The 56,445-nt window shown below is 67.6% G+C and carries 48 protein-coding genes (1 of these 48 cut by a window edge); 30 read left to right on the forward strand and 18 right to left on the reverse strand.

Annotation, left to right across the window (positions count from 1 at the left end; genetic code table 11):
- Positions 1-67 precede the first annotated feature (67 nt).
- The 5 genes from folC (at position 68) to AZSP09_RS00825 (ending at position 5,491) form a co-directional block, all read left to right on the forward strand.
- Complete coding sequence (gene folC, locus AZSP09_RS00805) at positions 68-1,384, forward strand: bifunctional tetrahydrofolate synthase/dihydrofolate synthase (protein WP_152088880.1); 1,317 nt, start codon at positions 68-70, stop codon at positions 1,382-1,384.
- A 13-nt stretch (positions 1,385-1,397) separates the two neighbouring features.
- Complete coding sequence (locus tag AZSP09_RS00810) at positions 1,398-2,135, forward strand: SPOR domain-containing protein (protein WP_152088881.1); 738 nt, start codon at positions 1,398-1,400, stop codon at positions 2,133-2,135.
- 12 nt (positions 2,136-2,147) lie between these two features.
- Positions 2,148-2,642 (forward strand): CvpA family protein, encoded by a 495-nt coding sequence (locus AZSP09_RS00815; protein ID WP_152088882.1) that lies wholly within the window; start codon positions 2,148-2,150, stop codon positions 2,640-2,642.
- Positions 2,643-2,687: 45 nt separating this feature from the next.
- On the forward strand, positions 2,688-4,226 hold the full coding sequence (purF, locus tag AZSP09_RS00820; protein WP_014238198.1) for an amidophosphoribosyltransferase: 1,539 nt from the start codon (positions 2,688-2,690) through the stop codon (positions 4,224-4,226).
- A gap of 77 nt (positions 4,227-4,303) precedes the next feature.
- Entirely contained in the window at positions 4,304-5,491 is a 1,188-nt protein-coding gene (locus AZSP09_RS00825; RefSeq protein WP_152088883.1) for an O-succinylhomoserine sulfhydrylase, read from the forward strand.
- A 339-nt stretch (positions 5,492-5,830) separates the two neighbouring features.
- On the opposite strand, the gene AZSP09_RS00830 is transcribed toward AZSP09_RS00825, so the two are convergent.
- The 4 genes from AZSP09_RS00830 to AZSP09_RS00845 all read right to left on the reverse strand — a co-directional run bounded on the left by AZSP09_RS00830 (position 5,831) and on the right by AZSP09_RS00845 (position 12,162).
- Entirely contained in the window at positions 5,831-6,274 is a 444-nt protein-coding gene (locus AZSP09_RS00830) for a YXWGXW repeat-containing protein (protein WP_197739037.1), read from the reverse strand.
- A 178-nt stretch (positions 6,275-6,452) separates the two neighbouring features.
- Positions 6,453-7,862, reverse strand: a complete 1,410-nt coding sequence (locus tag AZSP09_RS00835; protein ID WP_152088884.1) for an efflux transporter outer membrane subunit — start codon at positions 7,860-7,862, stop codon at positions 6,453-6,455.
- A gap of 2 nt (positions 7,863-7,864) precedes the next feature.
- Positions 7,865-11,005: an efflux RND transporter permease subunit gene (locus AZSP09_RS00840; RefSeq protein ID WP_269473823.1), complete on the reverse strand. Its 3,141-nt coding sequence runs from the start codon at positions 11,003-11,005 to the stop codon at positions 7,865-7,867.
- A complete protein-coding gene (locus AZSP09_RS00845; protein WP_152088885.1) occupies positions 11,002-12,162 on the reverse strand; it encodes an efflux RND transporter periplasmic adaptor subunit in 1,161 nt (386 codons plus the stop codon). Before AZSP09_RS00845 ends, AZSP09_RS00840 begins: the two co-directional genes overlap by 4 nt.
- Before the next feature lie 182 nt (positions 12,163-12,344).
- Here AZSP09_RS00845 and AZSP09_RS00850 point away from each other — a divergent pair, with 182 nt between their 5' ends.
- Complete coding sequence (locus AZSP09_RS00850; RefSeq protein WP_172974665.1) at positions 12,345-13,055, forward strand: response regulator; 711 nt, start codon at positions 12,345-12,347, stop codon at positions 13,053-13,055.
- A complete protein-coding gene (locus AZSP09_RS00855; protein WP_152088886.1) occupies positions 13,055-14,119 on the forward strand; it encodes an ATP-binding protein in 1,065 nt (354 codons plus the stop codon). The genes AZSP09_RS00850 and AZSP09_RS00855 overlap by 1 nt, the downstream gene beginning before the upstream one ends.
- 16 nt (positions 14,120-14,135) lie before the next feature.
- Here AZSP09_RS00855 and AZSP09_RS00860 read toward each other — a convergent pair whose 3' ends face one another.
- The 4 genes from AZSP09_RS00860 to AZSP09_RS00875 are packed head-to-tail and all read right to left on the reverse strand — an operon-like array spanning position 14,136 to position 18,890.
- Positions 14,136-15,347 carry an ABC transporter permease gene (locus AZSP09_RS00860; RefSeq protein WP_152088887.1) on the reverse strand — a complete coding sequence of 404 codons (1,212 nt, stop codon included), beginning with the start codon at positions 15,345-15,347 and terminating at the stop codon, positions 14,136-14,138.
- A complete protein-coding gene (locus AZSP09_RS00865; RefSeq protein WP_172974666.1) occupies positions 15,338-16,066 on the reverse strand; it encodes an ABC transporter ATP-binding protein in 729 nt (242 codons plus the stop codon). The genes AZSP09_RS00860 and AZSP09_RS00865 overlap by 10 nt, the downstream gene beginning before the upstream one ends.
- Positions 16,063-17,349 (reverse strand): efflux RND transporter periplasmic adaptor subunit, encoded by a 1,287-nt coding sequence (locus AZSP09_RS00870; protein ID WP_152088888.1) that lies wholly within the window; start codon positions 17,347-17,349, stop codon positions 16,063-16,065. The genes AZSP09_RS00865 and AZSP09_RS00870 overlap by 4 nt, the downstream gene beginning before the upstream one ends.
- Entirely contained in the window at positions 17,346-18,890 is a 1,545-nt protein-coding gene (locus AZSP09_RS00875; RefSeq protein ID WP_152088889.1) for an efflux transporter outer membrane subunit, read from the reverse strand. The genes AZSP09_RS00870 and AZSP09_RS00875 overlap by 4 nt, the downstream gene beginning before the upstream one ends.
- Positions 18,891-19,354: 464 nt before the next feature.
- Here AZSP09_RS00875 and AZSP09_RS00880 point away from each other — a divergent pair, with 464 nt between their 5' ends.
- Complete coding sequence (locus tag AZSP09_RS00880; protein WP_152088890.1) at positions 19,355-20,776, forward strand: DEAD/DEAH box helicase; 1,422 nt, start codon at positions 19,355-19,357, stop codon at positions 20,774-20,776.
- Between the two features lie 93 nt (positions 20,777-20,869).
- On the opposite strand, the gene AZSP09_RS00885 is transcribed toward AZSP09_RS00880, so the two are convergent.
- Entirely contained in the window at positions 20,870-21,796 is a 927-nt protein-coding gene (locus AZSP09_RS00885) for a LysR family transcriptional regulator (protein ID WP_152088891.1), read from the reverse strand.
- 108 nt (positions 21,797-21,904) lie between these two features.
- On the opposite strand from AZSP09_RS00885, the gene AZSP09_RS00890 reads away from it, so the two are divergent.
- The 3 genes from AZSP09_RS00890 (at position 21,905) to AZSP09_RS00900 (ending at position 23,986) form a co-directional block, all read left to right on the forward strand.
- Positions 21,905-22,807, forward strand: coding sequence for an MBL fold metallo-hydrolase (locus AZSP09_RS00890; protein WP_172974667.1), 903 nt, complete (start codon positions 21,905-21,907; stop codon positions 22,805-22,807).
- A gap of 78 nt (positions 22,808-22,885) precedes the next feature.
- The gene (locus tag AZSP09_RS00895) at positions 22,886-23,578 is read left to right on the forward strand and encodes a DsbA family protein (RefSeq protein WP_152088892.1); all 693 of its coding nucleotides are present in this window, start codon (positions 22,886-22,888) and stop codon (positions 23,576-23,578) included.
- Positions 23,579-23,593: 15 nt separating this feature from the next.
- A complete protein-coding gene (locus AZSP09_RS00900) occupies positions 23,594-23,986 on the forward strand; it encodes a nuclear transport factor 2 family protein (protein ID WP_152088893.1) in 393 nt (130 codons plus the stop codon).
- A 37-nt stretch (positions 23,987-24,023) separates the two neighbouring features.
- Here AZSP09_RS00900 and AZSP09_RS00905 read toward each other — a convergent pair whose 3' ends face one another.
- Complete coding sequence (locus tag AZSP09_RS00905; RefSeq protein ID WP_130458828.1) at positions 24,024-24,755, reverse strand: flagellar brake protein; 732 nt, start codon at positions 24,753-24,755, stop codon at positions 24,024-24,026.
- Positions 24,756-24,866: 111 nt separating this feature from the next.
- Entirely contained in the window at positions 24,867-25,367 is a 501-nt protein-coding gene (locus AZSP09_RS00910; RefSeq protein WP_014238181.1) for a DUF411 domain-containing protein, read from the reverse strand.
- 237 nt (positions 25,368-25,604) lie between these two features.
- Here AZSP09_RS00910 and AZSP09_RS00915 point away from each other — a divergent pair, with 237 nt between their 5' ends.
- The 3 genes from AZSP09_RS00915 to AZSP09_RS00925 are packed head-to-tail and all read left to right on the forward strand — an operon-like array spanning position 25,605 to position 29,167.
- Positions 25,605-26,573: an acetyl-CoA carboxylase carboxyltransferase subunit alpha gene (locus AZSP09_RS00915; RefSeq protein ID WP_152088895.1), complete on the forward strand. Its 969-nt coding sequence runs from the start codon at positions 25,605-25,607 to the stop codon at positions 26,571-26,573.
- Entirely contained in the window at positions 26,542-27,987 is a 1,446-nt protein-coding gene (gene tilS / locus AZSP09_RS00920) for a tRNA lysidine(34) synthetase TilS (protein ID WP_152088896.1), read from the forward strand. The genes AZSP09_RS00915 and tilS overlap by 32 nt, the downstream gene beginning before the upstream one ends.
- Positions 27,974-29,167 carry a GGDEF domain-containing protein gene (locus AZSP09_RS00925; RefSeq protein WP_152088897.1) on the forward strand — a complete coding sequence of 398 codons (1,194 nt, stop codon included), beginning with the start codon at positions 27,974-27,976 and terminating at the stop codon, positions 29,165-29,167. Before tilS ends, AZSP09_RS00925 begins: the two co-directional genes overlap by 14 nt.
- 23 nt (positions 29,168-29,190) lie before the next feature.
- On the opposite strand, the gene AZSP09_RS00930 is transcribed toward AZSP09_RS00925, so the two are convergent.
- From AZSP09_RS00930 to AZSP09_RS00950, 5 genes are all read right to left on the reverse strand, one after another.
- Positions 29,191-30,336, reverse strand: a complete 1,146-nt coding sequence (locus tag AZSP09_RS00930; protein WP_152088898.1) for a DUF1624 domain-containing protein — start codon at positions 30,334-30,336, stop codon at positions 29,191-29,193.
- The gene (locus AZSP09_RS00935; RefSeq protein WP_152088899.1) at positions 30,336-32,459 is read right to left on the reverse strand and encodes a TonB-dependent siderophore receptor; all 2,124 of its coding nucleotides are present in this window, start codon (positions 32,457-32,459) and stop codon (positions 30,336-30,338) included. Before AZSP09_RS00935 ends, AZSP09_RS00930 begins: the two co-directional genes overlap by 1 nt.
- 309 nt (positions 32,460-32,768) lie before the next feature.
- A complete protein-coding gene (locus AZSP09_RS00940) occupies positions 32,769-34,691 on the reverse strand; it encodes a putative bifunctional diguanylate cyclase/phosphodiesterase (protein WP_130458820.1) in 1,923 nt (640 codons plus the stop codon).
- Between the two features lie 11 nt (positions 34,692-34,702).
- Positions 34,703-35,305, reverse strand: a complete 603-nt coding sequence (locus AZSP09_RS00945; protein WP_014238172.1) for a response regulator transcription factor — start codon at positions 35,303-35,305, stop codon at positions 34,703-34,705.
- Positions 35,306-35,308: 3 nt separating this feature from the next.
- A complete protein-coding gene (locus AZSP09_RS00950; RefSeq protein WP_152088900.1) occupies positions 35,309-37,297 on the reverse strand; it encodes an ATP-binding protein in 1,989 nt (662 codons plus the stop codon).
- 180 nt (positions 37,298-37,477) lie between these two features.
- Between AZSP09_RS00950 and AZSP09_RS00955 the strand changes: the two genes are divergently transcribed.
- Positions 37,478-38,824 carry a dicarboxylate/amino acid:cation symporter gene (locus tag AZSP09_RS00955; RefSeq protein WP_152088901.1) on the forward strand — a complete coding sequence of 449 codons (1,347 nt, stop codon included), beginning with the start codon at positions 37,478-37,480 and terminating at the stop codon, positions 38,822-38,824.
- A 78-nt stretch (positions 38,825-38,902) separates the two neighbouring features.
- Here AZSP09_RS00955 and AZSP09_RS00960 read toward each other — a convergent pair whose 3' ends face one another.
- The gene (locus tag AZSP09_RS00960; RefSeq protein WP_152088902.1) at positions 38,903-41,254 is read right to left on the reverse strand and encodes a fatty acid cis/trans isomerase; all 2,352 of its coding nucleotides are present in this window, start codon (positions 41,252-41,254) and stop codon (positions 38,903-38,905) included.
- A gap of 187 nt (positions 41,255-41,441) precedes the next feature.
- Positions 41,442-42,215 carry a sulfite exporter TauE/SafE family protein gene (locus AZSP09_RS00965; RefSeq protein WP_172974668.1) on the reverse strand — a complete coding sequence of 258 codons (774 nt, stop codon included), beginning with the start codon at positions 42,213-42,215 and terminating at the stop codon, positions 41,442-41,444.
- A 177-nt stretch (positions 42,216-42,392) separates the two neighbouring features.
- Here AZSP09_RS00965 and AZSP09_RS00970 point away from each other — a divergent pair, with 177 nt between their 5' ends.
- The 15 genes from AZSP09_RS00970 to hisS all read left to right on the forward strand — a co-directional run.
- Positions 42,393-43,391 carry a TRAP transporter substrate-binding protein gene (locus AZSP09_RS00970; protein ID WP_014238167.1) on the forward strand — a complete coding sequence of 333 codons (999 nt, stop codon included), beginning with the start codon at positions 42,393-42,395 and terminating at the stop codon, positions 43,389-43,391.
- Between the two features lie 72 nt (positions 43,392-43,463).
- Positions 43,464-44,204, forward strand: coding sequence for a TRAP transporter small permease (locus AZSP09_RS00975; RefSeq protein ID WP_152088904.1), 741 nt, complete (start codon positions 43,464-43,466; stop codon positions 44,202-44,204).
- Between the two features lies 1 nt (position 44,205).
- Positions 44,206-45,489: a TRAP transporter large permease gene (locus tag AZSP09_RS00980; protein ID WP_014238165.1), complete on the forward strand. Its 1,284-nt coding sequence runs from the start codon at positions 44,206-44,208 to the stop codon at positions 45,487-45,489.
- A gap of 140 nt (positions 45,490-45,629) precedes the next feature.
- Entirely contained in the window at positions 45,630-47,129 is a 1,500-nt protein-coding gene (locus AZSP09_RS00985) for an ATP-binding protein (protein ID WP_152088905.1), read from the forward strand.
- The gene (locus AZSP09_RS00990; RefSeq protein WP_014238163.1) at positions 47,126-47,815 is read left to right on the forward strand and encodes a response regulator; all 690 of its coding nucleotides are present in this window, start codon (positions 47,126-47,128) and stop codon (positions 47,813-47,815) included. The genes AZSP09_RS00985 and AZSP09_RS00990 overlap by 4 nt, the downstream gene beginning before the upstream one ends.
- 25 nt (positions 47,816-47,840) lie before the next feature.
- Positions 47,841-48,707, forward strand: a complete 867-nt coding sequence (locus AZSP09_RS00995; protein WP_152088906.1) for an electron transfer flavoprotein subunit beta/FixA family protein — start codon at positions 47,841-47,843, stop codon at positions 48,705-48,707.
- Entirely contained in the window at positions 48,700-49,782 is a 1,083-nt protein-coding gene (locus AZSP09_RS01000; RefSeq protein ID WP_152088907.1) for an electron transfer flavoprotein subunit alpha/FixB family protein, read from the forward strand. The genes AZSP09_RS00995 and AZSP09_RS01000 overlap by 8 nt, the downstream gene beginning before the upstream one ends.
- A 9-nt stretch (positions 49,783-49,791) precedes the next feature.
- Positions 49,792-51,102, forward strand: a complete 1,311-nt coding sequence (locus AZSP09_RS01005; RefSeq protein WP_152088908.1) for an FAD-dependent oxidoreductase — start codon at positions 49,792-49,794, stop codon at positions 51,100-51,102.
- Between the two features lie 135 nt (positions 51,103-51,237).
- Entirely contained in the window at positions 51,238-51,522 is a 285-nt protein-coding gene (locus AZSP09_RS01010; RefSeq protein ID WP_014238159.1) for a ferredoxin family protein, read from the forward strand.
- Between the two features lie 180 nt (positions 51,523-51,702).
- Positions 51,703-52,131: a nucleoside-diphosphate kinase gene (gene ndk, locus AZSP09_RS01015; RefSeq protein WP_014238158.1), complete on the forward strand. Its 429-nt coding sequence runs from the start codon at positions 51,703-51,705 to the stop codon at positions 52,129-52,131.
- A gap of 71 nt (positions 52,132-52,202) precedes the next feature.
- Positions 52,203-53,306, forward strand: coding sequence for a 23S rRNA (adenine(2503)-C(2))-methyltransferase RlmN (rlmN, locus tag AZSP09_RS01020; RefSeq protein WP_014238157.1), 1,104 nt, complete (start codon positions 52,203-52,205; stop codon positions 53,304-53,306).
- Positions 53,303-54,121, forward strand: coding sequence for a type IV pilus biogenesis/stability protein PilW (gene pilW, locus AZSP09_RS01025; protein ID WP_130458812.1), 819 nt, complete (start codon positions 53,303-53,305; stop codon positions 54,119-54,121). The genes rlmN and pilW overlap by 4 nt, the downstream gene beginning before the upstream one ends.
- On the forward strand, positions 54,118-55,065 hold the full coding sequence (locus AZSP09_RS01030; RefSeq protein ID WP_152088909.1) for a helix-turn-helix domain-containing protein: 948 nt from the start codon (positions 54,118-54,120) through the stop codon (positions 55,063-55,065). The genes pilW and AZSP09_RS01030 overlap by 4 nt, the downstream gene beginning before the upstream one ends.
- A 3-nt stretch (positions 55,066-55,068) precedes the next feature.
- Entirely contained in the window at positions 55,069-56,307 is a 1,239-nt protein-coding gene (ispG, locus tag AZSP09_RS01035) for a flavodoxin-dependent (E)-4-hydroxy-3-methylbut-2-enyl-diphosphate synthase (RefSeq protein WP_152088910.1), read from the forward strand.
- A 69-nt stretch (positions 56,308-56,376) separates the two neighbouring features.
- A protein-coding gene (gene hisS, locus AZSP09_RS01040; RefSeq protein WP_014238153.1) for a histidine--tRNA ligase crosses the window boundary here: on the forward strand, positions 56,377-56,445 show its beginning. The gene runs 1,230 nt beyond the window's last position; only the first 69 of its 1,299 coding nucleotides appear in the window; the start codon lies at positions 56,377-56,379; its stop codon lies off the right edge, out of view.

The raw sequence follows: 56,445 nt of genomic DNA on the forward strand, positions 1-56,445 counted from the left end.
TGCCTTCCAGGGTAGGTGCTTTCGACTTTCCTCTGTGATCTCTGTGCCCTCTGTAGCTAGCCTTTCTATGTCATCCCCCACCACCCTGTCCGACTGGCTCACCCATCTCGAATCCCTCCATCCCAAGGGCCAGGCCGGCATCGAGCTGGGCCTGGAGCGGGTGGCCCGGGTCAAGGCGGCCCTGGGGCAGACCGAGTTCTGCCCGGTCGTCACCGTCGGCGGCACCAACGGCAAGGGCTCGGTCTGTGCCTATCTGGAGAACATCCTGGACCGGGCCGGCTGCAAGGTGGGCTCCTACAGTTCCCCCCATCTGCTGCGCTACAACGAGCGGGTGCGCCTCAACGGCCAGCCGGTGGCGGACGAGGCCCTGTGCGCCGCCTTCGCCCGGGTGGAAGCGGCCCGGGGCGATGAGGCCCTGACCTATTTCGAATTCGGCACCCTGGCCGCCTGGGAAGTCTTCGCCGCCGCCGGGGTCGAGGCCATTGTCCTGGAAGTGGGCCTGGGCGGCCGCCTCGATGCGGTGAACATCTACGAGCCGGACGTGGCCGTGGTCACCGGCATCGCCCTGGACCACACCGACTGGCTGGGCCCCACCCGGGAAGACATCGGCCGGGAAAAGGCGGGCATCTTCCGCCCCGGCAAGCCCGCCATCTGCGCCGACGCCAAGCCGCCCCAGTCCCTGCTGGACCACGCTGCCGCCATCGGTGCCGAGCTGAAACTCATCGGCCGCGACTTCGGTTTCGAGAAAAGCGCCGAGGACCGCCTGCAATGGCGCTACTGGCTGCGCCAGGGCGAGGCCCTGCAGCGCCGCGCCCTGGCCTTCCCCGGCCTGCGCGGCACGGCCCAGCTGGCCAACGCCAGCGCCGCCTTGACCGCCCTGGACTACCTCAAGGACCGCCTGCCCGTCTCCATGGGCGCCATCCGCGCCGGCCTCATCGAGACCGAGCTGCCCGGCCGCTTCCAGGTCCTGCCCGGCCAGCCTGCGGTGGTCCTGGACGTGGCCCACAATCCCCAGTCGGCCCAGGTGCTGGCCGACAACCTGGGCAATATGGGCTTCTACAACCGCACCCACGCGGTGGTGGGCATGCTCGGCGACAAGGACATCGCCACCACCCTGGCCGCCCTCAAGGGCAAGGTGGATACCTGGCTGCTGGCGGACCTGGCGGTGCCCCGGGGCGCCTCTGCGGTGCAGCTGGCGGAGGCCGTGGCCGGCCTCGGCGGCGAGGTGCACTGCCACGATTCCCCCTACGCCGCATGGCAGGCAGCCCTGAAGCAGGCTGCCGAGAATGATAGAATCCTGGTTTTTGGATCCTTCCATACGGTGGCCGGTGTGCTGCCCCATGTGGGCCAGCGACATCGCCAACCGGGTCAAACCCCCAGCTAAAGGTGCTTCGGGCATGCAAGTGACGGACAGTGACGCACAACTGCAACTGAAAAAACGTGCCCGGCGCCGCCTGGTGGGGGCCGTGGCCTTCGTCACGTTCGCCGCCATCGTGCTGCCCATGGTCATGGACCAGGCGCCGCCGCCGCCCACCCCCGACGTGCAGATCCGCATCCCCGGCCAGGACCAGACCGCCTTCAATCCCCAGGCCCTGACGCCGCCGGCGCCGGCCAAGCCCGCCGCCCCGGCCAGGACCGAACTGGCGCCGCCCCCCGTGGTCGCCGTAGCCCCAGCCGCCGAGGCCCCTGCCAAGCCGGCAGAAAAGCCCCCCGTCGTCACGCCCGCCCCGGTAGAAAAGCCTGCCGTCAAGCCCGTGGACAGGACTGCGGAAAAGCAGGCGGCGGAGAAGGCTGCCGCCGACAAGGCCGCCGCTGCCGAGAAGGCCAAGGCCGAGGCCGAAGCCAAGCGCGCCGCCGCCCTGCTCGGTGCCGGCAAGCCCGAAGCCGCCAAGCCGGCGGCCGCGGCCGGCCAGCACGTCATCCTCATCGGCGCCTTTGCCAACCCTGGCAACGTCAAGGTGCTGCAGACCAAGCTCAACGAAATCGGCGTCAAGTCCTACACCGAGAACCTGGATTCCCCCCAGGGCGCCAAGACCCGGGTGCGGGCCGGTCCCTTCCCGAATAAGGAAGCGGCGGAAAAGGCCCTGGATAAAATGAAGAAAATCGGTGTCAACGGCATCGTCTCCGCGAAATAAGCACGACCGGCAATGACCGCACTGGACTTTGCCATCATCGGCATCTTCCTGGCCTCCCTGCTGCTGGGCGCCTGGCGCGGCGTGGTGGGCGAGATCATCGCCCTGGTGGCCTGGATCCTCGGCTTCCTCGCTGCCCGGGCCTTCGGTCCGGAAGCCGCCCAGGTGTTCCTCTCCGGCCTCATCGCCGATCCGGTGTGGCGCCTGGTGGCCGGCTACATCCTGGTCTTCGTCGGCGTCCTGCTGCTGCTGGCCCTGCTGCGGCTGGCGGTGCGGGGCCTGATCCGGGCCCTCGGCCTGGGCCTGGCGGACCGGCTTCTGGGCGTGGTCTTCGGCGTGGCCCGGGGCGCCCTGATCGTGTTGTTGCTGTTTGCCGCCGGGGGCATGACTTCCCTGCCCAAGGCGAGCTGGTGGGCCCAGGCCCAGTTGGCGCCGCCCTTCGAGACGGCGGTGCTGCTGGCCAGGCCCTGGCTGCCCGACGAGGTGGCGAAAAGGATCAAGTACCGGTAGCCTCCGGCTTCCGGCCCAAGTTTTGTAACAGACAGGTGGTGTTCTATGTGCGGTATTCTCGGGGTCGTCGCGACCACGCCGGTTAACCAGCTCCTTTACGATGGCCTCATGGTGCTCCAGCACCGGGGCCAGGACGCCGCGGGCATCGCCACGGCGGAAGGCAATACCTTCCACATGCACAAGGGGCCGGGGCTGGTGCGGGACGTGTTCCGTACCCGCAACATGCGGGCCCTCCCGGGCAACTGGGGTATCGGCCATTGCCGTTATCCCACGGCAGGTTCCGCCTGGAACTTCGCCGAGGCCCAACCCTTCTACGTCAATTCCCCCTTCGGCCTGACCCTGGCCCACAACGGCAACCTGACCAATGCCGAAGTGCTGAAGGAGGAAATGTTCGTGCAGGACCTGCGCCACGTGAACACCAACTCGGATTCCGAGGTGCTGCTCAACGTCCTGGCCCATGAACTGCAGGCTGCCGCCAAGGGCGCCCGCCTCGATCCGGACATCATCTTCCGCGCCGTCGCCGGCGTGCACCGCCGGGTCCGCGGCGCCTACGCCGTGGTGGCCATGATCGCCGGCTACGGCCTGCTGGCCTTCCGCGATCCCTTCGGCATCCGTCCCCTGGTGATGGGCCGCAATCCGGTGGAAGAGGGCTACGAATACCTGATCTCCTCCGAGTCCGTGACCCTGGATACCCTGGGCTTCGAGGTGATGCGCGACATCGCCCCGGGCGAGGCCGTCTTCATCGACCTGCAGCGCAACCTCTCCAGCCGCCAGTGCGCCGACAAGCCGGTGTACGCCCCCTGCATCTTCGAATACGTCTATCTGGCCCGCCCCGACTCCCTCATGGACGGCGTCTCCGTCTATGAAACCCGTCTGCGCATGGGCGAGTTCCTGGCCGAGAAGGTGAAGCAGGTGCTCAACCCGGCCGACATCGACGTGGTCATTCCCATTCCCGACTCCTCCCGGCCCTCCGCCATGCAGCTGGCCCAGGCCCTGAATATTCCCTACCGGGAAGGTTTCGTGAAGAACCGCTACATCGGCCGCACCTTCATCATGCCGGGCCAATCCACCCGCAAGAAGAGCGTGCGCCAGAAGCTCAACACCGTCTCCCACGAGTTCAAGGGCAAGCGGGTGCTGCTGGTGGACGACTCCATCGTGCGCGGCACCACCAGCCGGGAAATCGTCGAGATGGCCCGGGCCGCCGGCGCCCTCAAGGTGTACTTCGCCTCCGCCGCGCCGCCCGTGCGCTACCCCAATGTGTACGGCATCGACATGCCGACCCGGGGCGAACTCATCGCCACCGGCCGCACCGACGACGAGATCGCCAAGGAAATCGGCGCCGACGCCCTGGTGTACCAGGAGCTGGACGCTCTCAAGGCCGCCGTGCGCGCCCTCAATCCGGAGCTGACCTGTTTCGACACCTCCTGTTTCGACGGCACCTACGTCACCGGCGACATCACGCCGGCCTACCTGGACAAGGTGGAGAACGGCCGTGGCGGCAAGGGCAAGTCCAGCAACGAGGATGACAGCAATGCCACCCAGCAGCTGGACCTGAACCTGATGGGCAACAACGCCGAACACTGAGCGCCCACCGGAGCAGAGAAAAAACCACCAGGCCCGTTCCGGATTTCCCGAACGGGCTTGGTCATTAAGGAACCCCCATGAGCATCGACAGCAACAACGACTGGCAGCTGGAAACCCAGGCGGTGCGCGCCGGCCAGGAGCGCAGCCAGTTCAACGAGCATTCCGAGGCGCTGTACCTGACCTCCAGCTTCGTCTTCGAGAACGCGGCCCAGGCCGCCGCCCGCTTCTCCGGCGAGGAGGAGGGCAACGTCTATTCCCGCTTCTCCAACCCCACTCTGAGCCTGTTCCAGGACCGCCTGGCCGCCCTGGAAGGGGCCGAGAGCGCCATCTGCACCGCCAGCGGCATGTCCGCCATCATGTCCCTGGTCATGGCCCATCTGAAGGCCGGCGACCATGTGGTGGCCTCCGCCGGCCTCTTCGGCGCCACCATCCAGCTCTTCAACAACATCCTGGCCCGCTTCGGCATCAGCACCACCTACGCCAGCCAGACCCGGCCGGAAGAGTGGGCCGCCGCCATCCGTCCCGAAACCAAGCTGTTCTTCCTGGAGACGCCCTCCAACCCCCTGACGGAAGTGGCCGACATCGCCGCCCTGGCCGAGATCGCCCACGCCAAGGGCATCCTGGTGGCGGTGGACAACTGCTTCTGCACCCCCGCCCTGCAACGGCCCCTGGAACTGGGCGCCGACCTGGTGGTGCATTCGGCCACCAAGTACCTGGACGGTCAGGGCCGGGTCCTGGGAGGCGCCGTGGTGGGCTCGAAGAAACTCACCGAAGAGGTCTTCAAGTTCCTGCGCACCGCCGGGCCGACCCTCTCCGCCTTCAACGCCTGGGTCCTGGCCAAGGGCCTGGAAACCCTGAAGATCCGCATGGCCGCCCAGTCCGCCAATGCCCTGGAGCTGGCCACCTGGCTCGAAGCCCACCCCAAGGTGGCCCGGGTCTTCTACCCCGGCCTGGCCTCCCATCCCCAGCACGCCCTGGCCATGCGCCAGCAGAAGAGCGGCGGCGCCATCGTCTCCTTCGAGGTCAAGGGCGGCAAGCCGGAGGCCTGGAAGGTGGTGGACAACTGCCGTCTGCTCTCCATCACCGCCAACCTGGGCGACGTGAAGACCACCATCACCCACCCGGCCACCACCACCCACGGCCGCATCAGCGCCGAGGCCCGGACCACCGCCGGCATCGGCGACGGCCTGCTGCGCATCGCCGTCGGCCTGGAAGCGGTGCAGGACCTGCAGGCCGATCTGGAGCGGGGCCTGGCCCAGCTCTGAGGCCGTCGGGACGGCCTTGCCGGCCGCGCGTCGCAGATGAGAAAGCCCCCGCTTGCCGGGGGCTTTTTCTTTGGCAACCACACATTTGATCTGCCATCCCGGAGAGAGCAAAGCGCCCTCCCCAAAGGGAATGGGTTCGCGCTGCCGGCGGCCGAAAACGGCATTGCCCCAGGAGGCAATGGGGACGGGAATGTTAGCCGTGCCATGCCGGAGAAGGCCGTCCTTGTTGCCTCTCAGCCATGGTGGCTTTTACCACCGAAACAGGCGCGGACTACCGGCAAATGCCCGGGGCAAGTTAAGCATGTAAATCCTTTTTCTTTGGTAATGGCGGGGACCGACCTAGTGGTGGTGATGGCCCCGGGGCGGCGGCCCGCCGTGCCAGTTCCCCGGCCCCGGGCCGTAGCCGGGTCCCGGATGATGGTGGTGGCGGGGCTGCCAGTTGCCCTCGTTGAAATACCAGTGTTGGTGGCGCTGCTCCCAGCGGCCCGGCACGTAAATGTAGCCCGGGCGCTGGCGCAGCCAGCGGCCTTCCAGCCAGACGTAGTTGTAGCCGTCCCAGGCCCAGTAGCCCGGGGCCCACAGATAGCCGCCCCGGGGCGGCGGCATCACTTCGTAGCGGGGCGGCGGGGGCGGGGTGCCGATCTCGATACCGATGGCCAGGCCGGCGGGCATGGCCCGTACCGACCATTGATCGGCCCGGGCCGGCGCCGTCACCAGCAGGGTGGCGGCCAGGGCCAGCAGCAGGCGGGCGAGGCGGGGAGGGATGAAACGGGGGGTAAGCATGGCAGTCTCCGCAGCGGGAGACAGGAGGTCTCCCTTGGCGGAAATAACGCCGGGCCCCGGCGCCCCGTTGAGCCCGGACACAATTTGTTGCCATTGGGCCGGCGGCAGGCGCCGGCCTCGCCTTAGCCCTACGGCCTGTCCGCCATGCCGGGCCGGAGATCGAGTACTGCGGCGCTCCTCAGCCCTGTTCCAGGCGGCCGCCGCCGAGGGCCTTGTAGAGGCCGATGGCGTTGCGGATGTCGTCCCGCCGCAGTTCCAGCAGGCCCAGTTGGGAGGCGTAGGCCTGGCGCTGGGCGTCGAGCAGTTCCAGGCGGCTGTCCAGGCCGGCCCGGTAGCGCAGGGTGGACAGCTCCCGGCGCCGCTCGGCGCTGGCCACGGCCCGCTCCTGGGCCTGGATCTGGCGGCCGAAGGTGGCGCTGCCGGCGAGGCCGTCGCGCACTTCGCGGAAGGCGGTCTGGATGGCCTTCTCGTACTCGACCACGGCGGCCGAGCGGCGCAGTTCGGCCAGCCGCAGTTCGGCCCGCAGGCGCCCGCCCTGGAAGATGGGCTGGCTGATCTGGGGAGTGAAGGCCCAGGTCTGGTGGGCGCCGGAAAAGAGGCTGCCGAAGGAGGGGCTGATGGCGCCCACGGACAAGGTCAGCAGCAGGCGCGGGAAGAAGGCGGCGCGGGCGGCGCCGATGTCCGCGTTGGCGGCGATGAGGGCCTGTTCCGCCTGCTGGATGTCGGGCCGGTGGGCCAGCAGGTCCGACGGCAGCCCCGGCGGCAGCTGGGTCAGCACCGGTTGTTGGGCCAGGGGCGTGGGCGGCGGCAGGTCCGCCGGCGGTTCCGTGCCGAGCAGCAGGGCCAGGCCGTTGCGGGCCTGGGCCAGGGCCCGCTGGCGGCTTTCCAGATCGGCTTCGGCGGTGGCGACCTGGCCTTCGGCCTGGGCGATGTCCAGGCCGCTGCTCTGCTGGGCCAGCTTCAGCTTGCGCGCCAGGTCCAGGGACTGGCGCCAGTCCGCCAGGGTCAGTTCGGTGAGGCGCAGTTGTTCTTCCGCCAGGCGCTCGGCGAAATAGGCCTCGGCCACGGCGCCGATGAGACTGAGGCGGGCCGCCCGCAGGCCGTGTTCGCTGGCCAGGTAGCGGGCGAAGGCGGCTTCCGAGAGGGAGCCGACGCGGCCGAACAGGTCCACCTCGAAGGCGCTGATGCCCAGGCTGGCGGAACGGGTCTCCTGGATGGCGGTGCTGTTGCCGCCGTCGCTGGAGCTGCGCTGGCGCGAGCCTTCCAGCCCGGCATCGACGCCGGGCACCCGGTAGCTGCGCTGGATGTCGTACTGGGCCTGCACCTGGGAGACGTTGAGCACGGCCAGGCGCAGGTCCCGGTTGTGTTCCAGGGCCACTTCGATGAGGCGCTGCAGGCGCGGGTCGCCGAACATGCGGCGCCAGCCGATGGCGGCGGCGGAGGTGTTTGCCGGATTTTCCACCGCCTCGCCCGCCGGGGCGGCGCCGTAGGTATCGGGCACGGGCAGGGCCGGCTTTGGCAGCGCCGGCGCCAGGGAACAGCCGCCGAGGGCCAGGAGGAGGGAAAGGCTGAGGGGAGATAAACGCATGGTCAATCCTTGTTCCAGCGCTGGCGCAGGCGTTGCAGGGTGGCGGAGGCGGCCAGCCGCTCGCTCAGGCTGAGGACGAAAACGAAATACACCGGCACCAGGAACACGGCCAGTATGGTGGCGGTGATCATGCCGCCGAAGACGCCGGTGCCGATGGCGTGCTGGGTCTCGGCGCTGGCGCCGCTGGCCAGCATCAGGGGCACCACGCCCAGGGCGAAGGCCAGGGAGGTCATGAGGATGGGCCGCAGGCGCAGGCGGGCGGCCGCGGCGGCGGCCTCGATCAGGCCCATGCCCTGCTCGTACAGCTGCTTGGCGAATTCGATGATGAGAATGGCGTTCTTGGCCGAGAGGCCGATCACCGTGATCATGCCCACCTTGAAGAAGACGTCGTTGGGCATGCCCCGGGCGTACACCGCGAAGACGGCGCCGATCAGGCCCAGGGGCACCACCAGCATCACCGCCAGGGGGATGGTCCAGCTCTCGTATAGGGCCGCCAGCACCAGGAACACCACCAGCATGGAGAGGGCCATCAGCAGCGGCGCCTGGGCCGCCGACTGGCGCTCCTGCAGGGACTGGCCGGTCCACTCCACGGCGAAGCCGGGCGGCAGCTTGGCGGCCAGGCGCTCCATCTCGGCCATGGCCTCGCCGCTGGAGGCGCCCGGGGCGGCGCTGCCGGCAATGCGCACGGCCGGATAGCCCAGGTAGCGCACCAGCTGCAGTGGCGCATCGCTCCATTGGGGCGTCACCACCTCGCTCAGGGCCACCATGCCGCCGGCGTTGTTGCGCACGTGCAGGCGCAGGATGTCCTCCACCTGCATGCGGGAACGGGCCTCGGCCTGGATGATGACCTGCTGCATGCGTCCCGCATTGGGGAAGTCATTGACGTAGAGGGAGCCCATGGCGGTGGACAGGGTGTCGCTGATGTTGGCGAAGGAGACGCCCAGGGCCTCGGCCTTCTGCCGGTCGATGTCGAGGCGGACGCTGCTGCCCGGCGGCAGCCCTTCCGGATAGACGCCGGTCACCAGCTTGCTTTCCGCGGCCATGGCCAGCAGCTGCTGCTGGGCCGCCATGAGGGCGGCGTAGCCCTGGTTGGCCCGGTCCTGCAGGCGCATGGAAAAGCCGGACGAGGTGCCCAGCTCCTCGATGGCCGGCGGCATCAGGTTGATGACCATGCCTTCCCGGGCCACGCCCATGGCTTCCTGGGCGGCCATCACCTCGGCGGGGGCGGTGGCGCCCTGGCGTTCGTGCCATTCCTTGAGGGTGGTGAAGATGATGGCGGCGTTGGGGCCGGAGCCGGAGAAACCCCAGCCGAGCACGGCCTGCACCGCTTCGATGCCGGGACGGCCGACGGCATGGGCCTCGAAGGCCTTGACCACGTCCAGGGTGCGCTCCGTGGTGGCATCGGAAGGCAGCTGGATGGAGGTGATGAAGTAGCCCTGGTCCTCCTCCGGCAGGAAGGCCGACGGCAGCTGCCAGAAGCCCAGGGCCAGCACCCCGGTGATGGCCAGGAAGACGGCCATGGCCCGGCCGCTGCGTCGCACCATGGCGACCACCCGGGTTTCGTAGCGGTCGGTCATGCGCTCGAACATGCGGTTGAACCAGCCGAAAAAGCCGCCCTTCTCGTGATGGGCGCCGTCCACCGGCTTGAGCAGGGTGGCGCAGAGGGCTGGCGTCAGGGTCAGGGCGAGGAAGGCGGAGAAGAGGATGGAGACCGCCATGGACAGGGTGAACTGGCGGTAGATGACGCCGACGGAGCCGCCGGCCAGGGCCATGGGGATGAACACGGCGATCAGCACCAGGGTGATGCCCACCACGGCGCCAGAGATTTCCTTCATGGCCTTGAGGGTCGCCTCCCTGGGTGACAGCCCCTCGCTGGCCATGAGGCGCTCCACGTTCTCCACCACCACGATGGCGTCGTCCACGATGATGCCGATGGCCAGCACCATGCCGAACATGGTCAGCACATTGACCGAGAAGCCGGTGGCCAGCATCACGGTGAAAGTGCCGAGCAGGGCGATGGGGGCGACGATGGCGGGAATGAAGGTGTAGCGCACGTTCTGCAGGAACAGGTACATCACCAGGAACACCAGCAGCATGGCTTCGAGCAGGGTCTGGGCCACCTTCTCGATGGAAATCTGCACGAAGGGGGCCGTGTCGAAGGGCACCGAATAGCTCATGCCCGGCGGCATGGTCTTGGCCAGTTCGGCCAGGCGCGCCTTGACCGCGGCCGAGGTGCGCACCGCATTGGCGCCGGGGGACATCTGCACCCCCAGGGCGGCGGCGAGCTTGCCGTTTTCCCGGTTCGATTCGCCGTAGCTCTGGGCGCCCAGGGCGACCCGGGCGACGTCGCCCAGCACCACCTTGGAACCGTCCGGATTGGCCCGCAGGACGATGGCGGCGAACTGCTCCGGGGTCGTCAGCTGGCCCTGCACCGAAACCGGGAAGGTGACCCGCTGGCCTTCCACCGTGGGGGCGCCACCGACCCGGCCCGGGGCGATCTGGGTGTTCTGCTGGGTCACGGCGTCGCTCAGGTCGCTCATGGAAAGCTTGTAGGCGACCAGCTTGGCCGGGTCCACCCAGATGCGCATGGCGGCTTCGGAGCCGAACAGCTGCACCCGGCCGACCCCGTCCACCCGCCGCAGTTCCTCCACCATGTTGCGCGCCATGTAGTCGTTGAGGGCCACTTCGCTGTGGCGGCCGTCGTCGGACTTGAGGCTGATGAACATGAGGAAGGAGGAGGCCGCCGATTCGAACTTGAGGCCGTTCTGCCGCACCACGGCCGGCAGGCGGGGCTCCACCGTCTTGATGCGGTTCTGCACGTCCACCTGGGCCAGCTCCGGGTTGGTGCCCGGCTTGAAGGTGGCGGTGATCTGGGCGAAACCGGAGGTGTCGGTGGAGGACTCGAAGTAGAGCAGGTTCTTGACGCTGGAAAGCTCCCGCTCGATCAGCCCCACCACCGCGTCGTTCATGGTCTGGGGCGTGGCGCCGGGATACACGGCATAGATGCTGACCATGGGCGGCGCCACCGTGGGGTAGCGGGCGATGGGTAGCTGGGGAATGGCGATGAGGCCCAGCAGGATGATGAAGAGGGCGATCACCCAGGCAAAGATGGGGCGCCGGACGAAGAAGGCAGGCAGTCTCATGGCGCCACCGTCTTGCCGTCAGCGGCCAGGGCCCAGGGCTGGGCCGAGACGGGCATGCCCGGCTGCAGCCGGTCCTGGCCTTCGACGATGACCCGCTCGCCGGCGGCGAGGCCGCTGCGCACCAGGTACTGGCGTTCCACCAGCTTGCCCAGTTCCACGTTCTTGACCCCGGCCTTGCCGTCCTGGCCCACCACCCAGACCCGGGCCTGGCCGGTGGAGGAGCGGGACACGGCCTGCTGCGGCACCAGCAGCCCCTGGATGTCGCCGCCCTGGGGCACTTTGGCCCGCACGAACATGCCCGGCAGCAGGTGCCGCTCCGGATTGTTCACCCGGATGCGGATGACCACGTCGCCGGTGCCCGCATCCACATTGATGCCGGAAAAGAGGATGTGGCCGGAGACCGGATAGGGATTGCCCTGGGCGTCGAGGATTTTCACGTTGCCGTCCTTGCCGCCGTCGCTGCTGGCGCTCTGGCCGGCGGACTTGCGGATGGCTTCCAGCATGGAGGCCGGCTGCCGCACATCCACATAGACCTGGTCGATCTGCTGCACCCGGGCCATGGGGTTGGCGTCGCTCTGGCCCACCAGGGCGCCCTCGGTCACCAGCTCCTCGCCGATGCGGCCGGCGATGGGGGAACGGATGGTGGCGAAGTCCAGGTCCAGTTGCCGGCGCGCCAGGGCTGCCTTGGCCTGGGCCACGTCGGCCGAGCTCTGGTTGTACTGGGAGAGGGCGTCGTCGAAGAGCTGCTGGCTCACCGCATCCGCATCCACCAGGGGCTTTAAGCGGTCCACCTGCAGCTTGGCTCGCTCCATGGCGGCGACGGCCCGCTTCAGGGCCGAGGCGGCACTGTCCACCTCGGCCTTGAAGGGGGCCGGGTTGATCTGGAACAGGGGCTGGCCGGCCTGCACTTCGGCGCCCTGCTCGAACAGCCGGCGCAGCACGATGCCGCCCACCTGGGGCCGGATTTCCGCCGTACGCAGGGCGCTGACCCGGCCGGGCAACTCGTCTTCGAGATGGACCGGGCGCGTTTCCACGACGATGGTGGATACAATGGGCGGCGGCATTTCCTGGGGGGGCTCCCCGCCGCCGCAGGCGGCCAGGGTGAGGGCGAACAGGGAAACAAGGAACGGCCGCAGTTGCGGTAAGCTTTTTTTCATGGCTTGGGGCTGGGTCCTGCGAAGGGCAGGGACGGCATAGTGATGACCGGGCCAGTGTAGGCGGATGAAATTGACTATCCGTGGCGGAAATGTGGAGAAATGATGGAGAAGCGCCCAGGAAGGAAAGGGACATTGCCGGAAGTATCGGCACCCCGGCTGCGCCCGGAAAATGGGAGGCGGCGGTGAATTCCCCGGCGGCCCTGGTCCTCGTTGCCGAGGACGAACCGGAAATCGCCGACATCCTGCGGGCCTATCTGGCGCGGGAGGGGCTGCGCAGCGCCCACGCCGCCAACGGCCGGGAGGCCCTGGAACTGCACCTCTCCCTGCGGCCCGACCTGCTCCTGCTGGATGTGCGCATGCCCCTCCTGGATGGCTGGCAGGTGCTGGCCGAGGTGCGCCGCCGCGGCAGCACGCCCATCATCATGATCACCGCCCATGACCAGGATGTGGACAAGCTTTCGGCCCTGCGCATGGGCGCCGACGATTACGTGGTCAAGCCCTTCAATCCGGCCGAGGTGGCGGCCCGGGCCCGGGCCGTACTGCGCCGCACCCTGGGCGGCGGGGAGGGGAATGGGGGAGCCGGCATCCTGCGCACCGGTCCCCTGGAAATCGACCTGGACGCCTTCCGCGTCAGCGTCCGCAGTGATCAGGGTGAGCAACTCCTGGCCCTGACCCTGACCGAGTTCCGCCTGCTCGCCCATCTGGCCCGCATGCCGCGCCGGGTCTTTTCCCGCAGCGAGCTGCTGCACGACTGCCTGCCGGAGAGCGATGCCCTGGAACGGACTGTGGACAGCCACCTGAGCAAGCTGCGGCGCAAGCTGGAGGAGGCCGGGGTCGGCGGCCTGCCGGTGAGCGTGCGCGGCGTCGGCTACTGCCTGGAAGGGAATGCCTGATGTTTCCCGGCGGTCTCAGCCGGCAGCTGGTCATCTCCATGTCGGCGGTGGCCCTGGGGGTGACCCTGTTCATCCACGTCAGCTTCTACATTTTCTACGCCGTGGCCATGGAGGTGAATCCGGCCATGGTCTCCTCCACTCCCGATGCCTGGCCCCCCACCGGCCCCGAATGGGGCTGGATGATCGGGGTCACCCTGGTGGGGCTGCTGGGGGCCGTGTATACCGCCTCCCGCCTGGCCCGACGCATCCTGCAGCCCCTCAACTCGGTAGCCGACAGCGTGCGTCGTCTGGCCCACGGCGACCTGGATGCCCGGGCCGAGGCCGGTGCCAATCCGTTGGGCGAGACCGCCGTCCTGGTGCGGGATTTCAACGCCATGGCCGAGCGCCTGCAGCGCATGAGCAGCGAGTTTTCCACCTGGAACGCGGCCATCGCCCACGAGCTGCGCACGCCGGTGACCATCCTGCGCGGGCGTCTGCAGGGGCTGGCGGAGGGCGTCTTCGAACCGGACCCGGTGCAGTTCCACAGCCTGCTGACCCAGGTGGAAGGCCTGTCGCGGCTGATCGAGGACCTGCGGGTGCTGAGCCTGGCCGACAGCGGCCACCTCAATCTGCACCTGGAGCGCAGCGACCTGGCGGCGGAAATCCTGCGCATCGCCAGCCTGCTGGAGCCGGAACTGGTGGCCGCCGGCTTCCGCCTGCGCCTGCGGCTGGAAGCGGCGCCGGTGCTGTGCGACGTCACCCGCATCCGGCAGATCGTCATGGCCCTGCTCGACAATGTGCGGCGCTACGCCCAGCCGGGGGAGATCACCATTTCCTGCCGCCTGGGGGAAGGCGCTTTTGTCTTCCAGATCGAGGACGACGGACCCGGGGTGCCGGAAGAACTGCTGCCCCATCTGTTCGACGCCTTCCAGCGCGGCGACGATTCCCGCAGCCGGGCCAGCGGCGGCAGCGGCCTGGGCCTGGCGGTGGTGCGGGCGGTGGTGGAGGCTCACGGCGGCCGCATCCGCTGCCTGCGGGGCAGCCGGGGCGGCGCCCTGTTCGAGGTGGTGCTGCCCCAGGCTTAGACCCGGGGCGGGGGCCTCATTCGTGGCGCAGGGCCTCGATGGGGTCCAGGCCGGCGGCGCGGCGGGCCGGGACGTAGCCGAAGATGACGCCGATGGCGGCGGAGAAGCCGAAGGCCAGCAGGTTGATGCCCGGATTGAAGAGGAAGGGCATGCCCATCAGGGCCGAGAGGCCGAGGCAGGCGAGCAGGGCCAGAATGATGCCGACCAGGCCGCCGAAGGCGGAGAGGGCCACGGCCTCGATGAGGAACTGCAGCAGCACCTCGTTCTCCAGGGCGCCGATGGCCAGGCGGATGCCGATTTCCCGGGTGCGTTCGGTGACCGACACCAGCATGATGTTCATGATGCCGATGCCGCCCACCAGCAGGCTCACCGCGGCCACGGCGCCGAGCAGGGTGGTCATGGTGCCGATGGTGCCGGAGAGGGCTTCGGCGATCTGCTTGGTGTCCATCAGGTTGAAGTTGTCGTCGTCGTTCTCCGCCAGCTTGCGCCGTTCCCGCATCAGCTGCCGGATCTGTTCCATGACCCGGGGGGAACTGGCGCCGTCCTTGAGGGACAGCATCAGGGTGGAGACGTCCTGGGTCTTGCCGGTGAGGCGGCGCTGGGCCGTCACCAGGGGCATCAGCACCACGTCGTCCTGGTCCATGCCCATGGCGCCCTGGCCCTTGCTGGCCAGGATGCCGACGATCTCACAGGAGAAGTTCTTCACCCGCACCGCGTTGCCGAGGGGGCTCTGGCCGGCGAAGAGCTTCTGCTTGACGGTGTTGCCGATGACGCACACCGCCTTGCCGGCGCGCATTTCCTCGTCGCTGAACTGGCGGCCGGCGGCCAGCTTCCAGTTGCCGGCGACGAAATAGGCGTTGGTGCTGCCGGTGACGCTGGAAGACCAGTTCTCGGCGCCGGCCACCAGGGTCACGGTGCTGCTCACCACCGGCGCCACGGCCTTGAGGGAGGGCACCTGGACGAGCAGGGCCTCCACGTCGGCGGCGCGGAAATTGGGGGCGCCGGCGCTGTCCCGTCCGGGGCCGAGGCGCTGGCCGGGGCGCAGGATGAGCAGGTTGCTGCCGAGGCTGGAAATCTGCTCGGCCACCATGCGGGTGGCGCCGTTGCCCAGGGTCACCATGGTGATGACGGCGGCGACGCCGATGACGATGCCCAGCACCGTCAGGAAGGAGCGCATCAGGTTGCGGCGGATCTCCCGCAGGGCCAGGAGGATGGCGTTCAGGAACATGGGGCGGGCTCCGCGGTACGTTCGTCGCTGGCCACCCGGCCGTCCACGAAATGGACGATGCGGCTGGCGTAGGCGGCCATGTCGGGCTCGTGGGTGACCATGGCGATGGTGATGCCCTGTTCCCGGTTCAGCCTCACCAGCAGTTCCATTATTTCGTGACTGCGCTGGCTGTCCAGGTTGCCGGTGGGCTCGTCGGCGAGGAGCACCAGGGGATTGGTGACGATGGCCCGGGCGATGGCCACCCGCTGCTGCTGGCCGCCGGAAAGCTCGGCCGGGGTGTGGTGCTCCCAGCCGTTGAGGCCGACCCGGGCCAGGGCTTCCCGGGAGGCCCGGTGCCGCGCTTCCGGCGTCTCGCCGCGGTAGAGCAGGGGCAGTTCCACGTTCTCCTGGGCCGAGGTGCGGGCCAGCAGGTTGAAGCCCTGGAAGACGAAGCCCAGGTAGTGGCGGCGCAGCAGGGCCCGCTGGTTGCGGGAGAGGTCCTGCACCGGCACGCCCTGGAACAGGTAGTCGCCGCTGCTGGGGCTGTCCAGGCAGCCGAGGATGTTCATCACCGTGGATTTGCCCGAGCCGCTGGGGCCCATGACGGCGACGAAGTCCCCTTCGGCAATATCCAGGTCGACGCCGCGCAGGGCCTGGAACTCGGCCTGGCCCTGGCCGTAGGTCTTGGTGATGCGGCGGAACTGGATCAGGGGCGGCGCCGCGTCGTTGCCGGAGCTCACGGGCGCATCTCCTGGTATTCGGTGATGACGGCCATGCCCGGCTGCAGGTCGCCGCCCAGTATCTCCGTATAGCGGCCGTTGCTGACCCCCGGGGTGACGGCCACGGCCACCGGCTGGCCCTCCTGCAGCACCCACACCTGGGTGGCGGCGGCGCCGTTGTCCTTGCGCTTCTTCTCCGGCTCCCGGGGCGGCCCGGGCATGAGGCGGGAGAGGAAGCTGCGCTGGTCGCCGCCGGCCGCCTGGGGCGGGGTGAAGCGCAGGGCGGCGTTGGGCACCAGCAGGGCCTTGTCGCGGCTGGCGGTGATGATCTCGGCGGTGGCGGTCATGCCCGGGCGCAGGGCCAGGTCGTTGTTGGCCACCTTGAGCACGGTCTTGTAGGTGACCACATTGTCGGTGGTGGTGGAACCGATGCCGACCCGCTGGATCTGGGCCGGGAACTTGCGCCCGCTCCAGGCGGAGACGGTGAAGCTGGCCTGCTGCCCCACCTGCACGCTGCCCACGTCGGCCTCGTCCACCTTCACCTGCAGTTCCATCTGGGTCAGGTCCTCGGCCAGGGAAAAGAGCACCGGGGTGGTCATGGCGGCGACCACGGTCTGGCCCGGTTCCACCTTGCGCGTCAGCACCACCCCGTCCACCGGGGAGCGGATGGTGGCCTTGGCGATATTGGTCTCGTCCGACTTCAGGGTGGCCCGGGCCTGGGTCACCGTCGCCCGGGCGCTGGCCTCGTTGGCCTGGGCCCGCAGCAGGGTCGCTTCCGCCGTTTCCAGTTCGGTCTTGGCCGGCACCTTGCCGCCGGACAGCTCCGCCACCTGGCGCATGCGCGAAAGGCTGGCCCGGGCCTCGGCCACGGTGGCCACGGCCTGGGCCACGCTGGCTTCGGCGGCGGCCACGGCGGCCTGGGACTTGACCACCTGGTCCTTGAGCTTGGAGATGTCCAGCTGGGCCAGCAGCTGGCCTTTTTTCACCTGCTCGTTCTCCTGTACCAGCACCGACTCCAGGGTGCCGGAAAGCTCGCTGCCCACGTCCACCGACTTGGTCGGCGCCAGGGTGCCGCTGGCGGAAACGGTGACCACCAGGGGGCCGCTGTCCACGGTTTCCGTGAGGAACTGGCCCTGGCTCTTCTTGCCGCCGGAAAGAAGCAGGGCGAGGGCCAGCACGGCGATGGCGCCCCCCGCCAGGAAGCGCTTGGGATAACGCTGCCAGAGGGGCTGGGCGCCGCTGCCGGCGGCCTTCTTGAGGAGGTCCTGGAGGGCGCCGGTGGGGTTGTCCTGGGGCGAGGTCATGGGGCGGTCTTTTCCTGTGTCGAAAGGGGTGTGGCAGCGGTGGCAGCGATGGCGTCCGCCGGGGCCTCGGGGGCGCTCCAGCCGCCGCCGAGGGCCTTGTAGAGCTGGATCACAGCGCTGAGCACGGCCAGGCGCGCCGTGGCCAGGCTGTCTTCGGCGCTGAGGCGGGTGCGTTCGGTGTCCAGCACCTTCTGGAAGTCCGTCAGGCCGGCCTGGTACATCTGCCGTGCCAGCTGGGCTGCGTTGCGGGCCGCTTCGGCGGCGCGGCGGCGGGTGGCCTCCTGCTCCCGGCCGGCGGCGTAGGCGGCCAGGGCGTTTTCCGTATCTTCCAAGGCCGTCAGGATTTTCTGCTCGTAGGCGATCAGGGCCTGTTCCTGGGCGGCGTCCTGCACCGCGATGCGGCTCTTCAGGCGGCCGCCGTCGAACAGGGTGGCGGCCAGGGTGCCCGCCAGGGAGCGGGCCGCGGTGCCGCTGCCGCCCAGGGCGCCGGAGGTGAGGGCCTGCCAGCCGAAACTGCCGCTGAGGGTGAAGCTGGGATAGCGTTCCGCCACCCGGGCATGGACCCGGGCCGTTTCCGCCGCCAGGGTGCGCTCGGCGGCGCGCACGTCGGGGCGGCGGCGCAGGGCGTCGGCGGGAATGCCGACGGCAATCTCCCGGGGCGCCGCCGGCAGGGGCCGGGCGCTGCCGAGCCGCTCCTGCAGGCTGCCCGGGGTCTGGCCCAGGAGCACGGCCAGGCGGTTCTGGGAGGCGGCGACGTTGCTCACCAGGGCGGGAATGGTGGCCCTAGTCTGTTCCAGGCTGGTGCGGGCCTGTTCCACGTCCAGTTCGGTGGCCAGGCCGGCCTGCTGCCGCCACTGGGTGATCTCCAAGGTTTCGGCCTGGCTGCTGGCGTTGTCCCGGGCGATCTGCAGGCGTTCCTGGTAGGTGCGCAGCTCCACGTAGTTGCGCGCCACCTCGCCCACCAGGGTGACCCGGGCGTATTCCAGGGTGGCGGCCTGGGCGGCCACGTCCGCATCGGCGGCGCTGACGTCCTGGCGCACCACGCCGAAGATGTCCGGCTCCCAGCTGGCGTCGAAGCCGGCGTCGTAGATGGTGGTGCGCCGGCTGCTGCCGCCGCTGACGGCGGGGCTGGCCTTGCTGCCGGTGGCGCCGGTGGAGGCGCTGAGGCCCGGGTAGTAGTCGGCGGCGGCCAGGTCCCGGCTGGCCCGGGCGCTGCGCAGCTTGGCCTGGGCGCTGCGCAGGTCCGGCGAAGCGGAGAGGCCCTGGGCGATCAGCTGGTCGAGCAGCGGGTCGTTGAAGCGGGTCCACCACTGGGCCAGCACGGCGGCTTCATCGGCCTCGGTGGTGGCCTCTGCGGTTGTCTCGGCCCGTGCCGGGGCCGGGCCCTGCCATTGCTCCGGCACGCTCAGCTGCAGGCGGCGCTGCTCCAGGTCCGGCGCCGGGGTGAACAGGGTGCAGCCCCCCAGGCTGCCGGCCAGGGCCAGCAGGAGCAGGGTGCGGCCGGCGGGGCGGCGGAGGAAGGGGGGCGGGGAGAGCGGCATGGGATTCCGGTGGAGGCGACGGTGGGCCAGGACAGTGGTGGAGAAGAGCGGAACGGCGGGTGCCGACGGGACGCTGCGGCGGCCCGGATTGGCCGCGGGCAAGCCGCTGGCAGGCAGTTCGCCTGGGGGCCGCAAGCGGCTCGGATGCGGCCCGGTGATTGAATCTTAACAATTATCCCCGGGCCTGCCGGGTGGCCGGCGGCCGTTTTTGCAGACATTTACATCCGTGTAAGCGAAGGTTTCCGGCAACCCGGGGGCGAATGGCGGCCCGGGGGGCGGGGGACCGTGCTACACTGCGCGCCTCGCGTCGCCGTAATCAGTCACGGCGGGCGTCGTGATTTCGTTGAAATCCCTCCGGCCGGGCCCTCTGCCCGCCGCGTGAATTACCCCATCCCCGTAGTTCGCCTCGACTGGTTCGTGCCGCAGCGCACGCAGGGCCCAAGGGCTACCCACCAGGAGCATCCATGCTGTTTACCGATCTCGGCCTCAAGGCCGAAATCCTGCGCGCCATTGCCGAGCAGGGTTACACCGAACCCACCCCCATTCAACAACAGGCCATTCCCGCCGTCCTCGCCGGCCGCGACCTGATGGCCTGCGCCCAGACCGGCACCGGCAAGACCGCCGGCTTCACCCTGCCCATCCTGCAGCTGCTGTCCCAGGCCCAGGCCGGCGAAAGCCCCCTCAACCGCCTGGCGCGCAAGCCCCGGGTGCTGATCCTGGCGCCGACCCGGGAACTGGCGCTGCAGGTGGAAGAAAGCGTCCGTACCTACGGCCAGCATCTGCCCCTGAAGTCCATGTCCATGTTCGGCGGTGTCGGCATGAATCCCCAGATCGCCGCCCTGAAGCGCGGCGTGGACATCCTGGTGGCCTGCCCGGGCCGCCTGCTGGACCACATCAACCAGCGCACCCTGGACCTTTCCGGCATCGAAATCCTGGTCCTGGACGAAGCCGACCGCATGCTGGACATGGGCTTCATCCGCGACATCCGCAAGATCCTGGCCCTGCTGCCGCCCAACGGCAAGCGCCAGAACCTGCTCTTCTCCGCCACCTTCTCCGACGAGATCAAGGAACTGGCCAGGAGCTTCCTGCACGATCCCCAGTCCATCGAAGTGGCCCGCCGCAACACCACCGTGGAAACCGTCAGCCAGAAGGTCATCCACGTGGACCGGGAAAAGAAGAAGGACGTGCTGCTGCACCTCTTCGAGAACCGGGGCTGGAACCAGGTGCTGATCTTCACCCGCACCAAGCACGGCGCCGATGCCCTTTCCCGCCGCCTGGACAAGGAAGGCATCCGCTCCGCCGCCCTGCACGGCAACAAGACCCAGGGCGCCCGGGTGCGGGCCCTGACCGAGTTCAAGGAAGGCAAGCTGGTGGCCCTGGTGGCCACCGACATCGCCGCCCGGGGCATCGACATCGACCAGCTGCCCTATGTGGTGAACTATGAGCTGCCCAACGTGGCCGAGGACTACGTGCACCGCATCGGCCGCACCGGCCGCGCCGGCGCCGAAGGGGAGGCCATCTCCCTGGTCTGCCACGACGAGCGGGACAACCTGCGCAGCATCGAACGCCTGATCAAGAAGGACCTGGAGAAGGAAGTGCTGCCCGGCTTCGAGCCCAGCGCCAACCCGACCCCGGCACCGCCCCAGAACCGTGGCGGCCAGCGCCAGGGCCAGGGACAACGCCAAGGCCCGCGCCAGGGGCAGGGCCAGCCGGGCCGCAGCTTCGGCAACAACGGCGGCGGCAACCGCAGCGGCGGTAACGGCGGCAGTGGCGGCCGTGGCCAGGGTGGCGAAGGCCGCAGTCGCAGCGGCGGCGGTGCCGCCAGCGGCAACGGTGGCACGCCCCGCAGCGGCGGCAACCACCGCAACGGCACCCGGCACCACTAAGCCAGGGCGATCCCCATGAAAAAGGCCGGCGCAGTAATGCGCCGGCCTTTTTTTCGTCTGGCGCCGGGGCGGCACCTTGGTCGCCCCGGCCGTTCAGGAGAGGTCGGGCAGATCGAGTCCCCGATCCCACGGCGCCGGATCGCCGGCAAAGCGCTCGGCGAGGAAGTCCACCAGCAGGCGCAGGGCCAGGGGCTGGTGCTGGCGGGAGAGGTAGATGGCGTGGATGCCCAGCACTTCCGGTTCATGGTCCGGCAGCAGGGGCACCAGGCGACCGGCGCCCAGGTCGTCCCCCAGGTAGTAGGTGGGCAGCATGCCGATGCCGGCGCCACACAGCACGGCCCGCCGCAGCACCGCCGTCTCGTTGGTGTGGAAGCTCCAGTTCACCGGCACCGCAAGGTCGGCGCCGTTGCGCGTGAACCGGTACTGCTTGCCGATGCCGAAGGCGTGGGCAATGCAGCGGTGCCGCTGCAGGTCCTCGGCCGTTTCGGGCTTGCCATATCGTTCCAGGTAGGCGGGCGCGGCGCACAGCAGGGAGCGGCAGCGGGCCATGGGCCGCGCGATCATGGCCGGGTCCAGGGTGTTGGTGATGCGTACCGCCAGATCGACCCGTTCCGCCACCAGGTCGGTGGGCTTGTCCCCCACCGAGAGGACGATTTCCACCTGCTCATGCTGCCGCTGAAAGTCCGCCAGGGCTGCCGTCAGCTGGGCATCGGCAAAGGAGCCGGCGGTGGTGACGCGCAGCACCCCGGCCGGCTCCCGGTTGCGGGCCGCGGCCAGGTGCCGGGCCTCGGTGGCGATCTCCAGCAGTTGCCGGCAGGAGGGCAGGGCGGCGAGGCCGGCGTCGGTGAGGCTGACCTTGCGCGTGGTCCGGTGCAGCAGGCGGGCGTCGAACCAGTCCTCCACCGCCGCCAGGTAGCGGCTGACCATGGCCGCCGACATGTCCAGGTGCTCGGCGGCCTGGGTCAGGCTGCCCCGGTCGGCCACTTCAACGAAGACGCGTACTGCGGTCAGGCGGTCCATTTAATCGATTCGTGCAATAAATAATCAACTGGATCGAACTTTATCAACCATTTTGCAATAGATAAAGTTCGCCCTGTCATCACAACCCATCCCTGCACGGAGACTTCCATGTTTTCCCTCAAGCGCATCGCCCGCTTCGCCATTCCCGCCCTGACCCTCGGCATCGTCGCCCCCGGCCATGCCCAAAGCCAGGGTGCCGCCCAGACTCCGGCGCCGCTGCAGGTGCAGGTGTACAACGCCGACGGCCACAGCTTCCACGTCAATGCGGTGGTGGTGAGCGGCAAGAGCGAAGCCGTGGTCATCGACACCGGCTTCACCCGGGCCGATGCCCTGCGGGTGGCGGCCAATGTGCTGGACAGCGGCAAGACCCTGACGACCATTTTCATCAGCAATGCGGACCCGGATTTCTATTTCGGCGCCGAGGTGCTCAAAGCCCATTTCCCCCAGGCCCGGGTGCTGACCACGCCGGCGGTGCGGGAAAAGATCCAGGCCAAAATGGCCGCCAAGGTGGCCTTCTGGGGCCCCAAGATGGGCGCCAACGGGCCCCGTCAGCCGATCGTGCCGGAACTGCTGCAGGGCACCCGCCTCAGCGTCGACGGCGAGACCGTCGAAGTGCGCGGCACCAGCGGCGAGCTGGCCCATCGTCCCTATGTGTGGATTCCGTCGCTGCGGGCCGTGGTCGGCAATATCGCCATCTTCGGCAACCTGCACGTCTGGACCGCCGATACCCGGACGGCGAGCCAGCGCCAGGCCTGGTTCGCCCAGCTGGACGAGATCGAGGCACTGCAGCCCGCCTTGGTGGTGCCGGGCCACATGGCCCCCGGCACGGCCCTGGACGCCAGCGCCATCGGCTACACCCGCAGCTACCTGCAACGCTTCGACGCGGAAGCTGCCAAAGCCTCCAATGCCGCCGAGCTGATCGCCGCCATGCAGCAGGCCTACCCACGGGCCGGTCTGGGCGTGGCCCTGGAGATCGGCGCCAAGGTCAACAAGGGCGAGATGCAGTGGTAGGTCTCCGCGCTCCTTGCCAACACCGTGCCGCCGCCATCCGGGCGGCGGCACGATCCTCATTTGTCGAATTACCGAACCATGACGGCCCCGATCCTGCATTACCTCTACGACCCGCTGTGCGGCTGGTGCTATGGCGCCGCCCCCTTGCTGCGGGCAGCGCGCGATGTCCTGCCGGTGCGGCCCCGCAGCGGCGGCATGATGGCCGGCGCCCGGCGCCAGGCGGTGACGCCCCAGCTGCGCGCCTATGTCCAACCCCATGACCAGCGGATCGCCCAGTTGAGCGGCCAGCCCTTCGGCCCCGCCTATACCGACGGCCTGCTCCGGGACAACGGCGCCGTCTTCGACTCCGAACCGCCCACCGCCGCCATGCTGGCCGCCGAGCAGCTGGCCGGCCGCGGGCTGGACATGCTGGCCCGGTTGCAGGTGGCCCACTATGAAGAAGGCCGCCGCATCGCCGAGCCGTCGGTGCTGGTGGAGTTGGCCGCATCCCTCGGGCTCGATGCCGCGGCCTTTGCCGAGACTCTGACGCAACTGTCGGGCGAGGCGGTGCAGGCCCATTTCCGCGACACCCGGGAATTCATGGCCCGGGTCGGCGCCCAGGGCTTTCCCACCTTCGTCCTCGAAACGGCGGAGGGCCTGCAGAGCATCGACGTCTCCGCCTACCTGGGGCGTCCCCAGGCCTTCCAGGAGCGTCTGCGCCAGCGTGCCGGGCTGCCCGCCGCGAGCGCCGCCCAGGCCCTGGGCTGCGCCTTCGACGGTTGTGCCCTGTAAGCTGGGCGTCTGGTCATGAAAAGCAATCTGCAGATCGTTGCCGAGCATTACGCCGCATCGGCCCGGGGGGACCTGGCCGGCATGCTGGCGGACCTGTCGCCGCAGGCGGCCTGGACCGAGATGGCGGGCTTTCCCTGCGCCGGCACCTGGATCGGTGCCACCCAGGTGAGCGCCCATGTCTTCGCCGTCCTCGGGCGTGACTGGGAGGGCTACACCTTTGTCCTGGAACGGTTGATCGACGGCGGCGAGGAAGTGGTGGGTATCGGCACCTACAGCGGCACTTACCGTAAAACCGGCAAGTCGATGCGGGCCCGGGCGACCCATGTGTGGCAGCTTGCCGGCGGCCGGATCGTCGCTTTCGAGCAGTTCACCGACACCCTGCTGGTGGCCCGGGCCATGCAGGCCTGATGGGGACGGCCTGGCTTGGCCGCGGCTGCCCGGAGTTTCAGGTGGCCGCGTCCTGTTCCAGCAGCTTCTGGTAGACGAAGGCGGTGAGGGTGATGCGGTCCTGGGCTTCGCCGCCGACGAATTCCAGGCCGTAGCCGATCATGCCGGGGCCCAGGTCTTCGCCGCCCGGATTGACGGCGCGGATGACCGCATCCAGGGTCACCAGGGAAATGATGTCGGCCAGGGCAATCTTGAAGGAGAGGCGGATGCTGTCGCCCTGGAGCCCCAGGGGATGGGGCGAGGCCAGCATGGCGCCGGAGATGCTGACGTTGCGGATGCTGGCGGCGCAGGCGTCCGGACTTTCCTGGCCCTGAGCGTCGAGGCGGCGGGCGCTGGCGATGAGATTGACCTTGGCCCGGGCGCCGCGGCGCACCACCAGGGCGCGCACGTCCTTGGGATAGGACAGGTGCAGGTAGGGGTAGGGCACGGCCACGGAACGCACCACCGTGGTGGAGAAGGCGTAGGCGTTCTTGCCGGAGAAGGCCCGCACCACGTAGTTCTGGCCGTCCCGCACGAAAATGTAGGCGCCGTCCACCTTGGGCGTGCTGACCAGGACGCTGGCGCCCTTGGTGAAGCCGATCAGCTTGACGTAGTGGCGGGCGGCGTTGGCGTCGCCGTTGGGTTGCAGCTGCAGGGCGTCACCTATCTGCAGGCGGGCTTCATCCAGGTTGACCCGGTTCTCGGCGGGGATTTCCGGGGCGATGTCCTTGGCGGGGGCGGGATCGGGCATGGTCGGGGCGCTATGGTTATACGGGGCCCTGGGGCCTGTTTGTTGTGGCCCTGAGTGTAGCACCCCCATGTTGCTGTCGTAAGGCCGTCCCCTTGTCTGCCCGGGCCCGTCCTAGTGCCGGTTGAAGATGCGGGTCTGGCCCTTGAGATCCACCAGCAGGGTGTCGTACAGCTCCCGCCGCACTTCCCGCTGATCCGGGGTCGAATCGAGCACCGTGCAGCCCCGCTCGCAGCTGGGGTTGGAAGCCTCCCGTCCCGGCGCCCCGGCGGGCAGGCCGGGCACTGCCAGGCCCCGGGCCTTGGGCTTTTCCTTGAGCAGTTCCTTGATGTCCTCGGCCGGCACATGGCCTTCGATGAAGTAGCCGGCAACCCGGGCCGTATGTACCGACTCCACCGCGGCGGGGACTTTCAGGCGCTTTTTCAAGGCCGCCATGTCCGCCGTTTCCTTCATGGTGACGCTGAAGCCGTTCTGCCGCAGGTGCTCGGCCCAGTCGATGCAGGCCAGGCAAGGCACCGGGGCGAACACTTCCACCGGCGGCAGGTTTTCCGCCGCGCCGAGGGGCGCGGCAGGCAGGAGAGCGGCCAGCAGGGCCGTTGCCAGCAATCGTTGCATAGATTTTTTCCCTGAGAATATGGGACTGCGGAAAGGCCGCGCCCCTGTTTTCGGCCATTCTCGCCCGGGGCGCCGGTCCGGACAACCCTTTTGCGGCCAGGGCTTTGGCGTCTGGGGCGGCGGCCTGCTGCCTGTCGGTGGCACGGGGCCGGCGCCGCCGCCGGCCTTTCCCGGGCAATGGGGAGTATCCGGGGGGTTTGGGGTAGAATACGCGCCTGCCAAAATTTCCCTATCTCGATGAAAACCACTTTCCTCGACTTCGAACAGCCCATCGCCGAGCTTGAAACCAAGATCGAAGAACTGCGCTTCATGCAGGACGATTCCGCGGTGGACATCTCGGAAGAAATCGCCCGCCTGGAAAAGAAGAGCCAGGGGCTGACCAAAGACATCTACGCCAAGCTGACGCCCTGGCAGACCGCCATGGTGGCGCGTCATCCCCAGCGTCCCTACACCCTGGACTACGTCTCCCGCCTGTTCACCGACTTCGAGGAACTGCACGGGGACCGCAGCTTTGCCGACGACAAGGCCATCGTTGGCGGCCTGGCCCGCTTCAACGGCCAGCCCTGCGTCGTCATCGGCCACCAGAAGGGCCGGGACACCAAGGAAAAGATCTACCGCAACTTCGGCATGCCGCGCCCCGAGGGCTACCGCAAGGCCGAGCGCCTGATGAAGCTGGCCGAGAAGTTCCAGATTCCCGTGTTCACCTTCGTGGACACCCCGGGCGCCTATCCCGGCATCGACGCCGAGGAGCGGGGCCAGTCCGAGGCCATCGGCCGCAACCTTTACGTCATGGCCGAGCTGAAGACCCCCATCATCGTCACCATCATCGGTGAAGGCGGTTCCGGCGGCGCCCTGGCCATTGCCGTCGGCGACACGGTGCAGATGCTGCAGTACTCCACCTATTCCGTGATCTCCCCCGAAGGCTGCGCCTCCATCCTCTGGAAGAGCGCCGAGAAGGCCAACGAGGCGGCGGAAACCATGGGCATCACCGCTTCCCGCCTGAAGACCCTGGGCCTCATCGACAAGATCGTCAATGAACCCGTGGGCGGCGCCCACCGGGATCACGCCGCCATGGCCCAGAACCTGAAGAAGGCCCTGCAGGACGCGCTCAAGGGCGTTTCCGGCCTGTCTACCCAAGAACTGCTGGCGGCCCGCTACGAGCGGCTCATGTCCTATGGCCGCTTCAAGGAACAGCCGGTCTCCTGACCTGCCCCGGCGGATCGCCGACCGCCTGGCCTGGTTGCTGGCGGCGGCCGATCCCCATTCCGTTCTTCCCGCTTCCCCCCTTTCCACTACGCCCGTCCTCGCCGTCGGCCTTTCCGGCGGCCGGGATTCCGTCGCCCTGCTGGCGGCCCTGGCGGCCCAGGCGCCGGCGCGGGGCTGGCGTCTGCAGGCGGTGCATGTGCACCACGGCCTGTCGCCCCATGCCGATGCCTGGGCCGCCTTTTGCGGCGACCTCTGCGCTCGCTTCGGCGTGCCCCTGCAGGTGCACCGGGTCAGTCTGCCCGAGGCGCGCCCGGCGGGTCTGGAGGCAACCGCCCGGGCCGCCCGCTACCAGGTCTTCGCCGGCCTTACGGCCGATGCCCTGATCCTGGCCCACCACCGGGACGACCAGGCCGAAACCCTGCTCTTCAACCTGCTGCGGGGCAGCGGCCTGCGGGGCCTGGCGGCCATGCCGGGGCGGCGCCTGCTGTCGCGTCCGGGCCATGGGCCCCTGCCCTTGCTGCGTCCCCTGCTGGAAACCTCCCGGGCCGAACTGGAAGCCTGGCTGGCGGCCGAGGGCCTGGGCTGGATCGAGGACGAGAGCAACGGCGACCGGGCCTACGCCCGCAATTTCCTGCGGCATGAGGCCCTGCCCCTGCTGCAGTCCCGCTTTCCCGCCGCCGTCAGCCTCGGCCGGGCGGCGGCGCTGGCGGGGGAGGCGGAGGACCTGCTGGAGGAACTGGCGGCCCAGGATCTGGCCAAGGCCGCCGTCGGCTCCCGCCTGCAGCAGGCGGCCCTGGCCGGCCTCTCCAGTGCCCGGGGGCGCAACCTGCTGCGCTGCTGGCTGCGCCGTCATGGCGCCCCCATGCCCGAGGCCCGGGCCCTGGCGGAACTGTGGCAGCAGCTGGCCTGCCCCCGGCCTGACGGCCAGGTGGAATGGCGCTGTAGCGAGTGGGTGGTCCGCTTGTGGCGCGGAACGGTGTTCCTGGACCATGAGCCCCTGCAACCCCCGTCTTCCCTGGCGGAGCCGGCAGGCCCCTTCGTCATGCCCGTCCCCTGGGCCTTCGGCAGCATCGGCGGGCGGGAGGTGATTGGCCAGGGCGTGGCCCTCGCTCTGTGCGGCGAGGCTGCCCGCTTCCGCCTGCGTCAGGGAGGCGAAACCATGCAGCTGCCGGGCCGGCCCCGGCGTCCCCTGAAAAAGCTGCTGCAGGAAGCGGACATTCCGCCCTGGCAGCGGCAGCGCCTGCCCCTGCTGTGGGTCGGCCAGACCCTGGCCTGGGTGCCCGGCATCGGCATCGCCGCCGACTGCCTGGCCCGGGCCGACGCACCCGGCTGGCTGCCCGAATGGCGGCCGGCCGAGAGCGCCAGCCTGTCACTGTCACCCTTGCCCTGCGACGATCCCGATGCCCCATATTGACCTGCGCACCGTCATCCTCCTGGCCGGTTTCATGACCGCCCTCATGGCCGTGGTGCTGTTCTTCGTCACCCGCAGTTTCCCCCAGCGCATCCGGGGCATCGGCCACTGGGCCGGCGGCACCCTGGTGGGCGTCTTCTCCGGCCTGCTGTTCGGCCTGCGCGGGCTGATCCCCGATGCGCTTTCCGTGCTCCTGGCCAGCCTGCTGCTGTACACCGCCCTTTCCCTCTGGCTCAGCGGCACCGAGCTGTTCTACCAGCGCCAGCCTTCCTGGCGCTTCCAGGCCCTGGTCAGCGGCGTCGGGCTGGGGCTGCTCACCTGGTTCCTGCTGGTGCAGCCGGATACCAATGCCCGCCTGGCAGTGGCCGGCCTCAGCCTGCCCCTGTTCTACGGGCGGCAGCTGCTGGTGGTGTTCCGCTACGGGCGCCCCGGCTTCATCAGCCGTTTTTTCTGCCTGGTGCTGCTGGCCCAGATCGGCGTGTTGCTGCTGCGCGGCAGCAGCGCCCTGGTGCCCGGCCTGGGCAGCGATTTCCTGGAGCAGACGCCGATCCAGGTGGTCTATCTCACCGCCTACCCCATCTGCACCCTGATGATCACCGTGGGTTACGTGCTGCTGGCGACGGACCGCCTGCGGGGCGAGCTGGAATATCTCTCCAGCCACGACTCCCTGACCCAGATTCTCAACCGCAGGGCCTTCGTCGAAGTGTGCGAGTGGGAGATGGCCCGGGCCCGGCGCCACGGCCGTGCCCTTTGCCTGCTCATGCTGGACCTGGATTTCTTCAAGAAGATCAACGACACCTACGGCCACCAGGCCGGCGACCTGGTGCTGCAGGGCTTCGTCCAGCGGGTTGGCGCCGTGCTGCGCCGGGGCGAGCATTTCGGCCGCTACGGCGGCGAGGAATTCGTGGTGCTGCTGCCCGATGCGGACCTGGAACAGGCCCGCCAGGTGGCCGAGCGCATCCGTCTGACCACCGCCGAAGGCCCGGCCCAGCTGCCGCCGGTGACGGTGAGCATCGGCGTCGCCGCCCTGGAAGCAGCCGACACCAACCTGGACTGCCTCCTGTCCCGGGCCGACAACGCCATGTACCTGGCCAAGGCCAATGGCCGCAACCGCATCGAGGTGGCTGCTGCCGGGACCCATGAAGAGGGGGCCGGGGTTTCGCCAGTTGCTCCGGCGCCGTAAGACGGGGGCGCCGGAGAAGAGGGTCAGAAGTAGGACAGCCAGCCGCCGGGATGCCGGCGTTTGTAGTCGGCAAAACGCCGGCACAGGGGATACAGGACCGGGACCGACAGCAGGGCCAGGCCCCAGATCTGCCAGACCTGCCCGAAGCCGTAGCGCTCGCCCTGGGTGGGCCCCCACAGCGCCAGGCAGAGCAGATTGAGCAGATGCAGGGCGTAGAGATGGACGACGTAGAAGAACATCGGCACCCGCCCCAGCACCGCCAGGAAATTCCAGGTGTGTCGTTCCAGGACGGCCAGCCCGAGCAGTCCGCTCCCCAGGGTCAGCAGCAGGAACAGCAGGGAGGGCGGATATTTGGTCAGGTTCAGCCAGCCCATGAGGGTGACCAGGCCCGTTCCGGCGCCGGCCAGGGGATGGTCCCCGTAGCCATCAAGCCCCCGCAGCAGGACGAACAGGGCGAGGGCGCCCAGGCCCGCCAGGGCAAGGCGGCGCCGGCGCTGCTCCGGCGCACTGCCCTGGGCAAACCAGGGCCCCAGCCCGTAACCCAGCAGGATGACGCCGATCCAGGGCAGGACCGGGTAGGAGGTGCGGGCCGCCAGTCCGGGGGCCAGTTCGATGATGGCGCGGTCGTGCAGGACGGCCCACACGGCATGGGCTGCCGTGCCCGGAGGGAAGTGCAGGCTGTCGAGCAGGTTGTGGCCGACGATGATGAGGAGCCCCAGGGCCAGTTGTCCCGCCCGGGGCAGCCACAGCAGGGCGGCCAGAGCCAGCATGGACAGGCCGATGGCCCAGATCACCTGCAGATAGAGCATCCTGGGGGGGAAGGCGAAGGTCCAGGCGAAGTTGATCAGGCTCAGCTCCAGCAGCACCAGGAAGAGGCCGCGCTTGGCCAGGAAGGCGCTGGCGGCGCGCCGGGGATCGCCGCCGGCGCCAAGGTGCCGTTGCCCGTAGCACCAGGCGCCAAGCCCGGTGAGAAAAACGAAGACCGGGGCGCAGAAGTGGCTGGCGAAGCGGGTGAAGAACAGCCCGGGCGAGGTGGTGTGCAGGTCCATCGGGTCGGCGACCTGCTGGTGCAGGAAAAAGAACTCCCGCACGTGGTCCACCACCATCAGCGCCATGACCAGGCCCCGCAGGGCGTCGATGGCGTTGATGCGCTGATTTCCGCCGGGCATCAGAACTTGGCCTGCATGCCCAGGGTCACGGTGCGGGGCACGCCCGGCGTCACCCAGTACACGTCGTAGGAACTGGCGTAGTAGGTCTTGTCGAACAGGTTGTCGATATCCAGGGAGAAGCGCAGGGTCTTGCTCGGCTTCCAGTAGGCCATGGCCCGCATGGTGGTGTAGCTGGGCAGTTCGAAGCTGTCGATGGAATTGCCGGCCCGCTTGCCCACATAGGTGGCGCCGGCGCCAAGGCCGTAGCGGCCGCCGGCCAGGCCGTCTTCATACATTGCCAGCACGCTGCCGCTGTTTTTCGGCACGTTGATCAGCCGGGCGCCGACCAGGGCGGCGTTGCTGTCCTTGGTGATCTCGGCATCGATATGGGCGTAGTTGGCCAGCACCCGCACCTTGCTGGTCAGTTGTCCGGAGAAATCGAATTCCAGGCCGCGGCTGCGGGCCTCGCCGGCGGCGATGGCGTAACCCGCATTGGCCGGGTCGTTGGTCAGCACGTTCTTCTTGTCGATCTCGAACAGGGCCAGGGTGCCGCCGTAGCGCTTGTCAGGCGATTCGTATTTGAGGCCGGCTTCCCTGGACTCGCCCCGTTCCGGCGCAAAGGACTGGCTGGCCGCATCGACGCCGTTGTTGGCGCGGAAGGATTCACTGGCCAGGACATAGGCGGACAGGGTGGGGGTGGCCAGCCAGGTCAGGCCGACGCGGGGGGTGGTGACGCTGTGTTCCTGGGAGGTGCTGATACCCGTGTTCCGGTTGAGGATTTCCTGCCGGAAGCGGTCGTGGCGCAGGCCCAGCAGCAGGCGCCAGCGTTCCGCCAGACTCATCTGGTCCTGCAGGAAAAAGCCGGTGGCGTGCTGGGTCTCCAGGGTGTTGGTGGGCGTGGCGGTCAGGGCCAGCGGCGTCTGTCCATAGACGGGGTTGAGCACATCCAGGCCGTAGGTGGTGGTGGAGCGGCCCCGCCGCATCAGCTGGTCCAGTTCGAAACGGTAGCTGTCCACGCCGGTCAGCACTTCATGCTGGAGCCAGCCGGTGCTGAATTTGCCGAGGATTTCGCCCTGGAACGACAGGTCGTTGGAACTGTAGTCCCGGTAGCGCCGCTCCCGCTCGATGACGGGAGCGCCGGCGCTGGTCCAGCGGATGCTGCCGGCAGTGCGGGGGCTGGCCTCGGTGGAATAGCCTTCCAGGCTGGTGGTGCGGTAGGCCAGACCAAACTTGGCTTTCCAGGCATCGGCCAGTTCATGTTCCACCGTCAGATGGTGGGTCTTGTTGTCGATGGTGATGTCACCGTCCCCCGGCTCTCCCAGGAAGCGCTCCCGGGGAATGCTGCCCACCTTGCCATTGACCGCGATCACCCCCCGGTCCATGGGCGCTTTCTGGCGCAGCAGTTCCAGGTCGTAATTGACGATGGTGCCGGCGCCCAGGAGCCAGGTGAAGGAGGGCGCCACCAGGTAGCGCTGGCTGTCCACCTGCTCGCGGAAACTGCCTTTGTCCTCATAGGCCAGGTTAAGCCGGTAGGCCAGGGTGTCGCTGATGGGGCCGGTGGAATCGAGGGTCGTCCGGTAGGTGTCGTAGCTGCCGACATACATCTCCAGGGCGTGGCCGGATTTGAACTGGGGCTTCTTGGTGACGATGTTGAGGATGCCCCCGGGTTCGCTGCCGCCGTACAGGGCCGATGCGGGGCCCTTGATCACTTCCAGCCGTTCCACGTTGGCCATGTCCCGGGGAGCGTTGTAGCCCCGGTTCCCGGCAAAGCCGTTGCGCAGGAAATTGGCTCCCGTGTCCGGGTTGCCGGCAAAGCCGCGGATGGAGAAGTTGTCCCACAGGCCGCCAAAGCTGTTCTGGCGATTGACGCCGCTGACATAGTCGTAGGCTTCCTCGAGGCGTACCGCCCCGATGTCGTCGATGGCCTGGCGGGGAACGACCCGCACCGACTGGGGGACTTCCCGCAGGGGCGTCTCGGAACGGGCCACGCCGGCCTCGTCGCTGTAGTAGTCCTGCCCTTCGCTGCGTCCCACCACATTGATTTCAGACAGGGTCAGGGAAGGTTCCTCGGCCAGGGCGCAGTGACTTGTGCCGAGTAGCAGTACGGCCGCAGCGAGCGGCTTCAGTTTCAGGCTGACAGACATGATTTTCTTGTATGTGATTGGGAGTGGGGTTGCGAATCGAAAATGGGGACCCGCGCCATAGCCGATGAGGCGCGCGGAACGGCGGCGGCCTCCGGCGGGCTCCGAAGCGGAGGCGCAAGAACGGCCGCTAATATACTTTGGATGGGAATTATTCTCAAATAGAAGTCGCGCAATCGTTGGCGACATTTCGTCGCAGCGCGATTCTTCGGCTTCAGAACACCAAGGCGCCTGTGAGGTGGCCGACCGGGGCCGCCAGGACGCGGCGCGGTGCGGTGGGGGCTTGGAGGCCGGGGCGGCCCCGCAAGGTGTTCAGCGGTGGCCCAGGAGGGCCTGGAAGTCGGCGGCGGGCATGGGACGGCCGAAGAGGAAGCCCTGCACCTCGTCGCAGTCGAAGCGGCGCAGCATGGTGGCCTGCTCGGCGTTTTCCACCCCCTCGGCGACCGTGCGCAGACGCAGCTGGCGGGCCATGGTGATGACGGCGCTGACGATGGCTTCGTCGTCCGGATTGCTGCACAGCTCGCGGATGAAGCTCTGGTCGATCTTCAGCTTGTCCACGTTGAAACGCTTCAGGTAGGCCAGGCTGGAGTAGCCGGTGCCGAAATCGTCGATGGACAGCTTCACCCCCAGGCCCTTGAGGGCGGTGAGGGTTTCCAGGATGGCCGCGTCCTCCCGGATCAGCAGGGACTCGGTCAGCTCGAATTCCAGGCACTCGGCCGGCAGGCGGTTTTCCTGCAGGGCCCGGGCGGCGATTTCCACCAGGCGGCTGCGGCGGAACTGCACCGGCGACAGGTTGACCGCCATGGTCAGGTCCGTGGCCCCGGCCTCGTGCCAGCGCCGCAGCTCGCGGCAGGCTTCGCCGATGACCCATTCGCCGATGGGGCCGATGAGGCCCGTGTCCTCGGCCACCGGAATGAATTCCCCGGGGGGCACCAGGCCCCGCTCCGGGTCCCGCCAGCGCAGCAGGGCCTCGGCGCCGAGGATGCGGCCGCTGGCCAGGTCGAACTGGGGCTGGTAGTACAGCACCAGTTCCTCCTTCTCCAGGGCCCGCTGCAGGCGGTTCTGCAGCTTGAGGCGGGCGGCGGCCTCGACGTTCATGGCGGCGGTGAAGAAGCGCAGGGTGTTGCGTCCCGCCTCCTTGGCCGAGTACATGGCCGTGTCGGCCTTCTTCATCAGGGTGTCGAAATCCTCGCCGTCGTCCGGGTAGAGGGCGATGCCCAGGGAAAAGGTGACGTTGAGGCGGTGGCCGTTCACCCGCACCGGCTCGTGCATCTGCTCCATCAGCTTGCCGGCGATGCTGCCGGCGCTTTCCGGGTCCGCCAGTTCGGGCAGGACGATGACGAACTCGTCGCCGCCCTGGCGGCTGATGGTGTCCGTCTCCCGCACGCCGCGGCGCAGGCGCTCGGCCACGGCCTGCAGCAGGCGGTCGCCGATGGGGTGGCCCAGGGTGTCGTTCACCAGCTTGAAGTGGTCCAGGTCGAGGAACAGGATGGCCACCCGGTTGGCGCTGCGAGCCGCCTGGCCCTGGGCCTGGAGGAAGCGGTCGCGCAGCAGCACCCGGTTGGGCAGGTCGGTGAGGGGATCGTGGTGGGCCAGGTATTCGATCTGTTCCTCGGCGCTCTTGCGTGCCGTGATGTCCCAGAAAATTCCCTGGATGCCGTTTATGCTGCCGTCGGGGGCGTAGGTGGGCGTCTTGACGATCTCGATGTAGCGCTTGCGCTGCTCGCTATCGAGGGAAACCATTTCCTCGATCAGGTTGAGGGTCTCGCCCTGCAGCACCCGCAGGTCGTCCTGGCGGTACTTGGCCGCCAGATCCGCCGGATACACCTCCCGCGGCGAATGGCCCAGGATGGCTTCCCGGGGCTTGCCCAGGTGGCGTTCCAGGGCCCGGTTGGCGAAGGTGATGCGGCTTTCCCGGTCCATGCGGTAGAGGCACTGGGGCATGACCTGGACCAGGGATTCGTAGAGGGCCTCGCTTTCCGCCAGGGCCCGGTAGGAGCCCTGGAGCCGGGACAGGGAACGGCGCACGAGAAAGAAGAGGAGGGTGCAGGTGATGGCGACGAAGGCCCAGCCCTTGTAGTTCTGGATCAGGGTCAGCTGGGCCGTGTCGCCCGCCACCAGGGCCGCCAGCCGGTCCGAGAGGGCGATCCAGAGGGCCGCCAGAAGGCCGTAGAGCCCGGCCACCAGGCCGGCCTGTCCATTGGGGGAGGGGGCGGCGGGAGCGGGCGGTTTCATGACGGAATCCCTCAGGGTTTGAGCAGTTGGGCCAGTTCCACGGCGGTGCGCACGCCCATCTTCTCAAACAGGTGGGCCCGGTGCACTTCCACCGTGCGCATGCTGATCTGCAGTTCGTCGGCGATGACCTTATTGAACTTGCCCACCAGGATCAGTTCCATGATCTGCCGCTCCCGGGTGGTGAGGGTGTCCAGGCGGGATTGGACGGAGGCGCTGATGGCCTGCTTTTCCTGGTTGCGGGCGTCCGCATCCATGGCCTCGATGACCCGGTTCACCAGTTCGTTGTCGTTGAAGGGCTTTTCGACGAAATCGAAGGCGCCCTTCTTCAGGGAGGAGACGGCCATGGGCACGTCGCCGTGGCCGGTGAGGAAGATCACCGGCAGCTTGAGGCCCTTGCCCTGCAGGTGCTCGAACAGTTCCAGGCCGCTCATGCCGTCCATGCGGATGTCCAGCAGCAGGCAGCCCTGCAGGCTTTCGCCGGAGGCGTTCCAGGCCTCCAGGAAGGCTTCGGCGCTGGGCCAGGTGGCGCTGGCGACGCCGCGGGACTGCAGCAGCCAGGAAAGGGCGTCACGGATGGCTTCGTCGTCGTCGATGATGTGGGCTTTGGGGCTCACGGCTTACTCCCAGTCGAGGGGCAGGGTGAAGATGAATACGGTGCCGCCTTCGGCCCCCGGTTCGAACCAGAGGCGGCCGCCGTGGAATTCTATGACGGAACGGCAGATGTTGAGGCCCATGCCCATGCCTTCCGTCTTGGTGGTGAAGAAGGGAGAAAAAAGCTTTTCCGCCACTTCCGGGGGAATGCCGCAGCCCCGGTCGGCGATGCACACTTCCACCTGGTCGCCCAGCAGCTGGGCCTCGACGATGAGCTGGCGCCGCTCCGGCGGGGTGGCGGCCATGGCGTCGATGCCGTTGCGCATCAGGTTGATCAGCACCTGGCCCAGCAGCACCGGGTCGGCCAGCAGCTTGGGCAGATGGGCCGGCACCAGGCGCAGCATGTGCACCTGCTGCTTGCGCGCCAGGGGCTCAATGAAGGCGATGCTGTCCTCGATCACCTCTTCCAGGTGGCAGATGACCCGCTGGGGCTCCCGCCGCCGCACGAAGTCGTGCACCCGGCGGATGATGCGGCCGGCCCGCTGGGCCTGCAGGGCCAGCTTGTTGAGGGCGCCGGAGATTTCCTCCCGGGTGTAGTCCCCCGCCTCCAGGCGGTTGAGGCAGCCGGTGGTGTAGCTGGCGATGGCGGAGAGGGGCTGGTTTAGTTCGTGGGCCAGGGTGGAGGCCATTTCCCCCATGGTCACCAGGCGCGCCGTCTGTTCCAGTTTCTCCTGCTGCTGCCGCTGCAGGGCCTGGGCCTTCTTCCGCTCCGAGATGTCCACCACCGAACTGATCCAGCCGGTCTGCTTGCCGTGGGCGTCGATCAGGGGCGTGGCGTACACCATGGTGTGCACGATGTGGCCGTCCCGGTGGCGGATGCTGGCCTCGAAGCCCTCGTTGGGGGCGTGGCCGGTGAGCACCAGGGCGTTCTGCTCCTCGTGGGTGTCCAGGCTGTCCGGGTTCCAGTAGGGCAGGGGCGGGCTGTGGCCCACCAGTTCGTCGGCCCGGTAGCCGCTCATGCGGCAGAAGGCCGGGTTCACGTAGGTGATGCGGCCGTCCATGTCCCGGGCCCGCATGCCGATGATCATGGAGTCCTCCATGGCCTGGCGGAAGGCATGCTCGTCGCGCAGGGCCTGTTCCGCCGCCAGGCGCTTCTTGATCAGGCCGCGGATGGCGAAGAGGCTCCAGAAGACGCCGATGGCCAGGACCACGATGGCGCCGGCCAGGACCAGCTGGGCCGGGTTGCCGGCGTTGCGGTAGGCGATGCCCTGCAGCATGAGGCCGTGGCCCGGCGGGTCGAAGGGAAGTTCGTAGGCCAGCCCGGGCTCGCCCTGGATGTTGGACTTGCTGGCCAGCACCGCACCGCCGTCGTCCAGGATGCGCAGCTGGTATTTCTCGGCAAACCACCAGGGCACCAGGTGGTTGAGCATGGACTTGAGGGAATAGACCATCACCAGCATGCCGGCGAAATCGCCCTGGCGGTAGATGGGCACGAAGAGGTCGATCTGGCTGTTGCCGCCGGCGGCCCGGTAGGGGTCGGTGTAGGTGGCCTTGCCCAGCTTGCGGGCGAAGTCGAAGGCGTCCCGGGTGATGGGGCCGCCGAAGATGTCCAGCTCCTGCCGGTCGGGGATGCGGTTGGGATAGGCCTGGACCAGGTTGCCGCCGGCGTCGAGCCAGATCACCTGTTCCACTTCCGGGTTGTTCTTGACGATGTGCTGGGCCTGCACCTGGAACACCGTCGCCGGCGTGCCGCCCTTGGCGGCGCTGCCCATGTCGAGGCCGGTGCGGTTGAGCTGGTCCTCGTTGCCCGACATGTGGAAGCGGAAATTCTGTTCCAGCCAGAGGATGTCGGCGATGAGGGTGGCCCGTTGCTCCTCCACCTCGTTGCGGTGCAGGAGCCACAGCAGGCTGACCAGGGAAATGACCAGCAGCCCCACCGCCAGCTTGGGCATCAGCAGGGTCCAGCGGGGCCATTGCAGGACGCTGCCCGAGGAAGGAACGGAAAGTCGTTTCATAAAGCGCAATAGTACCCCAGGAGGTGCGTCCCGTTTGCCTCTCCGCGGCTTCATGCTGCGCTGCAGCTAACGGATAACCACAATGGCGACCCCGGCTTCAGGGGCAGAGAATGCGCCCCCATAACTACATCGGGGTCCGTACGGAAACCCCGGGAGCCATCTCAATCAGCAGGAGTGACCATGTCTCACAAGCCTTTCTACAAGCGCCTGTATGTGCAGGTGCTGTTCGCCATTGCCCTGGGGGTTGCCCTCGGCGCCTTCTTCCCGGAAACGGGCGCCACCATGAAGCCCCTGGGCGACGCCTTCATCAAGCTGATCAAGATGATGATCGCCCCGATCATCTTCGCCACCGTGGTGGTCGGCATCGCCAAGATGGGCGACATGAAGGAAGTGGGCCGGGTCGGCCTGAAGGCCCTGATCTACTTTGAAGTGGTGTCCACCGTGGCCCTGGCCATCGGCCTGATCGTGGTGAACATCCTGCAGCCGGGCGCCGGCATGAACGTGGATCCGGCCACCCTGGATACCAAGGCCATCGCCAACTACGCCGCGGCGGCCCACAACCAGAGCACCACCGATTTCCTCATGAACATCATCCCCAACAGCGTGGTGGATGCCTTCGCCAAGGGTGAAATCCTGCAGGTGCTGCTGTTCTCCGTGCTCTTCGGCCTGGCCCTGTCCCGCCTGGGCGACAAGGCCAAGCCCCTGGTGAAGATTCTCGACGAGTTCTCCCACGGCCTCTTCGGCGTCATCGGCATGATCATGCACTTCGCCCCCATCGGCGCCTTCGGTGCCATGGCCTTCACCATCGGCAAGTACGGCATCGGCTCCCTGAAGCAGCTGGGCTTCCTCATGGCCAATGTGTACATCACCTGCGCCCTGTTCGTCTTCGTGGTGCTGGGCCTGATCGCCAAGTTCACCGGCTTCTCCCTGCTCAAGTTCCTGGCCTACATCAAGGAAGAGCTGCTCATCGTGCTCGGCACCTCCTCCTCCGAGTCCGCCCTGCCGCGCATGATGACCAAGCTGGAAAACCTGGGCTGCCACAAGCCCGTGGTCGGCATGGTCATTCCCACCGGCTACTCCTTCAACCTGGACGGCACCTCCATCTACCTGACCATGGCGGCCATCTTCATCGCCCAGGCCCTCAACGTGCCCCTGACCCTGACCGAGCAGCTGACCATCCTCGGCGTGCTGCTGCTGACCTCCAAGGGCGCGGCGGCCGTGACCGGTGGCGGCTTCATCACCCTGGCGGCCACCCTGGCCACCCTGGGCGGCAAGCTGCCGGTGGAAGGTCTGGCCCTGCTGCTGGGGGTGGACCGCTTCATGTCCGAAGCCCGCGCCATCACCAACCTGATCGGCAACGGCGTCGCCACTATCGTCGTCTCCAAGTGGGAAAACGCCCTCAACACCGACCGCATGACCCGGGTGCTGAACGGCGAAACGGTGGAAGAGGCCGACGAGCCCGAAGCCGTGTCCGACGCCGTGCTGCATCCGGCCGATCTGGTCCGCCCGGTGGGCAAGGCCGCCTGACCCTCCAGGTAGCCGCCAATCAAAAAGCCGCCCCCGGGCGGCTTTTTCCTTTTCTGTCCTCCCTGCTGAGGGCCTGGATCAGCGGTTCTCCAGCCGGTTGTAGTCCAGCCAGCCGGCCTCGACGGGGGCCTGGCGCCGGTATTCCCCATTGACGTAGTCGCTCAGGGCCCAGAAGGCCGGGCTGCTGCGGCGCAGGCCGTAGGCGTCCATGAAGCGGGTGTAGTCCCGTTCCGAGGCCAGGGCCGCCAGGTCCCGGGCGAAGGCACCCAGGCTGGCGCGGGGCACCCGGTAGAAAGCGTTGGGATAGGCGGTGGCGATGCCGGGCAGCACGTCCAGGCTGTGTTCTTCCGGGGCGATGGCCAGCTTTTCGATGAGCACGTAGGTGACGTTGCGGTGGCCCGTGTTGCGCAGCAGGGTGAAGATCCGGGTCGGGCGTCCCGCTTCCTCCAGCAACAGCAGGCTGCTTTCCGGCAGCCAGGCCAGGGCCTTGCCGGCGACCCGGGCCAGATCCTGCAGATCGGCCTGCAGGGCCGTGTCGGGCAGGGTGTCGAGAAGGTGCTGCCGCGGCAGCACCGGCTGCAAGCGTTGCTGCAGGCGCTGCAGCAGTTCCCGTTCGGGCTGCTCCCGCTCCCGGTAGGCGATGCCGCTTTCCTGGTCGAAGCGGGCGATGCTGCCGTAGACCCGTTCCCGGGTGTCGCCATTGACGTCCCGGTACCAGTGGTCCCGCACCCGGATGCGGGCCTCCCGGGGCAGCAGCATGAGGAACTGGGATTCCCCCTCCATGCGCAGGAAATCCATGTACAGCCGCGTCGTCAGCTGGTGGCCGATATTGCCGAAGACGTCGTAGCCCGCCACCAGCAGGTAGTGGATGCGTTCCAGCAGGGGGTAGCTGAGGACCCAGGCGGTCTTGGGCTTTTCGCCCACCAGCCCCTTCAGCACCGTGGCGCTGTCGAAGTGGCGGTAGATGGTGAGGGCGGCGTTGTCGTTGCGGCCGCCGCCGTCCCAGATCAGGTTGAGATTGACCTTGGCCGGGCTGTCGAAGCGCTGCTCGTAGTAGCGGGACTTGGCCTGGAGGTAGCGGGTCTCCTGGGCGCTGTAGCGCATCCAGGGGGTGAGGATCGGCGTCTCGCTGCCCTTTTCCGCCGGCAGGCTGAGGTTGCGGCTTTCCCGCAGGAGAAAGGCTTCGTCGGATTCGGAGACGCTGTCTGGGTTCTGGAAGAAGACCCAGAAATGGTCGTCGATGACGTTGAGGGCCGTCTGGCCCCGGCACACCGGGCCCTTGATGAAGCCCATCACGGTGAACTGGGCCTCGTCCAGGAGGAACTGGTAGCGGGCACGGACCGGGATGTCGCGGAAGGCGAGGAAGGGATTGGCCGCCACTTCCGGCGCGTAGCCCGGCAGGCGCTCCACCCGGTAGGCGGGCTGCAGGAACAGTTCGCGCCAGCGGGCCATGCGCCCCGGGCCGAGGGCGTAGGGCATGTGGTTCTTGGCGACGATGGTCTCTTCCACCGGGCGCAGGCGGTAGTGGAAGTGTTCCACCTCCGGATCGTCGAAGGGGCGCCGCGTGGCGATTTCCTCCACTTTTTCCCCCGGGGCGCTGCGGGAGCGCACCAGGCGGAAGTAACGGGGGCCGTCACTACCTTCGGCTGCGCCCTCGAAGTAGAGGTTGGCCAGGAACAGGTGCTCGTAGAGATAGCGGGCCATGAGCCGGCTCTTCAGGTCGGCGCCGTTGAGGAAGCGCTCCCAGGCATCCACCTGGGCCTGGAGGGCTGGCGTCAGGGGCTGGGGGCCTTCGGCGGGGGCGCCCTGCTGCAGCCATTTCTTCAGCAGGGCCACTTCCGCCGGCGCCAGGGCCGGTAGGCCGAAGGGCATGCCCCAGCCCGGATTGCGCCGTTCCAGGGCGTCGTACTCCTCGATGGCCGGGCAGGACTGCTGGCGCGCCAGGGAAAAGTCGATGTCCCCGCCCACCGGCTGGTCGGGCACCAGAGGATGGGCCGCCTTGAGGTCCAGGGCCCGGGCCAGGAGGCTGGCCTGGAGAGCGGCGGCAGGAGTGTCGCCCCGCTCGTTGAGGATCGGGTGGAAGCCCTTGTCGCGCCACTGGGAGGCTTTCTCGGCGTCGATGAAGAGGCGGGTAGGCGACTCCTCCCGCAGGCGGGTGCCGTTATAGACCTCGATCTTGCTGCCGCCCCGGGCCACGCCTTCCCAGGAGCCCAGCTTGATCTGGCAGGGGGCGTCGTAGCAGGAGTGGCAGACGACGCAGCGGCTGTCCAGGATGGGCCGCACCTGCTGCTGGAAGGAGATGGCGCCGGGCCGGGGCGCGTCGTAGCGGCCCCCATCGGCGGGGCCGAAGCGTTGATCCAGGTCGTGGCGCACCAGGGCGGTACAGCCGGCGAGGAACAGCAGCAGGACGGAGGCGAATCGTAGTTGCATACCGGGGCACCAAGTGAGGGGAGGGCACGGGTCTGAACGGCGCATGGGGCGGGCATGGGGAGCCGGCATTGCCGGCGGTCGGCCCTGGATGCGCTTGGGCGAGGGGTGCCCCTGGAAATGGGCGCCCCTGGCTGCACGCCATTCTAGCGGAGCCCCGGCCGGCGTGCTGACCGGGTCCTGGGGATGCCTAGCGGGCCCAGGCCAGGCCGACCTGGACCAGCATGAGGACGGCCATCAGCAGCAGGGTGTGGTTGAGCCAGCGCCGGTAGGTGGAGGCGTCCATGCGGGACTGGATGCGCATGCCGGGAATGAGGCAGGCCACGGCCAGCACGGTGAGACCGGCGCTTTGCCACAGGATGGCGGCGGTGAATTCGCCGTGGGCGGCCAGGGTCCCGGCCTGGGTCAGCTTGCCGACGATGAAGCAGAGGTTGAACAGCTGCACCGTGGCCACGGGGGAAAGGTCCAGGCCGATGAAGTAGATGGCCAGGGGCGGCACCGAGACATTGACGGTGCCCGAGAGAATGCCGCCGATGAGGCCGAAGGCCGCTTCCGAGGTGCGGCGGTGGCGGCGCAGGAAGGACCAGTCCAGCTTCTTCAGGCGGTTGAGGTTGATGGAAACGAGCATCATCAGGGCCAGGGCCAGCTTCAGGGGCTCGGCCGGCAGGCCGATCAGCAGCTGGGTGCCCACCAGGCTGCCCAGCAGCACGTAGGCGGCCAGGCGCCAGTGCTTGAGCAGGCTGTCCCGCCAGTTGCCGCCGCGCAGGATGGAGAGGATGTTGAGCAGGATGTTGGGCAGCACCGTGATCAGCACCGCCGTCTTCAGGTCGGTGAGGAGGGTGATGCAGGGCGTGGTGATGAGGGGGAAACCGACGCCGATGACCCCATGGGCGAAGGCGGCGATGCCGACGATGAGGGCGATGCAGGCCAGCAGCAGGGGCGGGGAGAGCAGATCGTGGGGCATGGGGGGGCGGTCAGCGGGCTGCAACGTAAGGAAGCGAAGCATGCAGAATGACGGAAACCCGCGTGGATTGTGGATATCCACAGTAGTGGGCGGTGTATAACGTTTGTGATACTGCGCCAAGCTGGCCTGAGGGCTAGTCTACATAAACCAAATCAACTGTTTGTCGGAGGAGAAAATATGAAGATGTCCCATCTCATGTTCGGCCTGTTGGCCGGAGTCCTGTCCTGCGGGGCCATGGCCCAGCAGCCCATCGTCATCAAGTTCAGCCACGTGGTGGCCGTGGATACGCCCAAGGGCATGGCTGCCGACTTCTTCGCCAAGAAGGCTGCCGAACTGACCAAGGGTAAAGTGAAGGTCGAGGTCTACCCCAACAGCCAGCTGTACAAGGACAAGGAAGAAATGGAAGCCCTGCAGCTGGGCGCCGTGCAGATGCTGGCACCTTCCCTGGCCAAGTTCGGTCCCCTGGGCGTGCGTGAATTCGAAGCCTTCGACCTGCCCTACATCTTCGACAACTACGAAGAGCTGCACAAGGTCACCACCGGCCCCGTCGGCGCCGCCCTGCTGGCCAAGCTGGAACCCAAGGGCATCAAGGGTCTGGCCTACTGGGACAACGGCTTCAAGTCCTTCTCCGCCAACACCCCGATCAAGACCCCGGCTGACCTGAAGGGCAAGAAGATGCGCATCCAGTCCTCCAAGGTGCTGGAAGAGGAAATGCGCTCCCTGGGCGCCCTGCCCCAGGTGATGGCCTTCTCCGAGGTGTACCAGGCCCTGCAGACTGGCGTGGTGGACGGTACCGAGAACCCCATCTCCAACCTCTACACCCAGAAGATGCATGAAGTGCAGAAGCATCTGACCCTGACCGACCACGGCTACCTGGGTTACGCCGTCATCGTGAACAAGAAGTTCTGGGACGGTCTGCCCGCCGATGTGCGCGGCCAGCTCGAAACCGCGATGAAGGACGCCACCACCTACGCCAACAAGATCGCCAAGGAACAGAACGACAAGGATCTGGAATCCGTGAAGAAGAGCGGCAAGACCCAGGTCTACGTGCCCACCAAGGAAGAGCGCGAAGCCTTCAAGAAGGCACTGACCCCGGTGCACGCCAAGATGGCTGACCGGATCGGCAAGGATCTGATCCAGTCCATCTACAAGGAAACCGGTTTCACCGCCCAGTAAAACATTCTGCCCGCGAGGACGCCCGCCTCAGACTGGGGCGGGCGTTTTTGTGAGGGCAGGGGGAGTTCTGTCATGAATAAGCTGCTCAATCACCTGGAAGAAGCCATCATCACCTTCCTGATGGGTGCGGCCACGGTCATCATTTTCCTGTCCGTGGTGCATCGCTATCTTTCCGGTTACGACATTCCTGGCCTGCAGGACTGGCTGCTCAGCCTCAACTTCAGCTGGGCCCAGGAACTGTGCATCATCATGTTCGTGTGGATGGCCAAGTTCGGCGCCGCCTATGGCGTGCGCACCGGCATCCACGTCGGCGTCGATGTGGTCATCAACCGCCTGAAGACTGCCAACCGCGCCAAGTTCGTGCTGTTCGGCCTGCTCGCCGGCGCCACCTTCACCGGCATCGTCGGCACCCTGGGTGCCACCTTCGTCTGGGAAAACGGCGCCCACTACCAGTTCTTCCACTGGTTCGGCATCGAAGCGCCGGACCTCTTCGAAGGCCCCATCACACCGGACCTGGAATGGCCGACCTGGATCGTCTATTCCGCCGTGCCCCTGGGCTCCTACCTGATGTGCTTCCGCTTCCTGCAGGTGGCCGTCTCCTTCCTCAAGACCGGCGAACTGCCCCACCACGACCACGGCCATGTGGAAGGTCTGGAAGAGGAACTGGCCCAGGAAGAGAAGACCTACTCCATCGGCGAGGCCATCCAGGCCGCCGAGGAACTGGAACACGTGGACGCTGGCCGCAAGGAAGTGCCCATGGAGCCAGACACGCCCCACGGTGTGAAGCGCGACGACAAGAACGGAGGCCAATAACATGAACGCCGCAATCATTTTCGGCCTCCTCCTGGCGCTGATGCTGACGGGGATGCCCATTTCCATTTCCCTGGGTCTGACCGTACTGACCTTCCTCTTCACCATGACCCAGGTGCCCATCGAATCGGTGGCCCTGAAGCTTTTCACCGGCATCGAGAAGTTCGAGATCATGGCGATCCCGTTCTTCATCCTGGCCGGCAACTTCCTCACCCACGGCGGGGTGGCGCGGCGCATGATCAACTTCGCCAGCGCCATGGTGGGCCACTTCTACGGCGGCCTCGGCCTTGCCGGCGTGCTGGCCTGCGCCCTGTTCGCCGCCGTCTCCGGCTCCTCCCCGGCGACCGTGGTGGCCATCGGCTCCATCCTGCTGCCGGCCATGGTCAGGGCAGGCTTCCCCAACCGTTTCGGTGCGGGCGTCATCACCACCTCTGGCGCCCTGGGCATCCTGATCCCGCCCTCCATCGTCATGGTGATGTACTCCGTGGCCACCAACACCTCCGTGGGCGCCCTGTTCATGGCCGGTGTGATTCCCGGTCTGCTGCTGGCTTTCACCCTGGGCATGGTCACCTGGTACCGGGCCAAGAAGTTCGACTATCCGCGCATGCCCAAGGCTTCCTGGGGCGAGCGCTGGGTCGCCTTCCGCAAGTCCGTATGGGGCCTGATGCTGATCGTCATCGTCATGGGCGGCATCTACACCGGCATGTTCACCCCCACCGAGGCGGCGGCCATGTCCGCGGTGTACGCCTTCATCGTGGCGGTGTTCGTGTACAAGGACATGGGCCTCAAGCAGATCCCCAAGGTGCTGCTGGATTCGGCCAACATGTCCGCCATGCTGCTGTACATCATCACCAACGCGGTGCTGTTCTCCTTCCTCATGACCAACGAGAACATCCCCCAGCTGCTGGCTGAATGGCTGCTGGACAAGGGCCTGGGCCCCATCGCCTTCCTCCTGGCGGTGAACGTGCTGCTGCTGGTGGCCGGCAACTTCATGGAGCCTTCCTCCATCGTCCTGATCATGGCGCCGATCCTGTTCCCGGTGGCCGTCAAGCTGGGCATCGACCCGGTGCACTTCGGCATCCTGATCGTGGTGAACATGGAAGTGGGCATGTGCCACCCGCCGGTGGGCCTCAACCTCTATGTGGCTTCGGGCATCACCAAGATGGGGATTACGGAGCTGACCATCGCCGTCTGGCCGTGGCTGCTCTCCATGCTCTGCTTCCTGGGCCTGGTCACCTACTGGCCCACCCTGTCCCTGTGGCTGCCCCGCACCCTGGGCATGCTGTAGCAAAGAATCACCCTTGCGTTGAGTTGGCGCGCGTGCGGGAAACCGCCGCGCGCTTTTTTTTGCCCATTTTTTACAGTGCTTTTATACGGCTCGGGCTAGCATGGTGCCCATGATTCCGGCTTCTTCCTGCTGATTCGGCCATGGGGCACCTCCTGCAGCGCTTCTCCGGCTACCTGATGGGCATGCTCTTCGTCCTCCTGGGGACGGCGCTGGCGGCCCCGTTCCGGGCTGAGATCGACCTCTCCAACCTGGCCCTGCTCTACGTCCTGGCGGTGGTGGCCGTGGGCGGCCACTTCGGCCGCGGCCCCGCCGTGGCCTGCGCCATGGCCGGCAGCCTGGCCTTCGCCTACGTCTTCGTACCGCCCCATTTCTCCCTCGCCATCACGGAAATCCAGTACGTCATGGCAGCGGTGATCATGGTGGTGGTGGCCCTGGTGGTGGGCCATCTCACCGCCGCCCTGCGCACCCAGGTGGAACTGGCCCGCGACCGGGCCCGGCGGGCCCGGGCCCTCTACGAACTGGCCAAGCACCTGGCCGGCAGCCAGACCGCCGAGGAGGTGACCCAGACCTGCCGCCGCTTCCTCGCCGACGCCCTCGGTGCCCGCCGCATCCGCCTGCTGGAGCCGGCCACCTGGGACCAGCCGCCGCCTTTCATCACCAAGGCCCTGGTACGGGCCTGTCTGGAGCGGCGCCAGCTGGTGGCCATTCCCAGCCCGGCGCCGGGCATTTCCCGGGCCCTCCTGCCCCTGGCCGGCACCCGGGACCTGCAGGGCCTGCTCGGCTTCGAGGTGGACAGCGGCACCCTGGACGACGGCGAATATCGGGAGGCCCTGGACACCATGGCCTCCGTGGTGGCCGTGGCCCTGGAGCGGACCCAGTACGCCGCCGCCGTGCGCGAGAGCGAATTGCGGGTGGCGGCCGAAACCCTGCGCGGCACCATCCTTGCCAGCCTCTCTCACGATCTACGCACGCCCCTCACGGCCCTGGTGGGCATGGCCGACGGCCTGGCCCTGGGCAAGGTGGCCGGTGCCGACAAGCAGAAATCCATGCTGCTGCGCCTGCGGGACCAGGCCCTGGCCATCAACCAGTTGCTCGGCAACCTGCTGGAAATGGCCCGGCTGCGCTCCGGCAATGTGGAGTTGCAGAAGGAATGGCAGCCCATCGAGGAGGTCATCGGCGCCACCATGGGACTGCTGGAGCCCCACGCCGGGGGGCGGGAGATCGTCATCAACATCGCCCCGGACCTGCCGCCGGTGCATATTGACGGGGTGCTGATCGAGCGGGTGCTGTGGAATCTCCTGGAGAACGCCCTCAAGTATTCTCCGGCGGAACAGAGCATCGAGCTGCGCGTGGCCCAGTCCGAAGGCTGGCTGGAACTGTCCGTCTGCGACCGGGGCGAAGGCCTGGCGCCGGGCCAGGAGGAGGACCTGTTCGGCCTCTTCCGCCGCGGCCGCAGCGAGTCCAACGTGCCCGGGGCCGGGCTCGGGCTGGCCATTGCCCGCACCATTGCCGAGGCCCACGGCGGCAGCGTCAGCGCCGCCAACCGCAGTGGCGGCGGCGCCTGCTTCTGCCTGCGCCTGCCCCTGGAAACCCCGCCCGACCTGGCGGATCTGGCAGACCTGGAAAGCGAAACGCTATGAACGCCAGCGAAACCATCCTGGTGGTGGAGGACGATGGGTCCATCCGGGAATTCGTCGTCTCCGTGCTGGAGAGCGAAGGCTACGCCGTCAGCGAGGCCGGTTCGGCCCGCCACGGCATGGTCCAGGCCGGCGCCCTGAAGCCCTCCCTGCTCATCCTGGACCTGGGCCTGCCGGACCTGGACGGCCTGGATTTCCTGCGGGACTTCCGTGCCTGGTCGGCGGCGCCGGTGCTGGTGCTGTCCGCCCGCACCCAGGAGAGCCAGAAGGTGGCGGCCCTGGACGCGGGTGCCGACGACTACCTGACCAAGCCCTTCGGCGTGCCCGAGCTGCTGGCCCGGGTGCGCGCCCTGCTGCGCCGGGGGCCGGCGGCCACGGGGGAGGGCAGTCCCCTCATCGAATTCGGCGAGGTGCGCATCGACTGCGCCGGGCGCCGGGTGGAGAAGGGCGGCGAACTGTTGCACCTGTCCCAGATCGAGTACCGTCTGCTGCTGGCCCTGGCCGGCAACCCGGGCCGGGTGCTGACCCACCGCCAGCTGCTGACCCAGGTGTGGGGCGGCAAGGCGGCGGAGAACAATCAGTACCTGCGGGTCTATGTGGGCCACCTGCGGCAGAAGATCGAGGCCGACCCGGCCAAACCGCGCCATATCCTGACGGAAATCGGCGTCGGCTACCGTTTCCTACCCTGATTTCAACTTTAGACGGATCGTCATCATGCACATCGTCGTTTGTATCAAGCAGGTGCCGGACAGTGCCCAGATTCGGGTCCATCCGGTGACCAACACCATCATGCGCCAGGGGGTGCCGGCCATCATCAACCCCTACGACCTCTTCGCCATCGAGGCGGCCCTGGCCCTCAAGGACCAGCTGGGGGGCAAGGTCACGGTGCTGACCATGGGCCCGCCCCAGGCCGAGCCGGCCCTGCGCAAGGCCCTCTCCTACGGCTGCGACGAGGCCGTGCTGGTGACCGACAAGCTCTTCGCCGGGGCCGACACCCTGGCCACCTCCTACGTGCTGGCCTCGGCCATCAAAACCTTGCACCAGGAGACCCCGGTGGACCTGGTGTTCACCGGCAAGCAGACCATCGACGGCGACACGGCCCAGGTGGGCCCGGGCGTCGCCAAGCGCCTGGAACTGGAACTGCTCACCTACGTCTCCCGCATCGTCAGTGTGGATCAGGCAGCCAACAGCATCCGCGTCGAGCGCCGCGCCGAGGGTGGGGTGCAGGTGCTGGAGACCCGCCTGCCGGCCCTCATCACCATGCTCGAAGGCAGCAACGAGATCCGCTTCGGCAGCGCCCCCGACATGTTCCGAGCCGCCCGGGCCGAAGTCCGCGTCTGGGACCGCAACGCCGCCGGCATCGAGGACATCAAGAAGGTGGGCCTGAAGGGCAGCCCCACCATCGTCAGCCGGGTCTTCGTGCCCAGCCCCCGGGCCCAGAAGGCCCAGCAGATCGAGTTCGACGCCGCCAACCCGGAAGCCGCCACCCAGGCCCTGCTGGACAAGGTGCTGGCGGAGATTCCCAAGGTGAAAAAAGAACTGGATAACAAGCGTACGGCCGCAGGAGAGCGCCATGAGTGAAGCCAAGACCGACAAGCCCATCAAGAAGCGCAAGATCAAGCTGGATGAAGAACTGCTGGCCTACAAGGGGGTCTGGGTCTTCGTCGAGAGCGAGCGGGGCCATGTGCATCCCGTCTCCTGGGAGCTGATGGGCCAGGGCCGCCGTCTGGCGGACCAGCTGGGGGTGGAGCTGTGCGGCGTGGTCATGGGCGCCCCGGGGCCGGACCTGGAAGCCCAGTGCCAGGCCGCCTTCGCCTACGGCGCCGACCGCTGCTACCGTATTGCCAGCCCGGTGCTGGCCGAATACCGCAACGTGCCCTTCACCCGGGCCCTGACCGATCTGGTCAATGCCCACAAGCCGGAGATCCTCCTGCTCGGCGCCACCACCCTGGGCCGGGACCTGGCCGGTTCCGTCGCCACCACCCTGAAGACCGGCCTCACCGCCGACTGCACCGAACTGGCCATCGATCCGGAAGACCGCTGCCTGCTCTCCACCCGTCCCACCTTCGGCGGCAGCCTGCTGTGCACCATCGTCACCCTCAACTACCGGCCCCAGATGGCCACGGTGCGCCACCGGGTGATGCCCATGCCCGACCCGCAACCGGAACGGACCGGCCTGATCGTGGACTTCGAGGCCGGCCTGATCGAGACCGACATCGTCACCAAGGTGCTGGAATTCATCCCCGATGACCAGCGCGACAAGCCCCAGCTGCCCTACGCCGAAATCGTCGTCTCCGGCGGCAAGGGCCTGGGCAAGGCGGAGAACTTCAAGCATGTGTGGGATCTGGCCAAGGTCCTGGGCGGCGAAGTGGGGGCCTCCCGGGCCGCCATCCACGCCGGCTGGATTTCCGCCGACCGCCAGGTGGGCCAGACCGGCAAGACCGTGCGTCCGGCCCTTTACATCGCCGCCGGCATTTCCGGCGCCATCCAGCACCGGGTGGGCATGGAAGGGGCGGACTGCATCATCGCCATCAACAACGATCCCAACGCTCCCATTTTCGACTTCGCCCACTACGCCATCGTCGGCGACTGCAACCAGGTGCTGCCGGCCCTGGGCCGCACCTTCGCCGGCTACCTGGCGCACCAAGGCAGCTAAGGAATCCCCATGACCCAGAACATCGAAAAATTCGACGTCATCGTCGTCGGTGCCGGCCCCGCCGGCAATGCCGCCGCCTACACCCTGGCCAAGGCCGGCAAGAAGGTGCTGCAGCTGGAGCGGGGCGAGTATCCCGGCTCCAAGAATGTGCAGGGCGCCATTCTCTACGCCGACGCCCTGGAAAAGATCATCCCCGACTTCCGCGACTCCGCCCCCCTGGAGCGTACCGTCATCGAGCAGCGCATGTGGGTGATGGAGGACGAGTCCTACGTCGGCACCACCTTCCGCTCCGACCGCTTCAACCAGATGCCGGGCAACCGCTACACCATCATCCGGGCCCGTTTCGACAAGTGGTTCTCCGAGCAGGTGCAGAAGGCAGGCGCCCTGGTGATCTGCGAAATGACGGTGATCGCCCTGCTGCGGGATGCCGCCGGCAAGGTCATCGGCGTCGAAGTGGACCGGGAGGACGGCAAGATCTACGCCGACACCGTGATTCTGGCGGACGGGGTCAATTCCCTGGTGGCCAGCCGGGCCGGCCTGCGGGAGGACATCAAGCCCGCCGCCGTGGCCCTGGCGGTGAAGGAAACCATCTTCCTGCCCAAGGAAACCGTGGAAGCCCGCTTCAACCTGAAGGGCAGCGAGGGTGTGGTGATCGAGATGCTGGGCAGCATCAGCCAGGGCATGGCCGGTACTGCCTTCCTCTACACCAACAAGGACTCCATTTCCCTTGGCATCGGCTGCATGCTTTCCGACATGAAGGCGCAGAACACCACCCCGGCGGAACTGCTGGAAAAGCTGAAGCAGCACCCTTCCGTGGCACCCCTGATCGCCGGCGGCGAGACTCGGGAATACGCCGCCCACCTCATTCCCGAAGGGGGCTACCACGCCCTGCCCGAGCTGTACGGCGAAGGCTGGCTGCTGGTGGGGGATTCCGCCGGTTTCGTGAATGCCGTGCACCGGGAAGGCTCCAATCTGGCCATGACCAGCGGCCGCCTCGCCGCCGAGACCCTGCTGGAACTGGGGGAGAAGGGCCTGCCTTCCTCCGCCGCCAACCTGGCCCGCTACAAGGCCAGGCTGGAGGACAGCATCGTGCTCAAGGACCTGAAGAAGTACCGCAACATCCCGGATACCCTGCACAGCCAGCGCCAGTTCCTCTCCGATTACCCGGCCCTGCTCAACGGCGCCGCCCACGAGTTCTTCACCGTGGATGGACAGGACAAGGCGACCAAGGAAAAGGCCATCTTCAACGCCTTCCGCGAACGCCGCAGCCTGCTGGGGCTGCTGGGTGATGCCTACCGCCTGTGGCGCGCCACCCGCTGAGGAAGTGCCAACAAAATGGTCCTGGCCGTGCCGCCTTGCCGTACCAGCTGTACTGCCTGCGGCGGCACGCCTAGCCAGGATCGCTGCGCTCCACGCTGTTTCCCTTGGGCGCAGCGCTTCAAAAGGACATAGATCATGATGAAAGTCGAAGAAAAGCTGTTCCAGAACCGCTACCGGGTCGATGCGGACCGGCCCCACATCCGCATCAAGAACGAATCCGTCTGCAACGACGGCTGCGTCAGCCGGGCCTGCGTCGTTTGCTGTCCGGCTGGCTGCTGGTCCTTCGAGGAGGGCAAGATCGGCCTGATCACCGACGGCTGCCTGGAATGCGGTACCTGCCGGGTGGTCTGCGACACCCACGGCAACGTGGACTGGAACTATCCCCGGGCCGGCTTCGGCATCCTCTTCAAGTTCGGTTGAGTCCCGGCGGCCGCCTTCCCGCCAGGGGAGGGCGGCCGGTTTCCCGTCCCGGCCCCGGGGCGGGGATGGCGGCTGCCGTGGTGCTGCCAAGGTGCGGAAATGGCGTCCGGGCTGGGGTTCTCCCCTAAGGTCTGGTAAAATATAAAGTTATTTCCAAACCCAGCTATTCACGGAGTGACCATGGCTATCGAACGCACCCTTTCCATCATCAAACCCGACGCCGTCGCCAAGAACGTCATCGGCAAGATCTACTCCCGTTTCGAAACCAACGGTCTGAAGATCGTTGCTTCCAAGATGGCCTGGCTGTCTGCCGAAGAAGCCGGCAAGTTCTACGCCGTGCACAAGGAACGCCCCTTCTTCAAGGATCTGGTGTCCTTCATGATCTCCGGCCCCGTCATGATCCAGGTGCTGGAAGGCGAAAACGCCATCGCCAAGAACCGCGACCTGATGGGCGCCACCGACCCCAAGAAGGCCGAGCCGGGCACCATCCGCGCCGACTTCGCTGAATCCATCGACGCCAACGCCGTGCACGGCTCCGACGCCGCCGAAACCGCTGCCAACGAAATCGCCTTCTTCTTCCCGGCGATGAACGTTTACTCCGGTCGCTAATCGGAGTCGGGTGAGCGGGGTCTGACGGTCCCGCTTTTTCGTTGTTCCCCCTCACCCAATCAGAGTCCCAGATGCAAAACCTGCTCGATTTCGATGCCGAAGGCCTGACGGCCTGGTTCGCCGCCCGTGGCGAGAAGCCCTTCCGGGCGCGCCAGGTGCTGCGCTGGATGCATCACTTCGGCCAGGCCGATTTCGATGCCATGACCGACATCGCCAAGAGCCTGCGTGAAATGCTCAAGGCCAATGCGGTCGTGCTGCCCCCGGCCATCGTCAGCGACAAGCTGTCTGACGACGGCACGCGCAAGTTCCTCTTCGACGTGGGCAACGGCAATGCGGTGGAAACGGTGTTCATCCCGGAAGACGACCGGGGCACCCTGTGCATTTCCACCCAGGCCGGCTGCGCCCTGGACTGCGCCTTCTGCTCCACCGGCAAACAAGGATTCAACCGCAACCTGGCCGTGTCCGAGATCATCGGCCAGCTGTGGCAGGCCAACCGGGCCCTGGGGGTCGATCCCCGCCACCCGGACAAGGCCGAACGCATCATCAGCAATGTGGTGCTGATGGGCATGGGCGAGCCCCTGGCCAATTTCGAGGCCGCCGTCGCCGCCCTCAAACTGATGCTGGACGACAACGCCTACGGTCTTTCCCGTCGCCGCGTCACCGTCTCCACTTCCGGCCTGGTGCCGGCCATGGACCGCCTGCGGGATGAATGCCCGGTGGCCCTGGCCGTCTCCCTGCACGCCCCCAACGACAAGCTGCGGGACGAGCTGGTGCCGATCAACCAGAAATACCCCATCGCGGAACTGATGGCCGCCTGCCAGCGTTACCTGGAAAAGGCGCCGCGGGATTTCGTGACCTTCGAATACGTGATGCTCGACGGGGTGAACGACAGCGATGCCCATGCCCGGGAACTGCTGGCCATCACCCGCGACGTGCCCTGCAAGTTCAACCTGATTCCCTTCAATCCCTTCCCGGGATCGCCCTTCCGCCGCTCCAAGGCGGAGCGCATCCGCCGTTTTGCCGACATCCTCATCCAGGCCGGCGTCGTCACCACCACCCGCAAGACCCGGGGCGACGACATCGATGCGGCCTGCGGCCAGCTGGCCGGCCAGGTGCAGGACAAGACCCGGCGCAACGAACGGCGGACCATCCCGATTCAGGAGATGCGACCATGAGCAAGACCCCCTTCCGGCTGCCCACGCTCCCGCTTCTGATGTGCTGCCTGGCGGCCCTGGTGACGGCCTGCAACAGCAATCCCAGTGTCCCCTCCAGTCAGCCCCTGGCCGAAGGTCCCCAGTCCCAGATGACGGTCACCGGCAATGCCCGCAATTCGGCCAAGATTCATACCGAGTTGGGGGCCCTGTACTTCCAGGACGGCCAGCTGGCCACGGCCCTGGAGGAGTTGCGCATTGCCATCGCCGCCGATTCCAGCTATGCCCCGGCCCACAACGTGCTGGGCCTGGTGCACATGGACCTGCGGGAAAACGAGGCGGCGGAGCAGAGCTTCCGTCGCGCCCTGTCCCTTGCCGGCAACGACCCCGAAATCAACAACAACTTCGGCTGGTTCCTCTGCCAGGTCGGGCGGGAGAAGGAATCCATCGCCTACTTCAACAACGCCATCAAGAACCCGCTCTACCCGACGCCGGAGCGTGCCTATCTGAATGCGGGCCGGTGCTCGGAGAAAATCGGCGACCTGAAAGGCGCGGAAAACTATTATTTCCGGGCACTGCGCCTCGCCCGCAACGATTTCCAGGCCACCTTGGCCATGGCCGGCCTCAAGTACCGCCAGGATGACCTGGACGAGTCCTACCGGCTGGTGCGCGAATTCCACAAGGCCAGCGATCCCACTCCCGAATCCCTGTGGCTGGGCCTGCGCCTGGCCCGCAAGCTCGGGGACCGGGCCGAAGAGGCCAGTTACAACGCCCAGTTGCGCCGCCGTTTCCCGGGCTCCCGGGAAACCCAGGCCCTCTTGAAAGGCAATTTCGAATGAGCGAACTCGTTCAAGAAAACCTGGCCGAGGAATCTCCCGCCGCGGAGTCCCGGCCCGAGGTCAGTGTTGGCCTCGTCCTGCGCCAGGCGCGGGAATCCCGTCAGATGTCCGTGGCCGATGTGGCCCAGTTGCTGAAAATCAGCTATCGTCAGGTCGATGCCCTGGAGAGCGACAACTGGGATGCCTTGCCGGGCCAGACCTTCGTCCTCGGCTTCATCCGCAATTACGCCCGGTTGCTGCATCTGGACGCCACGCCCCTGCTGCAGCAGATCAAGGCGGCCCAGACTCCGGACAATCCCAATATCGTGCTGCCCGAAGCCTCCGCCGCCTCCCTGCCCCAGCCGGGCCAGGGCAAGCGCCGCGATCTGGCCGCCGTGGCCGGCGCCGCCCTCATGGTGGGGGTGGCCGTGGCCGCCTATTTCCTGGTGCCGGCCGATTTCTGGCAGTCCGCGCCGGAGCCCGAGCCCGTCGCTGAAACCGCCGCCGAAGCGGAGCCCGAGCAGGCCTTCCCGCCTGCCGCTCCGGCCGAAGGCAACAGCAGCGAAGCTGCCGCCACCGGGGTTCCGGAGCAGGCGCCAGCTGCCGTTGTGCCGCCTGCTGCGGCCGCGGCACCGGCCCCTGCGGCAGCGGCAGCTCCCGCTGCCGCCCCCGCGCCCGCCCCGGTCACGGTTTCTCCCCCGGCCCCCAGCGGCGCCGTGGCCGCCGGCCAGGCCCGCTTCAAGTTCCGCTTCGAGCAGCCCTCCTGGGTCGAAGTGAAGGACAAGAGCGGCCAGATCGTCTTTTCCCAACTCAACCCCGCCGGCAGCGAACGAGAAGTGGAAGGTGTGCCTCCCTTCTCCCTGGTGGTGGGCAATGCTTCCCACGTCAAGCTGACCTACAAGGGCCGGGATGTGCCTCTGGAGCCCCGCAGCAAGGACGACGTGGCCCGCGTCAGTCTCGATTGATCCATGTCTGATCCCTATTCCATTCCCCGCCGCCCGACCCTGGGCGTGAAGGTGGGCGGCGTCACCATCGGCGGCGATGCCCCGGTGGTGGTCCAGTCCATGACCAACACGGATACCGAGGACTACCTCGCCACCGCCCTGCAGACGGCCGAACTGGCCCGGGCCGGTTCCGAGCTGGTACGCATCACCGTGAACACGCCGGAAGCGGCTGCGGCCGTGCCGAAGATCCGCGAGCACCTGGATCGCCTCGGCCTCTCCGTGCCACTCATCGGCGACTTCCACTACAACGGCCACCGCCTGCTCGCCGATTCGCCTGAGTGCGCTCAGGCCCTGGCCAAGTACCGCATCAACCCGGGCAATGTGGGCCATGGCAAGAAGCGGGACGAGCAGTTCGCCCAGATGATCGAGCTGGCCTGCAGGTACGACAAGCCGGTGCGCATCGGCGTGAACTGGGGCAGCCTGGACCAGGACCTGTTGGCCCGCATCATGGACGAGAACGCCAAGCGGCCCGAACCCAAGGACGCGGTGCAGATCATGCGCGAGGCCATGGTCACCTCGGCCCTGGAGTCGGCGGAGAAGGCCGTGGAGATTGGCCTGCCGGCCGACCACATCGTCCTCTCCTGCAAGGTTTCCGGGGTGCAGGACCTGATCGCCATCTACCGGGAGCTGTCGGCCCGTTCCCGTTTCGCCCTGCACCTGGGCCTGACCGAAGCCGGCATGGGCAGCAAGGGTATCGTCGCTTCCACTGCCGCCATGGGCGTGCTGCTGCAGGAAGGCATCGGCGACACCATCCGCGTCTCCCTGACCCCCGAGCCTGGCGGCAAGCGTACCGGTGAAGTCATCGTCGCCCAGGAAATGCTTCAGACCATGGGCCTGCGCGCCTTCACCCCCATGGTGGCGGCCTGTCCCGGCTGCGGTCGTACCACCAGCACCTTCTTCCAGGAACTGGCTTCCACCATCCAGGAGTACGTGCGGGCCCAGATGCCCCAGTGGCGCACCGAGTACGATGGCGTGGAGAACATGACCCTGGCGGTCATGGGCTGCGTGGTCAACGGCCCGGGCGAGAGCAAGCACGCCAACATCGGCATCTCCCTGCCCGGCACCGGCGAAGTGCCGGCGGCCCCGGTGTTTGAGGACGGGGAAAAGACGGTTACCCTGCGGGGCGACAATATCGCCGAAGAATTCAAGGCCATCGTGGATCGCTACGTGGCCCGTACCTACCAACGCAAACTGCATCCGTGATTGCCAGGGACCGGGGCCGGCGCCGCCTGTGGGCGGTGTCCGGCCCTTCCCGATAATGAAACCAGGTTTATGAGTCAGAAAACACTACAAGCCGTCCGCGGCATGAACGACATCCTCCCCGACGAAGCCGAGCTGTGG

The sequence above is a fragment of the Azospira sp. I09 genome, from assembly GCF_009177135.1.
Classification (GTDB): domain Bacteria; phylum Pseudomonadota; class Gammaproteobacteria; order Burkholderiales; family Rhodocyclaceae; genus Azospira; species Azospira oryzae.

Excerpts from the sequence above, each read along its gene's own strand:
- AZSP09_RS00925 (WP_152088897.1), top strand. The coding sequence starts at position 27,974 with ATGCCCCATATTGACCTGCGCACCGTCATCCTCCTGGCCGGTTTCATG.
- AZSP09_RS00815 (WP_152088882.1), top strand. The coding sequence starts at position 2,148 with ATGACCGCACTGGACTTTGCCATCATCGGCATCTTCCTGGCCTCCCTG.
- AZSP09_RS00960 (WP_152088902.1), bottom strand. The coding sequence starts at position 41,254 with ATGCAACTACGATTCGCCTCCGTCCTGCTGCTGTTCCTCGCCGGCTGT.
- AZSP09_RS00890 (WP_172974667.1), top strand. The coding sequence starts at position 21,905 with ATGTTTTCCCTCAAGCGCATCGCCCGCTTCGCCATTCCCGCCCTGACC.
- AZSP09_RS00835 (WP_152088884.1), bottom strand. The coding sequence starts at position 7,862 with ATGCGTTTATCTCCCCTCAGCCTTTCCCTCCTCCTGGCCCTCGGCGGC.
- AZSP09_RS01005 (WP_152088908.1), top strand. The coding sequence starts at position 49,792 with ATGACCCAGAACATCGAAAAATTCGACGTCATCGTCGTCGGTGCCGGC.
- AZSP09_RS00930 (WP_152088898.1), bottom strand. The coding sequence starts at position 30,336 with ATGCCCGGCGGAAATCAGCGCATCAACGCCATCGACGCCCTGCGGGGC.
- AZSP09_RS00895 (WP_152088892.1), top strand. The coding sequence starts at position 22,886 with ATGACGGCCCCGATCCTGCATTACCTCTACGACCCGCTGTGCGGCTGG.
- ndk (WP_014238158.1), top strand. The coding sequence starts at position 51,703 with ATGGCTATCGAACGCACCCTTTCCATCATCAAACCCGACGCCGTCGCC.
- AZSP09_RS00915 (WP_152088895.1), top strand. The coding sequence starts at position 25,605 with ATGAAAACCACTTTCCTCGACTTCGAACAGCCCATCGCCGAGCTTGAA.
- AZSP09_RS00830 (WP_197739037.1), bottom strand. The coding sequence starts at position 6,274 with ATGCTTACCCCCCGTTTCATCCCTCCCCGCCTCGCCCGCCTGCTGCTG.
- AZSP09_RS00980 (WP_014238165.1), top strand. The coding sequence starts at position 44,206 with ATGAACGCCGCAATCATTTTCGGCCTCCTCCTGGCGCTGATGCTGACG.
- AZSP09_RS00910 (WP_014238181.1), bottom strand. The coding sequence starts at position 25,367 with ATGCAACGATTGCTGGCAACGGCCCTGCTGGCCGCTCTCCTGCCTGCC.
- folC (WP_152088880.1), top strand. The coding sequence starts at position 68 with ATGTCATCCCCCACCACCCTGTCCGACTGGCTCACCCATCTCGAATCC.
- AZSP09_RS00990 (WP_014238163.1), top strand. The coding sequence starts at position 47,126 with ATGAACGCCAGCGAAACCATCCTGGTGGTGGAGGACGATGGGTCCATC.
- AZSP09_RS00985 (WP_152088905.1), top strand. The coding sequence starts at position 45,630 with ATGGGGCACCTCCTGCAGCGCTTCTCCGGCTACCTGATGGGCATGCTC.
- rlmN (WP_014238157.1), top strand. The coding sequence starts at position 52,203 with ATGCAAAACCTGCTCGATTTCGATGCCGAAGGCCTGACGGCCTGGTTC.
- ispG (WP_152088910.1), top strand. The coding sequence starts at position 55,069 with ATGTCTGATCCCTATTCCATTCCCCGCCGCCCGACCCTGGGCGTGAAG.
- AZSP09_RS01010 (WP_014238159.1), top strand. The coding sequence starts at position 51,238 with ATGATGAAAGTCGAAGAAAAGCTGTTCCAGAACCGCTACCGGGTCGAT.
- AZSP09_RS01030 (WP_152088909.1), top strand. The coding sequence starts at position 54,118 with ATGAGCGAACTCGTTCAAGAAAACCTGGCCGAGGAATCTCCCGCCGCG.
- AZSP09_RS00970 (WP_014238167.1), top strand. The coding sequence starts at position 42,393 with ATGAAGATGTCCCATCTCATGTTCGGCCTGTTGGCCGGAGTCCTGTCC.
- AZSP09_RS00860 (WP_152088887.1), bottom strand. The coding sequence starts at position 15,347 with ATGTTCCTGAACGCCATCCTCCTGGCCCTGCGGGAGATCCGCCGCAAC.
- AZSP09_RS00855 (WP_152088886.1), top strand. The coding sequence starts at position 13,055 with ATGTTTCCCGGCGGTCTCAGCCGGCAGCTGGTCATCTCCATGTCGGCG.
- AZSP09_RS00845 (WP_152088885.1), bottom strand. The coding sequence starts at position 12,162 with ATGAAAAAAAGCTTACCGCAACTGCGGCCGTTCCTTGTTTCCCTGTTC.
- AZSP09_RS00935 (WP_152088899.1), bottom strand. The coding sequence starts at position 32,459 with ATGTCTGTCAGCCTGAAACTGAAGCCGCTCGCTGCGGCCGTACTGCTA.
- tilS (WP_152088896.1), top strand. The coding sequence starts at position 26,542 with ATGGCCGCTTCAAGGAACAGCCGGTCTCCTGACCTGCCCCGGCGGATC.
- AZSP09_RS00870 (WP_152088888.1), bottom strand. The coding sequence starts at position 17,349 with ATGACCTCGCCCCAGGACAACCCCACCGGCGCCCTCCAGGACCTCCTC.
- AZSP09_RS00880 (WP_152088890.1), top strand. The coding sequence starts at position 19,355 with ATGCTGTTTACCGATCTCGGCCTCAAGGCCGAAATCCTGCGCGCCATT.
- AZSP09_RS01000 (WP_152088907.1), top strand. The coding sequence starts at position 48,700 with ATGAGTGAAGCCAAGACCGACAAGCCCATCAAGAAGCGCAAGATCAAG.
- AZSP09_RS00965 (WP_172974668.1), bottom strand. The coding sequence starts at position 42,215 with ATGCCCCACGATCTGCTCTCCCCGCCCCTGCTGCTGGCCTGCATCGCC.
- AZSP09_RS00955 (WP_152088901.1), top strand. The coding sequence starts at position 37,478 with ATGTCTCACAAGCCTTTCTACAAGCGCCTGTATGTGCAGGTGCTGTTC.
- AZSP09_RS00875 (WP_152088889.1), bottom strand. The coding sequence starts at position 18,890 with ATGCCGCTCTCCCCGCCCCCCTTCCTCCGCCGCCCCGCCGGCCGCACC.
- AZSP09_RS00905 (WP_130458828.1), bottom strand. The coding sequence starts at position 24,755 with ATGCCCGATCCCGCCCCCGCCAAGGACATCGCCCCGGAAATCCCCGCC.
- AZSP09_RS00885 (WP_152088891.1), bottom strand. The coding sequence starts at position 21,796 with ATGGACCGCCTGACCGCAGTACGCGTCTTCGTTGAAGTGGCCGACCGG.
- purF (WP_014238198.1), top strand. The coding sequence starts at position 2,688 with ATGTGCGGTATTCTCGGGGTCGTCGCGACCACGCCGGTTAACCAGCTC.
- AZSP09_RS00940 (WP_130458820.1), bottom strand. The coding sequence starts at position 34,691 with ATGAAACCGCCCGCTCCCGCCGCCCCCTCCCCCAATGGACAGGCCGGC.
- pilW (WP_130458812.1), top strand. The coding sequence starts at position 53,303 with ATGAGCAAGACCCCCTTCCGGCTGCCCACGCTCCCGCTTCTGATGTGC.
- AZSP09_RS00840 (WP_269473823.1), bottom strand. The coding sequence starts at position 11,005 with ATGAGACTGCCTGCCTTCTTCGTCCGGCGCCCCATCTTTGCCTGGGTG.
- AZSP09_RS00900 (WP_152088893.1), top strand. The coding sequence starts at position 23,594 with ATGAAAAGCAATCTGCAGATCGTTGCCGAGCATTACGCCGCATCGGCC.
- AZSP09_RS00975 (WP_152088904.1), top strand. The coding sequence starts at position 43,464 with ATGAATAAGCTGCTCAATCACCTGGAAGAAGCCATCATCACCTTCCTG.
- AZSP09_RS00810 (WP_152088881.1), top strand. The coding sequence starts at position 1,398 with ATGCAAGTGACGGACAGTGACGCACAACTGCAACTGAAAAAACGTGCC.
- AZSP09_RS00995 (WP_152088906.1), top strand. The coding sequence starts at position 47,841 with ATGCACATCGTCGTTTGTATCAAGCAGGTGCCGGACAGTGCCCAGATT.
- AZSP09_RS00950 (WP_152088900.1), bottom strand. The coding sequence starts at position 37,297 with ATGAAACGACTTTCCGTTCCTTCCTCGGGCAGCGTCCTGCAATGGCCC.
- AZSP09_RS00825 (WP_152088883.1), top strand. The coding sequence starts at position 4,304 with ATGAGCATCGACAGCAACAACGACTGGCAGCTGGAAACCCAGGCGGTG.